Below are 57,671 nucleotides of genomic sequence, written 5' to 3' on the forward strand. Positions count from 1 at the left end.
CATCAATTATTCCCTAAACAGAAGTTAGTAGCTAAAACAGATAATGACGCAGTAGGTTTTTATACTAAACTAGGATTTAAAATTATTTCTTTAGGGGAGAAATATCCAGGAGTTATTAGATATAAGTGTATCAAAGAGTTCTGAAAGATATAAAAATAAGGTGATTAATGTATATTTTAAACATGACATGACATGTAATAGGTGGTATAATGTTACTAACGAAAGCAATTGTTGTGACTCAACACCAAACCCCCTCACTAGTGCAATAGTGAGGGGGTTTTATTAATGGTGTCGGCTAAATGTCGCCTTTTATTTTTTCTTACGATTCTCTAACCAATGAGAAAAGTAAGCTATTGCACATCCACAAATAATGGGTGCAATGATATTGATGAAAGCAATTGTCATGCACAACACCTCCTCTCTATGTAGTATTACGCCACAGAGCTAGGCGACTATATAATTATAGCATCATATCGAAGAATTAAAAACTTTTATTATAAAATTGTATTTAATTCAATTTTGCACATAATTTTTTTGTAAACTGTATTTTGCTTTTGAATTTTTACTTAAATAGCACTTTTGACAATACCGATTTTCATTATATGTAATAAGAAAATAAAGTGTCTAACATTTTGGTGAATTGACTTAGACAAAAAAATATAAAAGTAGAAGTTTCAAAATGCTTTATCGAAATATTACTAACAAATTTTGTGTTCGCGTTAATATTAATCATTTTCTATATCTGTTTTCCTTAATAAAGATATAGATGCAAACGAAGATATTTGAAATCATATGTATTGAATTGGAAAAATTATGTTAATTTTACAGATGACATGACATGTAATAGGTGGTATAATGTTATTAACAAAAGTAGTTGTTGTAACTCAACACCAAACCCCCTCACTATGCCAGTAGTGAGGGGGTTTTATTAGTGGTGTCGGCTAAATGTCGCCTTTTATTTTTTCTTACGATTCTCTAACCAATGAGAATAGTAAGCTATTGCACATCCACATATAATGGGTGCAATGATATTGACAAAAGCAGTTGTCATTCTCAATACCTCCTCTCTATGTAGAATTACGCCATAGAGATAGGCGACGATATAATTATACCATTATTTTGGACAACTAAAAACTTTTAATATAAAATTGTGTTTAATTTAATATTTGTGCCAAAATTTTTTGTAAACTGCATTTTGTTTTTGAATTTTTACTTAAATACCACTTTTGACAATACCGATTTTCATTATTTGTAGTTAAGGATATAATGTATCTAACACTAGAAAAGGGTGAACTTATGATTATCTGGTTAAATGGTGCATATGGTTCTGGAAAAACGACTGTGGCTTTTGAATTGAATAAGAGATTATCTAAATCTTTTGTTTATGATCCTGAAAATTTAGGTTTCTTTATACGTCATAATATACCTAAGAATTTACATAAAGATAATTTTCAAGACCATGATCAATGGAGATACTTTAACTATGATTTATTAAAGTATATAGCGGAATCATATGACGGTATAATCATTGTACCTATGACGATCATTAATATTGAGTACTACCAAGAAATTATTGAACGCTTAAAACAAGATGGGGTTCGATTAGATCATTATATATTGTATGCAAATAAGAAAACTTTAAATAGACGTTTGAATAAAAGATTGGAATTGGGAGAAACTTTTGCTCGTGTTCAAATGGACGACTGTATTGAGTTTTTTGATAATGTTGTTACAGAATATAAAATATACACAGATCAGTTAAATGTTGATCAAGTTGTAAATGAAATCGCTCAAAAAAGTCAATTAAAGTTATTACAAAATAGAAGTTGGCTAAAGAGAAAACTTGATAGAATTTTAACGACATTTAAGCATATTAGATGAAAAAATGTTATATTTTTAGACAAAACCCCCTCACTATGTGGAGTAGTGAGGGGGTTTTTGATTTATCCGATAAAGCTTTGTATAGCATCTATTAAACTGTAAACACCTAAAAATGATACGACGAGTACGACAAATAGTCCGATGATGTTAAGGACGATGCCGTTTGGAAATTTACCCATCATATTCTTCTTATTTAATATTACAAAGATTAATATTGCGATGAGTGGTAAAATGATGCCATTTAATGCTTGTGCAATGAGTAAGACTTCTAATGGTTCGAATCCGAGTGAAGAGGTGATGATACCTATGAAAATAACGATTGCGAACACGAGTCTATATTTTTTACTTTTCACGCCACCTTTCCAACGGAGACAGCTACTGATTGTTGCTGCAGCACCCATTGGAGAGGCAATTGCTGAAGATAAACCAGCTGAGAATAAGCCAACACTCATGAAAATAGGCGCAAAGTCACCTAAAATTGGCTTAAGTGGTTCAGATAATTCGACTAAACTTGAGACTTCTTTCCCATGGATGAGTGTGCCTGCAGTAATCAGTATGGCAGCAGAAATCAGTCCACCTAATCCTATCGCAACAATTGTATCGATTCTTACAATTCTTAAATCTTTTATACCATTAAATCGTTCATGTATAGAACTGGCATGGATAAAGAAATTATAAGGTACTACTGTTGTACCAATTAGTGCGATGATGGTTAATAATGAGCCGTTAGGTATGCTTGGTATGAAGGCACCTTTTAAGACAGCACCGAAATCTGGTTGAATAACGATTACTGTTGTTATAAAAATGACACCCATAATGAGCACGAGTACGGTCATAACTTTTTCTATTAAATCATAACTACAGCTTAACCCGATTAACAAAATAACGATACCAATGACAGGTGCAATATAATTTTCAGGAATGCCTAGTAAATAGGCAGCACCTAACGATGTCCCTAATAAATCCCCCGATATGTATGCCGCACAACCAACTGCGACAGCAATCATACTGAACCAAACTGTGATGAGTTTAAGTAATTGGTGATTAAAAATATCCCGTATAGCTTCTCCTAAACCTTCATTTGTAACAAACGCCAATCGAGCAACCATTTCTTGAAGTGCAATCGTTGCGATGATTGAGAAGACTACTGCCCAAAGTAAGCTGTATCCAAATCCTGCACCACCTTGAGTCATGGTTGTAACGGTACCAGGCCTAACAAATGATGCAGTAATAATCATTCCGGGACCAAAAATACTAAACTTACTTCTTTCTCTCTTTTCAGTCATATCTTGTCATCCCTTCGTTAGTAAGGCATTAAACTTTGTTTAAGTACTTAATATGGCCAGCTAATACATAAAGTACAGCAGTTGATACAAAGTGAGCAGAGTTCTGATTCGCATCTTGCATTGGATAAACTTCAACAAAGTCCATACCAATAAGACCTAACTTTCCAAATTCGTAAATCATTGTTAATAGTTCATAACTTGTTAAACCATTACCATCAACAGGTCCACCTGGATTAAAAGCGAAATCAAGTACATCACTACAAATCGTTAAGTAAACGACATCAACATCTTTACTTGCTTGTGCATAAATATCACGCGCAAACTAACGTAAATCAGATGTTTCTTTAATTTCATTAATTGTGATAGTAACCGCACCATTTTCTTTAGCAAATTGTCCCGTTTCAGGCTGGTTACGAGGTCCATGAATACCAGTATGAATTAAGCTTTCGTTTCTAATGCCTTCTGTTTCGTACAACCTCATGAAAGGTGTATTACGCGCAAATTGTTCATTTTCATAGTGAGGCATATTATCATAATGCGCATCTAAATGAATAATGCCTACTTTTTTCCCGGTGTTCGTTAATCCTTTTAAAATTGGATAGGTGATACCGTGGTCGCCACCTAAGCCAACTAAAAATTTATTAGATTTCCATAAATCTTCAGCAAATACTTCAATGTTCTGAACCGTTTGATCAACATCATGCGGTACAGTTGAAACATCACCTACATCGCCGATTGATAAATGTTTATGTACATCTATGTGATCTAATTCAGGTAAATATCCGCTATATCTAGCAGAAGATAATCTAATTTGTTTCGGCCCTAATTCACACCCTGTATAATCTCCCCAAGTGCAAGGTCCTTCGAAAGGGACGCCATATACGAGAACGTCTGTGGAATAATCTTTTTCTTTTGTTAAGTTTTTACCACCTAAAAAGCAAGGTGTATTGCCATAAATTCGTTCTGTCATTGTAAAAGTTCTCCTTTCGATCATTTATTCACATTATATAAAAGTAATCATTCGTTTTCAAACTTTTCTGAATATTATTTTTGAAAAAGGGAATATTAATTTTAATATATTAATTATATTTTACTTAAAATGATTGGAGGGATTTATAATCATGATATATAAATGTGTATGGATGATTACTGCTATATTGCTCTTAACAGGATGTAGTCTCACAATAGGAAATCCTCAAAATCACAATCAAAAAACCTACGAAATCCAATAATAAACAGCAGAAAAGTAAAAAAGAAATGCCAAAAATTAATGTTTTATCACAGGATTTTTCTGATCGTTATATGGAAGAAAGGTGATGTGTTTGGATTTTCATATTCAAGTAAAGATGGCAAACTACTAGGATCATACTATGTTAGTGAAGGAGGTTATGTTGAAACATTTAATGAAAATGGCAAAAAAATTAGAGATGGTTATATTAATTTAAATCAGTAAAATTACATTCGTAGCGTTGACAATTTTAATGGAACCGCTTACAATCATATCATGTTAATATATTTTTTGAATCTTTTTGGTACCGGTACCAAAAAGGGCGGTATAAATAAGGAGTGAAATGAATGAATTATAAAAAGGAAGCTCAGAATATTACTGAAGCAATAGGTGGGAAAGATAATATTGAAGCTATTGCGCATTGTGCCACACGTTTAAGACTTGTATTAAAAGACGAGTCTCAAGTAAATGAAGATCAATTAAATGATATGGATGTTGTTAAGGGGACTTTTTCAACGGGCGGTCAATACCAAATTATTATAGGTTCTGGAACGGTAAATAAAGTCTTTGCGGAAATGGAATCTTTAACAGGGTTAGAGGCATCTACGACATCAGAAGTAAAAGAAAAATCGACTAAGAAATTAAATCCGATTCAGCAATTTGTAAAAATGTTATCAGATATATTTGTTCCTATTATTCCTGCAATTGTAGCAGGTGGTTTATTAATGGGGATTAATAATATTTTGACAGCTAAAGATTTATTTTATGATAAAGCGTCATTTATTGATGTACATAGTCAATTTGCAAGTCTAGCTAATATGATTAATGTTTTCGCTAATGCACCATTCGTATTTCTACCAGTTCTAATAGGGTTTAGTGCAGCGAAGCGGTTTGGAAGAAATGCATTTCTCGGTGCAGCACTTGGTATGATACTTGTACATCCTAGTTTAATGAATGGTTATGATTATCCTAAAGCTTTAGTAAAAGGCGACGAAATCCCAACATGGGAAATATTTGGACTTTCAATCAAAATGGTTGGTTATCAAGGGCAAGTGTTACCTATATTAGTCGCATCTTACATACTTGCTAAGTTAGAAATTGGATTTAGAAAAGTGATTCCTTCTACTTTAGATAATTTATTAACACCATTACTGTCATTATTCTTTACAGCATTTGTTACATTTTTAGTCGTTGGACCAGTTACACGAACTGCAGGGACATTCTTATCTGACGGTTTAACTTGGTTATATGAAACGGGTGGCGCAATCGGTGGATTATTATTTGGATTATTATATGCACCGATTGTTATTACTGGTATGCATCATAGCTTTATCGCTATAGAAACAACATTGATTGCAGATAAAGCAAATACAGGCGGATCATTTATATTCCCAATTGCAGCAATGTCAAACGTAGCACAAGGGGCAGCAACACTCGCAGCATTCTTTATTGTGAAGAATCATAAAATGAAAGGTACTGCTTCAGCAGCAGGTATTTCTGCATTGTTAGGTATTACAGAGCCTGCTATGTTTGGTATAAACTTAAAGTTACGTTATCCATTTATCGGTGCGATTATAGGGTCAGGTGTAGGTTCTTGTTATGTAGCTGCAACAAAAGTAAAAGCTATTGCACTCGGTACAGCCGGATTACCAGGATTTATTTCTATAGCTCCAGGTAGTTGGTTTAACTATATTATCGGTATGGTGATAGCAATTGTTGTCGCATTCGTTGTTACAATTGTATTATCTAGAAGAAAAGCATATAGAGATGTGCAATCATAATATTTGTTACGACCTCTCATTATTTCGTACAATAGAAGTAGTTATTAAATGGAGGTATTGAACATGAAATTAAATGAAATTGAATTATATCCTACAGAAAAAGTTGGTCCAAGTGTATTAGGAACAATTATTTATAAAGTAGGCGAACAAAGCCAATTTAAAGGGGCATATATTACAACAAACGAACGTGTTATTATGAGCGTTGATATGAACGGTGAACCTTATAAAAGAGTATTTAGTTATCAAGATATCAAAGCCGTTACAATAGAAGATAAAGGTGTATTATTTATTGAATTCCCTCAAGGAAAAGTTGCAATGATTGATATTGAAGAAGGCGACAAAGAAGCATTCAAAGATTACGTTAACAATCTTGTTCAACAATAAATAACATCGTTAAAAACCTTTCAATGAAGACCATAACTGGTCTAAATTGAAAGGTTTTTTATATGCAAATGATGAAATTAATTAACCGTTATTCATGCTAATTATATTGATTTCGTTAAATATTTTATCAAGCTTTTTAAAGTCTATATCACCATCTGCTAATTCAGACCAATGTATAATTGCCGCTAAATTAGATCCATAAATAAATGGAAGTAAAGATTGTGGTATGTGGGTTGGAGTCGTAACTTTATCAATATTATTTTTGAAATCTTTACTAAATACTTCAATGAAGTGTTTAAGAATTTCATCCATAAATGCAGTATCACTATTATCTTTTTGCTTTTCAAATACGTCGCCTAGCTCACTGATAAATGCCTTTTCCATCGATTGAAACGGATGATGTAGACGGTCGTATAAATCTAATTCAAAGAAATCTTTCGTATATTCGCTTAATGCATATTGTAAGAGATCAAACTTATCCATAAAATGCTTGTAAAATGTTGTTCTATGTATAAGAGAAGCATGACAAATTTCATTTACAGTAATTTCTGAGAAATTTTTCTCTTTAAGAATCGAGATTAATGTTTCAGTGAGTGCTTTTTTAGTTTTAATCACACGTAAATCCGTTTGTTTAGTCAAAATAAATTCCACTCCTTTAATATACAGTGTATGCATAAAACTTATGAAATGCAAATAGGGAGGTTGTGAATTACAGTTGATATGAGTTTTGTATGGGAGCGTGTCGTTATTAGCAGTTTTGGAGAGAAGTGCAAATACTGAGGTCGTTATTAGCAGTTTTGTTGAGAAGTGCAAGTACTGGGGTAGTTATTAGCAGTTTTGATGAGAAGTGCAAATATTGAGTGCGTTATTAGCAGTTTTGGAGAGAAGTGCAAATACTGAGGTTGTTATTAGCAGTTTTGATGAGAAGTGCAAATATTGAGTGCGTTATTAGCAGTTTTGGAGAGAAGTGCAAATACTGAGGTAGTTATTAGCAGATTTGTTGAGAAGTGCAAATACTGGGGTAGTTATTAGCAGTTTTGTTGAGAAGTGCAAATACTGAGGTCGTTATTAGCAGTTTTGATGAGAAGTGCAAATACCGAGTGTGTTAGTAACAGTTCAGCGGAGTTTTGTAACTAACAACTCCGTTATGAACAAGTTTGGTCGAAAGTGTTCACAAGGCCCTCGTTATGAACAAGTTTAGCCAGAAGTGTTCGCAACAGCCCCATATATATACAAGAGACTGGGACATAATGTAATGTCTCAGTCTCTTGTAGTATCTTGGCAGTAGATGACTGAATTGAAATGCGCTTGTACCAAGCTTTTTCAACTCTAGTCATCCTTGCCGGGGCGGGACTACGAAATCTTTTTTATAAATTAGATTTCTGTCCCGCTCCCTGCTTTATTATTTAGTTAACATATCTTTGAAGTATTTAGATTGTTTTTCGATTGAAATTGGATCTGAATACATAAATTCATTTCTTGGATAGTAGTACACGTGATTTTCTTTAACTGCTGGTGTGTTTTTCCAAATGCTACCTTTAGTTAATGAAGAATTTGGTGCTTTTCCATTTTCAGTTGGGATTAATAAATAATCACCAGTGTATTTATTAAAGTTTTCGAATGAAGTTGTTAACCAACCTTCTTTAGGGATGTCTTTTTGTGCTGCTTCTGGATGTTTGAATCCAAATCCTTGATAAATGACTTCTGAACCTCTACCAAAGTTCTTACCGATTAATGTAAGTTCTTTAGGTCCAACTTCCATGATAGAAACTGTGCTGTCTTTGCCAATTTTATCTTGAACTTCTTTCGCGTCTTTAGCCATGATATCTTCTAATTCTTTAACTTGTTCTTTAGCTTTATCTTCTTTACCTAATAATTTCCCGATTTCAATGTGTACCTCTTTAAAAGTACGTTTACTGTGGTCGAATGGTACAGTAGGTGCTATTTTTTCATATTTTTTAATTTGTGGGTTAGCATTATAAGTAATGATTAAATCTGGTTTAAGCTTTGTAACAGCTTCAATATCTTCAGAACCAACACGTTTCCCGTCTTTATCGTCAACATATTTTGATTTAGGGAAATCAGCATCTGTTCCGACTGGATCAACTCCAAGTTTTTGGAAGTTACCTTGGTTAGTTGTTAATACGACTACACGTTTTGGATTGTTAGGAATCTCAATTGTTTTACCTTCATCTGTTTTATATTTGTGAGTTTTGCTTTTAGATGAGTCATCATCTTTGTTGCCACAAGCTGCTAATATAAGTAACAATGTAGCGAGGAATACAAGTAATTTTTTTGTCATTTTTCTCTCTCCTAATTGATAATTACTTTCAATTATATCATGTTAATTTGTTAAATAGTATCCATTTTTTTTAATTTTAAATTTGTGTATTAATTGTAAATAACGGATAATAAACTGTAACGATGGAGGTGATGTCTCATGCATGAAATTAGAATAGAATGTCCTAAAATATTCGACTATGAAAAATGCTTAGATTATTTAAAAAGAGATGAGAATGAAGTGTTATTTGAAGTTGAAGATCATAAAATTTATCGTGCGATTAATTTAGAAGGCGAGCGCCTGTTGATGTGTATTTATTATCATCGTCATTATTTAATTGTTGAGATTTTAAATGATGTTTCTTTAAATCCCGCACTTACTGAAAAAATAATTGCATTTATAGAAGAATGGTTCGATTTCTCAGCAGATTTATCATCGTTTTACCAATATGGTAGAAAAAATGAAATACTAAAGCCGTTAATCCAGGAATTATATGGTTTAAGGTTGATTAGAATTCCAAATTTATTTGAAGCTATTTCCTGGGGCATAATTGGACAGCAAATTAATTTAACATTTGCATACCAACTTAAAAAGAGACTTGTTCAAACTTATGGGGAGAAAATAACTTACAACCATAAAGCTTATTACATCCATCCTACAACTGAAGTGATTGCGAATGTTTCAGTTCAAGAGTTAATGGATTTGAAATTCTCAAGAAGAAAAGCAGAATATTTAATAGATATTGCGAAAAGAATGCATTCTCAAATGTTATCTAAAGACATGTTAATGGATATTGAAGATACAAATGAAATTGAGCGCACACTTATTAAAATTAGAGGGATTGGTCCTTGGACAGCACATTATGTTATGATGCGTGCGTTAGGTGTTCAGGATGCTTTTCCAATCGGGGATGTTGGTTTACAAAACGCATTGAAAGACATCTTGAATTTAGATAAGAAACCATCTAAAGAACAAATGTTAAGTTTGAATGAAGGTTGGCATGAGTGGAGTTCTTATGCAACGTTTTATATATGGCGAGCACCACATATTCAAAATTAAAGAGTTGGATTGAAATCTCTATGATAAATAGGGTATTTCATCCAACTCTTATTGTTTAGTCTAAAGTTTGATCTTCACCATTAAAGATAAGTTTCGGTTCAATAGTTGCTTTTAAAGAATGTGCAACCGTACAATATTTTTCGACACTCAGTTTTATAGATCGCTTTAATTTTTTTAAATCCACTTCACCTTCGACATCAAAAATTAATGTGACATGTTTCACTGCTCGAGATGTTGTATCTTCTCTTTCATCATCTACAGTAATTTCTAATTTTGTAACTTGTGCTAAACGTTCTTTCATTAAATTGGTAACATCAATTCCAGTACATCCAGCTAAACCGCTTAGCATAAGTTCAACAGGAGATGGACCGTTGTCATCTCCACCTGATTCTGTTGGTGCATCAGAAATGATATCATGACCAAATTTGGATTGTGATTTAAAAGTTTTCTTACCTTGCCACGTAGACTTCATCATTAAGCTCTCCTCCTCTTTTTTTAAATTGTATCAACTTCAAATAATATAGACTAGTAAATCGTCTTTCCCATAATCATTCACTAAAATAAAAAAATTTGTTTTATGTCTTTTTGTTCATATTCAGTTCATATTGCCTCGTTATGATATGTATATACATTAAAGAGAGAGGAACGGATAGACATGAAACTAGCACTTAAAGAGCTTACTTATTACAAATTTAAATATCTACTCGTAACATTAATTTTATTCTTATTAGCATTTTTAGTGTTATTTATATCAGCTTTAGCACAAGGATTAGCTAAAGAGAACGTATCGGGAATTGAACAATGGAATAAAAGTACTTACGTAATTGCCAGTGATGCCGACAATAACTTGAGTCAGTCTAATATTACGACGAAAACTGATGACGCTGTTAATACAATCGCTAAAGGCGACACAATCAAAACAGCAATGCAAAAAATTGATACTAAAAGCGGGAAAACGGATTTAATGTTTACACAAATGACAAATAACATTAAACCGAAACCATCAGAAGGACATTTACCACAAAATAAAAACGAAGTGTTATTGAATGAAAAATTAAAAGCAGACGGCTTTAAAGTAGGGGACGAAATTAAATTATCAGAAGGCGGTCAATCATATAAAATCTCAGGATTCGCTGATAATATCATGTTCTCACATACATCTATGGCATATGTAAATGAAAATGGTATGGATGCGTTGAAAGGTCATCATATTTCAGTCATTGCATATGACAACTTGAATGATCATCAAAAAAATGAAATCAACGATGTAGACAATGTTAAAGTCATTTCACAAGATGACATGTTAAATGCCATTCCAAGTTATAACGCAGAACAACAACCATTGAACTTGATGATTGTATTCTTATTCGTTATTTCAGCTATTGTTATTACGGCATTCTTCTATGTTATGACAATTCAAAAAACAAGCCAATTTGGTATTTTAAAAGCAATCGGTACAAAAAACATATCACTTATCGCATCATTAATGTTCCAAATTCTGATGATCACATTAATAGGCGTGGTCTTATCTATTGCCGTTATATTCATCATCAACAGTGTGATGCCAGTTTCAATGCCATTCTATATTGACGCAAACTTAATGATGTTAATGGTAGCCGTATTCATCGTTGTTTCATTAATCGGCGCCGTATTATCACTGATAAAAGTGACAAAAATCGAACCACTTGAAGCTATAGGAGGAGAATAATAATGGGGTTAGTTGTTGAACATGTTACAAAATCATTCGGAGAAAATGAAGCAAAAACACAAGTATTAAATGACATTACATTTACAGCAGAAAAAGGACAGCTTGTTATTTTGAATGGCGCTTCTGGTTCAGGGAAATCTACATTACTTTCTATTATTGGTGGATTACTTGGCAAAAGCTCAGGAGAAATAACCTTAGACGATTTAGCTTATGTAGACTTATCAGATAAAAAATTAACAGATATGAGATTGAATCAAATAGGGTTTATCTTTCAATCATCACACTTAATACCATATTTAAATGTTACAGATCAACTTGTTTATGTTGGTGAAATGGCTGGTATGCGTAAAAAAGATGCTAAAGAAAGAGCTGAAAAATTATTAAAACAAATTGGTTTATCTCATCGACTCAAATCATATCCAAATGAATTGTCAGGTGGGGAAAAACAACGTGTTGCAATTATGAGAGCTTGGATGAATCATCCAAAAATGATTTTGGCAGATGAACCTACTGCAAGTTTAGATTCAAAACGTGCAATAGAAGTAGCAAAAATGATTAAAAATAGTGTGAAAGAAAATAATTCAATTGGTATTATTATTACACATGATGAAAGAATATTTGAATTTGCAGATAAAGTGATTAAATTAAGTGACGGAAGAATTGAGGAACAAGTATCATAATTAGAAAAAGAGGCTGGAGATTGTTAAGCATCTCACAGCCGTTTTTTGTATGTTTATTTTTTAATAAATCCTTTTAAATTTAATTTTTCTAGAATATCTGGTCTTGTTTTTTTGCTCATCATATTCTTAATTTGTTCTGACCAAGATTCTGAGCGCTTGCCTTGGGTACGTTTTTCATAATATTCTTGAATGTCTTTGTCATATTGTTTAATTTGACTAAGTTGTTGTTCTTTGTCGGCACTATATTGATTTTCGTGGAATACATGTTCAAATGGTAAGCGTTGCTTAGGTGACCCTTGATCGTCATCGCTCGGTACACCGACAGCCATACCGAATAGAGGGAAGACATGCTCAGGTAAGTTTAATATCTCACTCACTCGACCAACATCGTTACGTAATGAGCCTAAATAAACAATACCTAAGCCCATATCTTCAGCAGTTAAAGCTACATTCTGTGCAGCAAGTGCAACATCTATCGTACCAACGAGCAAGCCTTCAGCTGACTCAAAACTAGGTTGCATGTTTCCTTGTGTTTCTTCGTTAATTAAACTATGACGGTAATAATCTATAACATACACAAATAAATAACCGTTATCGACAACATGTTGTTGCCCTGATACTTCTTTTAATGCTTGTTTAATTTCTGGGTCTGTAATACCAATAATAGAATAAGCTTGAACGTAACTTGAAGTTGAAGCCATTTGTCCTGCTTTTACTAATTTTTCTACAGTCTCTTTAGAAAGAGGTTCATCTTTAAAATGTCTAACAGATCGATGCTGTTGTGTTAAGTCAAATACGCTTTGATTCATTGTGTTCAGTGCTCCTTTATAATACTCATGATATATAAATGTTATCAAAAATATTAAAAATATTCATATAAGGTGCTTTAAATAAAAAAAGCGTTTAAGATGTTAAATGATCTCCTAAACACTTATTAAGTGAAACTTATTTAATTTTATTTAACGCTTGTTCTAAATCTTTAATAATGTCTTCGCTAGATTCTGTACCAACGGACAAGCGGACTAAGTCTTTTGTAACGCCTGATGCAAGTTGTTCTTCGTCTGTTAATTGTTGGTGTGTTGTACTTGCTGGATGTATGATAAGTGATTTAGAGTCACCAACGTTTGCTAGTAAAGAGAATAAATTCAGTGCTTCAACAAATTCGGGAATTGCTTCTGAATCCCCTTTAACACCAAATGTTAAGATGGCACCTTGGCCATTAGGTAAGTATTTAGTTGCGAGTTCGTGATATTGATTAGATTTAAGCCCAGGATAATTAACCCAGCTTACTTTTTTGTGATTTTCTAGAAACTCTGCAACTTTTTGAGCATTTTCAGAATGACGTTCTGTTCTTAAATGTAAAGTTTCAAGTCCGATTAGGAATTGTTGTGCATTAAATGGAGAAAGTGCTGGTCCAATGTCTCGCAATAATTGTACACGTGCTTTCGTAATGTATGCAGCTGCACCAACGTCATTAACATAAGATACACCATGATAACTTGGATCAGGTTCAACTAAACCAGGGAATTTGCCATTATCCCAGTTAAATTGACCACTATCTACAATCACACCACCAATTGATGTACCGTGACCACCAATAAATTTAGTCGCAGAATGGACAACGATGTCAGCACCATATTTAATTGGTTGTAGTAGGTGAGGTGTAGCAAATGTATTATCAACGATTAATGGAATACCATTATCGTGAGCAACTTTAGCAACAGCTTCAATATCTAATACATCTATACGTGGGTTACCAATTGTTTCAGCGAAAATAAGTTTCGTATTTTCATTGATTGCTGCTTCAAAATTTGCTGGATCATCTGGGTCTACAAAATGTACTTTAATGCCAAATTTCTTTAAAGTTACATCAAATAAATTATATGTACCACCATATAGGTTAGTAGATGCGACTACTTCAGAGCCACTTTCTGCAATATTTAATATACTCAACGTAATGGCTGCTTGACCGCTACCAACACTTAATGCTGCTAGTCCACCTTCTAATAAAGCGATACGTTTCTCGAATACATCATTTGTTGGGTTCATAATTCGAGAATATATGTTTCCTTCTTCAGCTAAAGCGAATAAGTTCTTCGCATGTTCAGTAGATTTAAACGTATATGAAGTTGTTTGATGAATAGGTACAGCTGTAGAACCTGTTACAGGATCAGGTACTTGACCACCGTGAATTGCTAATGTCTCTTTATTCCAATTTTCTTGTGTCATTAAAAAATACCTCCTTAAGTTATATATGCCATTATAGTCAGATAATTTAAAAAATTCAATTAAATCCGAGTTAAAAGATAAGGAAATTTTATAAAGCCTGTTAAAATGCATTTTTAGATTAAAACCGACTTTACTTATAAGAATAGTTGTGATAAATTCAACATATTATTACGTTCGGGAGTGGATGACTTGCTTAAAGTTGAAGGGTTGTATCATAAATTTGGTACACAAGAAATTTTGAAAAATATAAATTTTGAACAAGAAAAAGGTACCGTCACAACAATTATTGGGCCAAGTGGATCGGGGAAGACGACGCTACTAAGAAGTTTAAATATGCTTGAAACACCATATAAAGGATTGATTGAACTCGGGAATTGTAAGTTCGATGTGGAAAATTATCAAAAGTAGGATGTTACGCGCTTAAGAAGTCAATCTGCAATGGTCTTTCAGCACTATAATTTGTTTAAAAACCGTACAATTATAGAAAACATTACAGAAGGTTTGATATACGGACAAGGAATGAAGAAGAAAGATGCTAAAGAGAAAGCTATGAAATATCTTAAAAAAGTATCTTTAGATGATAAAGCAGATGTTTATCCTGTTCAATTGTCAGGTGGGAAACAGCAACGAGTAGGTATCGTGAGAGCGCTCAGTATTGAGCCTGAAGTATTGTTATTAGATGAACCAACTTCAGCACTTGATCCGGAATCTGTACAAGGTGTGTTAAATATTATTCAAGAAATCGCAAGCGAAGGTAGAACGATGGTTATTGTAACGCATGAAATTCAATTTGCGAAAGAAGTATCTGATCAAGTTGTGTTTATGGATAAAGGTGAAATTATTGAAAGCGGAACACCAGAAGCCGTTATAGATAATCCAGCGTCTGAACGTACGAGAACATTCTTAAGTCGTTTAACACCAGTCGGATTGTAGGAGGTAAAGAATGAAGTATATTAAATTATTGATTTTGATGATGCTCATCATTTCTTTATCTGGTTGCGGAACAATCACGAAAGAAAATAACGGCAAAAAAGTTATCAAAGTGGCTTTATCTGCAGAAGTCAATCCGCCGTATTTATATACAGATAGTGAAAATAAACCAGTCAGATACGATATGGGTTACATGAAAGCACTTGAAAAGAAATTACCACAGTATGATTTCCAATATGAATTTGGAGAAGAAGAATCTAACGTTGTTGGTATTGGTGTTGGTAAATTTGATATGGGTATTAATTGGTTCTTCAAAACGCCTGAAAGAGAGCAGAAATTCTTATATCAAAAAGAACCTTATGTATATTCTTTAACAACACTTATTGTACATAACGATACAAATGATATTGAAACTTTAGATGACTTACAACATGAAAGACTGACGCCTATGTCACCAAGTGGCGGCTTATATTCAATCTTAACAGGTTACAACAAGACACATAATAATCAAATCGATATTGATGAAATTCATAAAGTTTCAAATGGTGAGAATTTCAAAATGATTGAATCTAAAAGAAGAGATGCCATGTTCTTAAACTTAACAACTTACCAAGCAATTCAAAAAGAACTCAATGCTGATGTAAAAGTTGGTGGCATTGTGTCAAAAGAATCTGTTCATATTTTATATAACAAGAAAAATACGCAATTACAAAAAGATATAGACAAAGCGACTAAAGAATTAAAAGAAGATGGTACGCTAGTGGACTTATCTAAAAAATGGTTTGGATTTAATATGTTTGATGATAAAGAGTCATTAAATGATATTAAAGACCGCTTATAAGGAGGAGACATATGGGAACAACTACTTGGCCAGATTTGTTTGTGCAAATACTGGATAAACTACCAATTACATTGTTAATAACCGTTCTTTCTCTTTTATTTGCGATGATATTGGGACTAATATTAGCAGTTATTAGAATCAAAAAAGTACCTGCACTATCTCAAATCGTAAAATTATATGTATCCTTTGTCAGAAGTACGCCACTTATATTACAACTATTTTTAGTATATTTTGCGTTACCAATCATATTGCAGTGGGTTTACATTGATATTAATCATTTTAGTAGACTTTTCTTTGTTATTTTGACATTCACGCTGCATACTGGTTCATATTTATCAGAAGTGATGAGAGCTGGATATAACTCTGTTGATAAAGGACAAATTGAAGCTGGGAAAACAGTCGGTCTTAATGATCGTACGATTTTATTAAGAATTATTATTCCACAAGGATTTAGAAATAGTTTACCAAACATCGGTAATCAAGTTATAGAACTGATTAAAGACACATCATTAGCGTTTACAATCGGTTTAATCGATATGATGGGACGAGTAAATTTAATTATCGGTAATAACTACGGACTAGGTATGTTTCCCGTATATGTCGCGATTTGTATCATTTACTGGGTAATCTGTATCATAGTCGAGTTTATCGTGATGCTTTTAGAAAAGAAATACAATATTCCATATCAAACTGAACAAATGAGGTGAGCAATTTGACGATAGATTTTCCTTTTATGTACGAACATGTTGGAGATATTTTAAAAGGTGTGCCAACAACGTTATTAATAGCAGTTGTCAGTATGGTAATTGGTTTAGTGATCGGTACTGCTTTTGCATTAATAAGACAAGCTAAGTATCCAGTTATTAATCAACTTATTGTCATATTTGTTTCATTCTTCAGATCAACACCACTTATTGTTCAGTTGTTTGCTTTTTATTATGGAACACCTGTAGTCATAGAGTGGTTAAACAAAATGTGGCATTTGAATATCAATCCAGGTGGCATAAATCCTTTAGCAATCGTATTATTTGTATTTACATTACATTCAGCTGCGTATTTGACAGAAGTGATGCGTGGTGGTTTAAGAAGTGTTGATGATAAACAAATAGAAGCGGCACTCACAGTTGGACTTAGAAAGCGTCATATACTCATGAGAATTGTGATACCTCAAGCTTTAGGTTATGCAATTCCAAACTTAGGTAATCAATTTATTGCTTTAATTAAAGGGACAGCTATCGCGTTTGTCGTACAAGTAACAGAAATACTTGCAATCAGCCAAATTATTGCTAACGATGGTTATCGTTTTGTTGAAGTATATATTATAGCAAGTGCAATATATTGGATTATGGCTATCTTTTTCGAATGGATTTTTGGCAAGATGGAAAACAGAGTTGGAAAGTATTTATATCAAACATAAAGCGCAAGGTCATAGATTATCATTTCCTAGGAAATTTACTCTATGACCTTGTTTTTTTATAACTTTAAATCGTATAAGTGTATACTAATAGATAAATAAATATCGGGGGTGCACCATGATTGAAATCCGACCAGTAGAAATGACAGACGCAAGTGAATTATTAGATATAGATGTACGAAATAGAGCACTATTTGAAACATATTCAGCAGCAGACAGAAAAGATTCAGACTATCAACTCTATAATTACAGAAAAATTATCGATAAACATTTACAAGATATGACTGAAGATAAAGGCTATCACTATGTCATTGTACATAAAGAAGATAATAAAGTAATCGGAACGATAGATTTATTTGCAGTCGTCAGACACAATATTCAAAGCTGTATGATGGGTTATGCATTAGACGCAGCATATAACGGAAAAGTTATTACAACAATGGCAGCAAAAGAAGTCATTCGTATGGCATTTAATGAATTAGGATTCCATAGAGTTGAAGCGGGCGTACAACCAACAAATATAGGTTCAGTTAGAGTATCAGAAAAAGCAGGCATGACACGCGAAGGACTAAACAGATCTAACGTAAGAATCAATGGCGAATGGAAAGACCATTACCTATATGCCATCGTAAATGAAAACTATTAAAGACAGGTGAGCAGCATGGTGTTAGTAGGGTTGGGTGTTTATATATGTTTGTTATTATTGGCTAATTACTTAATTAAAAATGAAAAATTCTATATTATTCATACGATGTTTACAATAATCTTTATCTGTTTTAGCCAAATTCCTTTAATTTATTATGCAAAACTTGAAGGGAACTTAAATGCCATTGTATTGGTATTAGGATTGATATTTACAATACTGATGAGTGTATCGATGTTTCTACAAGTGATTTGTGATTTATTAGCTTATACGAATTTGTTTAGATCAGAAACCATAGATAAAATGTTCAAAATTGTATCTGACCCATTAGAGGTAACTGGTAATATACTGAAATCAGTTTGGTTATTACTATTAGGCATACATTTAATTCAAAACAATGACTATGGGATAGGATTATTAGTTCTAATATGGGGCATAACGATTGTCTATTATATTGGCATCCTTATAAATTATGTAACAAGATACAAGAAAGGCATTAGTCCTAATGTGATTTTCATAAATATTGAAACACTATTGATATTTTTAATTCTATATATAGGAATTTTTGTTATATGAGGTGACTTTCTGGACCGATAAATAAAATTATCGACCCGAAAATGGGATTTGCAGGCCGATAAATAAAAATATCGACCCGAAAATGAGATTACCAGGCCGATAAAATAAATTATCGGCCTGGTAATTTCCTATTATCACATAAAATGAAACAAGCGGAACCATCATTGATTATGGTTCCGCTTGTTCTGCTCCATTGTCCTGTTCCGCTTGTCCTATTTACCTTGAATCTGGTTGGTCTATTTTTCTGTGGTGATCTATATATAATCCGAGTGGTGTTAGTACGAATGAAAGTATAATAAATGCCCAATTCGATGTATATATTTTAGGTCCTAATTGTAAATAGACACCTGGTAAATAAAAGGCTAATATCGTCACTACTAATGTTCCGAATATCAATATATTAGTAATCATGGTTGTCCAATTGGATTCGCTATATATTCGTATTTGAACGACTTTAAATATCATCCATATAAATATGAAAATCATCGTAAATCCTGTTACAAAGGTGATGAGGAATGTGTAAAGATAAGTGAATTCAACTTGTGTGAAGAATCCTGTAAATCCTCTTATGAATGAGAATACACCTAACAAAATAATGATATGTAAGCCGATAAATTTAAATATATTCTGGAATGTTCTATTTGGCATATTTCTAATCATCGTATCGGCATGTTTTTTTGGATCGTGTTCAAAAAATTCCATGGCATGCATGCCGTCTTTTTCGGCACTTAATAAATGATTAAGTATGTTAAGTAACATTTTCTCTGAGTCATATTCATTGATGCTCAAATTTGCACGTACGTATGTTATATAATTTTCATAAACTTCTCTATCGTGACTATTGAGTCTTAATCGTTTTACATTGTTTTCTATTATAAGGTCGCGTGTTGATTTTTTCATCAGCGTTTTCCTTTCTGTTATCAATAATTTTATTCTAACAAGTATTTTCTAATAAAACATTACAAATTTGAGGTTTATACTTTTTACAGATGATTCATTTTTCGATATTATTAAATGTAACAGGTGGTGTAGTCTTGGAAATCATGACATTATTTATTATCTTTTTAGTAGGGGTTTTTGCAGGAACGATTAATATCGTATCTGCTGGTGGCTCATTAATTGTTTTGCCATTACTTATATTTTTTGGACTACCAACTACTGTTGCGAACGCATCGAACAGGGTTGCGATTTTCGTTCAAAATTTATTAGCGTTATATGTGTTTTATATAAAAGGCATGAAAAATGTTAAGTTGAGCTTAATGTTAAGTGTGCCTGCTATTATTGGCTCTTTCATTGGCGTTCATTTCGCTATAAATCTTCCGGATGCTGTCTTTAACCGCATGTTAGGTATTATTATGCTTCTCGTTTTAATCGTTATGATTATTCCTACCAGATGGAAAGATACGCAAAATCAATCTGAAAAATTATCTGTCTTTAGAATTGTACTTCTCATTATTGTTTTTCTAGCACTTGGTATTTATGGTGGCATTGTTCAAGCCGCTGTAGGATTTCTATTTATTATAGCTTTAAATTTAATTATGCCAAGACTGACTTATGCTGAAGTTCAGTGTATGAAGACGTTAGTTATAACGATTTACTTATCATTATCTACATTTGTTTTTATTTTTCAAGGTTATGTTAATTGGCCATTTGCCATAAGTTTAGCACTTGGTTCAGGACTAGGTGGCTTTATAGGTGGTCGTTTAACAGTTTCTTTACCTGAAAAGAAATTAAAAATCATGATGTTTATTATTATATTTATTTTAGCAATTAAATTATTAATCGAAAATAATTAGGTAGGGTAAAAATGGTTGTCATAAAAAATATAGAAGATGACGCAACGATATATAGCATTAGTGAAATGGCTGCTTCATCATTTAAAGACGAAAATCAAAGCTTGAAACTTGCTACATTATTGGAATATGAAGCGATAAAGCGGTCTCTAGAATATGAGAAGAGTGTTTTGAAAGGTGCTTTAATTCAAGATAAATGTATCGGTTTTATATGGGCGAAAGATATGGGTGCGTATACCATTGTTTCAACAGTCCATGCTCACAATAAAACAATGATTCAAATAAATGAATCAATGGACTACGAAGTTGAAAAAGTTATTATGCGTAAAAAGTTATTTTAATCAGAAGAGAGGAATTTTATGGCCATATTTGAAGGTTTCTTATGGTTCATCATGGGTATCATCCTAAGCTCAATCATACATCATTATATTTCTAAGATACCTTTAAGTTTTGTTCAAATCATAATTGGTTTTGTTATATTCTTATCTCCAATTCCAGTTGAATTAAACTTTGAGTCAGAAGTATTTATGGTAGGGATTATCGCACCGTTGCTATTTTTAGAAGGTATTTCGGTATCACGTTTCCATTTAGCGAGATATTTGAAACCCGTTATGTCTATGGCATTAGTACTTGTATTCTCAACAGTTATTGGTCTCGGCTTCTTATTACATATTATCTGGCCAGAATTACCATTAGCTGCATGTTTTGCAATTGGTGCAATCGTGTCACCTACAGATGCGGTAGCCGTTCAAGCTATTGCGAAAGGTAAAATATTGCCTAAAGGGTCTATGACTATATTAGAAGGTGAATCTTTACTAAATGATGCTGCAGGTATCTTATCATTTAAGATTGCTTTAGCCGCATTAGTAGGCGGTTCATTCTCATTAACTGGTGCAGTTGGACAGTTCTTTATAACTGCAATCGGTGGCGCAATTGTTGGTCTAATTATTGGTTATGGTGTTGTACAGTTACGTGTTTATTTAACTCGAAATGGAATTAATAACGGTAATATGTTGACGTTCATCCAGGTTATTACACCGTTTCTAGTTTATATTATTGCTGAAACATTCCATTCATCAGGTATTATTGCTGCAGTTGTTGCAGGTTTAATTCACGGTGTTGAAAAAGATAGAATTGCACAAGCAACGACGAAAGAGCAAGTAACATATAATCATACATGGGATTTACTGAGCTATTTATTAAACGGTTTTGTATTTATTTTATTAGGTTTCTTAATACCTGAAGTCATGATTAATATATTAGAAGAACCACAACATGAAATTATGCATGTTATTGGTATTACACTATTTGTAGCTGCATTAGTGTATCTATTTAGATATATTTGGGTACTTATTTCATATCCATATTTCTATTTACCAGAAAGTCGATTTTCTAAAATGTTAAATACGGGTAAAGATATTGCGCCAGAATCAAAAATAGATAAACCAAATCGCTTTAAATATGCCTTTATTATGACGATTTGTGGTGTTCACGGTACCATTTCATTAGCAATCGCATTGATGTTGCCATTTAAATTGTCAGAACACACTGATTTTATTTATCGCGACAATCTATTGTTTATCGCAACTGGTGTTATTTTAATCAGTCTGGTACTCGCACAATTAATATTACCGCTCGTTACACCAAAAGCTAAACCGAAAGATCAAAGTTTGCTAACATTTAACGAAGCTAAAATTTTATTAATTGAAAGTGCATTAAAAAATCTACAAGAATTTTACAGCAAAGAAACAAGTTATATTTACGGTAAAATCACACGTAGTTATCATATGCAATTATCATTTTTAAGAGAAAATGAAGAAAAAGACGAAGATATTAAAGAGTTAGAACGTATGCAACGCATTGCGATTGATACTGAATTCAATACGTTGGATAAACTCATTAAAGAAAATAAAATATCTCAAAGTACATTTGATAACTACAGACAAATTACTGAACGTTCTTCAACATTTAAAAATGCTTCTTTATATACAAAAGTGAAGTTAATGTTGAAATTATTTGTTAGACGTAGAAAAATTAAAACTTTCATCAATGCTACAAGTTCTCTTTCAATTGAAAGTAACATTAAAGAGATGAGATTTATCAGTAAAGAAGTGCATTTCAATGTTGTTAAAAGATTAACCGAAGAAATGAATGACAACAATGAATTTGAAATTAGTATTGTATGTGATTCATACTTAAACAAAGTTGAAAGATTAACGCCTGATTACTTTAAAGGCAATCACACTGCTGTTTATACAGAAATGGAAATTTACGCATTAAGAATTCAAAGAGAAATGATTAATCAATTAACAGAAGAAGGTAAAGTAAGTCGTTCGATGGCCTTCAAACTAAGAGAATCTGTTAATTATGATGAAATGATTGTTCTTGGTAACAGCATATAGTTTGTTTTCAATAGATAGCTTACATGTTGTGTGGTAAAATGTTTAAGACTATATATAGGAGGCGACACCTATGAAGAAGGCACTTTTACTTATGGTGAGCTCATCAATTATTCTAGCAGCGTGTGGCAATGATGATGAACAGAAAAATCTAGAACTAGAAATTAAATCTTTAGAGAAATCGACTAAAGATTATCAAAAAGATAAAAAGTCTTTAGAAAAAGAAAATGAAAAGTTAAAAGAAAGTATTAAAGATAAAGAAGAACAATTAAAAAAACTTGAAGATGAAGTGAAAAGTAATCAAACAGATACAGAAGAATCTAAAGATAGCAAAGAAGATTCTTCAGACAAAAAAGAAACATCAAGTGCTGAAAGTAAAGAGGACTCAGCAAAAAAGCCATTTCCTAATACAATTCGAACGTCAACAAATGGAGATGTTGAACTCATTCATGATCTTAAAGATAAACATTTTCAATTTGAAGACAGTGGCATGAAAGTCAATATTGATCATTTGCAAATTTTTCAAGTGCGTAACATGCCTGAAGGACAGGTCTTACTGTTTAACGGTGCAAAAAATGGTTATGTCGTGATGTATGAAGTATTAACTGAAAATACTTCAAATCATAAGTTATACTATGATAATACGGCATCTATTCAAGATGGCAGTCATAAACAACGATCTGATTATGCATCATTTATACCAGACTCTCACAATGAAAAGTACATGAAAAAGTCTAAAGAAAATACAGATGAATATCAGCCTGGTGAAAAGACAAAAAGTTTAAAATCTATTCCAATTTCTCAAAAAGCCTATGAAGCGCTTAAAAATAACCGTGCTACTTTCAATATACACGGTGGCGTGAGTAAAACAGCTACATTTGATGATGCAACTGATAAAGTAAAATCATTTAAATTAGATTTATAGGTCGCGTTTAGATTGAATTGTATTAGGGAATAAACAACAAAGGATTATTTGAAAAGAGGGATGTCATCGTGCACGAAAAAGAATTTGTTCTGATTGAAGGCGGAAAAATGACATTATTAGAATTAGGTCATGAAATCGAAACAATCACAGGTCGAACATTACAATCAACAACAGGTGAGGTTAGAAGTTGGCCATCAGAAGCAGTAATTTTTAATCGCAAATCTAATATTAATCAAGTGACATATCGTTTTAACGACGTTAATGATTTGATTGATGCAACGATTGAAGTTCCTAGAGGCTTTAAAAATTATGATACTGATCCTGTAACAATTAAACTGCTAACATATATTAGAAAAGCATAGTACACATAACGGAGCGGGATGATGAAATCTTTTAAGTTTAAAAGATTTTTCACTCGCTCCATATTTTATACATAAGGAGAAATATAATGAAGTCTAAACTGTCGATATTGAGTTTAATAACACTGATTGTCTTTGTTATTGCAGGTTGTTCAAATGACGCAACTGAGAAAGAAGGCAAAGATGGAAAAATTGTATTATCACCTAAAAGTGATGACATTAAAGGGAAAGTCTTGTTTGATAGTGCGCATGGTCAAACAGCAGGAAGTGCAGATTGGGTCATCAATGGTGGCTTTTCTGATTTTGCTGATGCATTAACTAAAGAAAACTATGAAGTAACAGATTTAGGGTATAACCAATTATTAGATTATGACAAGATGAAAAAATATGAAGTCGTTGTTATTCCAGAGGCTAATAATCCACTTAAAGCGAGTGAACAAGATGCTATAGAGCAATATGTGAAGTCTGGTGGAAGTATATTAATGATTAGTGACCATTATAATGCCGATAGAAACTTTAATCGATATGATTCTTCAGAAGTGATGAACGGTTATAGAAGAGGTGCTTTTGATAATCCTACAAAAGGCATGAATGCTGAGGAAAGCTCCTCAGATAAGATGAAAGATGTTCAAAGTAGAGATTTCTTGAACGAAGTGTTTGGCTTAAGATTTAGATACAATGCATTAGGTAACATTAAAGTAGATGATTTAGCAGATGAAAAAGATAGCTTTGGAATTACTAAAGGTGTTAAAGCAGTATCGATGCATGCCGGTTCAACAATCGCCATTACAAATCCTAATAAAGCAAAAGGTGTCGCTTTTGTTCCTAAATTATCAAAAGATGATGCATGGAATCATGCTGTAGACCAAGGTATATACAATGGTGGCGGCCGCAATGAAGGTCCATATATTGCTGTGAGTAAAGTATCTAAAGGTAAAGGCGCATTCATAGGTGATTCTTCAATGGTAGAAGATAAGTCACCAAAGTATAAACGTGAAGACAATGGAGAAACTAAAAAGACTTATGATGGATTTAAAGAAGAAGATAACCAAAAAATGATTATGCAAATTGTAGAATGGTTAAATAAAAAAGATGACCAACAAGATTTATCATCTATGAATGTTCAACTTGATGAAAAAACGCAGTTGTTAAATTTTGAACAACCAGAGAACAGTAGAGAAAATGAAAAAGAACCTTGGGGAACACCTAAACAAGGATATAAATGGTATGATTCATCAACTTATGCATCTGGAAGTTATGGTGCAAACTCAGAAAGTAAGAATAATAAAGATGATCAATCAACAACATCTCGTTCAAAAGAACAAAATAATGATCAAACATCTAAGAGTGACCAAGGTGCATTTGAAATGCCATCATCCGTTCAGAAACAAGAGAAATTTCAAATAACAGTCCATGTCGATGAATCGAAATTAGTAAATCATAAATTCCAGTTGTCGATCAAAAATAAAGACGGACAAGAAGTTGGTATGTTCGACGGACAAGCACCAGGTGTTTCAAGTTCAGTATCACCAAAAATTAAAAACGGTGTAACCGATTGGTACTTTAAATCCAAAATAGCAAACGAAGCGGATAACGAAGTAGAAGTTGAAGTCTTATCAGGCGGAAACGTGATAGCCAAAACCACATTAAATGTACAATAACGGATGTCGTTAGGGACAGAATTCTGAGAAATGTCTTTAAGTGAGCGCCTACCTAATTACCAGAATTCAGAATAATGGAAGTTACAGCATTCTAACTACCAGAATTCGGAATTATGACAGTTAGCACACTCTCCCAATAAATTTCATATAACGATAATGAAGCGTCTGGGCATAAGTTTATGCTCCAGACGCTTTTTACATATAGATATTTGTAACTTTTTATTTAAATTTTTATTAATAATGTAAAATCCATTTTAGTTGATGTAAGCGTTTTCCTAGATTAAAATTAAAGTGTAATTAATTTAAGGGAGGCGTTTTAATATGGCTTTTGAATATCCAACGGCAGCAAATACAAAATACAAAGTTAAAGACAAGTATCAGAACTTTATCGGTGGTAAATGGGTGGATCCTAAAAATGGTGAATACTTTGATAATGGATCACCAGTAACTGGTGAAGTTTATGCAAAAATTCCTCGTTCTACAAAAGAAGACATAGATGAAGCAGTTAAAGCAGCACATAAAGCACAAGTTGAGTGGGCGAAAAAATCGCCAGCTGAACATTCGCAATTACTCTTAGATATAGCTGATCGTATTGAAGAAAATTTAGAAGAATTAGCAGTTATTGAAACATTTGATAATGGTAAACCTATTAGAGAATGTCTAGCAGCTGATTTACCATTAGTTGTGGATCATTTTAGATACTTTGCTGGTGTTGTCAGAGCAGAAGAAGGGGCAATCTCTCAAATTGACGACAATACAGTAGCGTATCACTTTAAGGAACCTATTGGGGTTGTAGGTCAAATTATTCCATGGAACTTCCCATTATTAATGGCTACTTGGAAGTTAGCGCCAGCAATCGTTACAGGTAATGCTGTTGTACTTAAACCAGCAGAACAAACACCTGTATCTATTTTACATCTTATTGAAATGATTCAAGACTTATTACCAGAAGGCTTGATTAATGTTGTAAATGGTTTTGGTGCAGAAGCAGGACAAGCTTTAGCGACACATGAAAATATTAATAAAGTTGCATTTACTGGTGAAACAACTACTGGTCGTATCATCATGCAAAATGCGAGTCAAAACTTAATTCCAGTAACACTTGAATTAGGTGGTAAATCACCAAATATCTTCTTCAAAGATATTATGGATGAAGATGATGATTTCTTAGATAAAGCTGTTGAAGGATTAGTAATGTTCGCACTTAACCAAGGTGAAGTATGTACATGTCCATCAAGAGCGTTGGTACATGAAGATATTTATGATAAATTTATCGAAAAATGTATCGAACGTGTAAAACAAATTAAGACAGGTAATCCTCTAGATCCAGAAACAATGCTTGGTGCACAAACTTCACAAGAACAAGCTGAAAAAATTAAAAGCTATCTAGACATTGGTAAACAAGAAGGTGCAGAAGTATTAGTTGGTGGTAATGTAAGAGAAGAAGCTGGAGAATTAGAAAATGGTTTCTATATCGAACCAACAATATTTAAAGGCACACAAAATATGAGAATATTCCAAGAAGAAATCTTTGGACCAGTATTATCATTAGCAACATTTAAAGATGATGAAGAAGCATTAGAAATGGCGAATGATACTTTATATGGTTTAGGTGCAGGTATTTGGACTAGAAACCAAAATAAAGCTTATCGCTTTGGTAGAGGTATCCAAGCAGGTCGTGTATGGGTGAATAACTACCATACTTATCCAGCTCACGCTGCTTTCGGTGGTTACAAAATGAGTGGTATTGGCCGTGAGAACCATAAGATGATGCTAGAACATTATCAACAAACTAAAAACTTACTCGTGAGTTATGACGAGAAGCCTGCAGGACTGTTCTAAATGACTGAACAAGTCACTGCTACTGAAAAAGCCAAATCACTCATTAGAGAATTAAAGAAAACTCATGGTGAAAACCTTATTTTTCATCAATCAGGTGGATGTTGTGATGGTAGCTCTCCAATGTTATTTGTTGAAGGAACATTAATTATTGGAGATATAGATGTGAAATTAGGTGAAATTGAAGGTGTCCCATTCTATATGAATAATAAGCAATATGAATATTGGAAACATACGAATTTAAAAGTCGATGTTGTTGATGGAAGAGGCGGTATGTTTAGTATAGAAGGCCCAACTGGGAAGAGATTTCACATTAGGAGTTCAGTAAGATCATAATTTTTTGAAGGATGTGCTAAAATATTAGTACATCCTTTTTTGAATATGATAAAGGTTGGGTGAATGAAATGAAACATTACATTGAAACAAAACGTTTAATACTTAGAAATTGGAAAGACGAGGATGTTGCATTATTTCAAAGTATGAATGCAAGTCCTGAAGTGAGAAGATACTTTCCAGATATATTGAGCTATCGTGCGACTGAAAATATGATTGACCAAATGAAATCAGTCATCGATCAACATGAAATTGGTTTATTTGCTGTGGAATTAAAAGAAACTAAAAGCTTTATCGGTATGGTAGGTTTGAATTATATTCCAGAAGGTAGCGAATTAAGTTTCCCAGAATTACCTTTTTATGAAATAGGTTGGCGAATGGATAAGGATGTATGGGGTAATGGGTTAGCGACAGAAGCGGCGGAAGCGGTATTAACATATGCTAAATCAAAAGGTATTGATGAAGTGTATAGTTTTACGTCAGAAATTAATAAACCTTCCAGAAGAGTTATGGAAAAATTAGGAATGAACCATATTAGGAATTTCTTGCATCCAAAAGTTATACATGATGATGATTTAGCAGCACATGTTTTATATCATAAAGTATTGTAAGGAGTAGATGATATGATCGTTATTAGTGCATGTTTAGTTGGAGAAAAAGTAAGGTATGATGGCAACCATAAGTTGGATTTATTCTATAAGAATTTAATAGATGAGAAGAAAGCGATTAGTATTTGTCCTGAAATATTAGGTGGATTACAAGTTCCAAGAGAACCAGCAGAAATCATCGGAGGAGATGGTTATGATGTTTGGAATGATCAAGCAAAGGTCATGACTGTTACAGGTCGTGATGTCACAATACAATTTAAAGAAGGCGCTAAACGTGCACTCTCTATTATTAAAGATTTAAATGCCAAGACGGTTATTTTGAAAAGTGATAGTCCGTCATGCGGTAGTACAGTTATATACGATGGTACATTTACGGGAAATAAAAAAGAAGGTGTCGGTGTTACGACAGCCCTCTTTACATTGAATGATATTAAAGTCTATGATGAAAAAACATTTTTTACTATTTTTGATAATCACGAAGCTTAACGGGTTGTGACATTTTCATAGCACTAAATAAATCATCGATATTTTCTTTAATAATCGCTAAATTTTTATAATCTGAACTGATAAATTCAGTCGATATTAAATGATGAATCATTAAACTTAATGGGTTGAAAAATTGTTTAGTATTTAATGCACCAATTGGTTTGTGATGTAGTCCTATTTGAGACCATGTGTAAATTTCAAAGAATTCCTCTAAAGATCCAGCACCACCAGGCAACATAATGAATGCATCAGCCATATCAGACATCATTTGTTTTCTTTCATGCATCGTTTCAACAACGTGATATTCTGTTAAATTTTCATGAGCGATTTCACGTTCCCCTAAGAATCTTGGCATTACGCCAATAGCAATACCATCATGGTCAATGACACCATTGGCTACTGCTCCCATCATGCCAGTTGATCCGGCACCATATACTAATTCATATTTATTTTCGGCTAAATATTTACCTAACGCATAAGCTTGTTCTGTATAAATTGGGTCATTTCCCTTACTTGCACCACAAAAAACAGCAATTTTCTTCATATATATTACTCCTCTCACATATGTAGTATAATAACTTAAAAGATACTTCTATTTATTTAAGAAGGGGGTATAACTGTGAATATATTTTTAATGGTCGTGCTTATTGTGCTTATTTCATCAGTAGCTGGGCTTATAAGAAACCACCAAAGTAAAACGGTTAGAATAGAAAAAATTAAATCCCAACGTGTTAAAGATGAATTAGAACTTGAAAAATTAAAGCATGAGAACTACTTATTAGAAACAGATAAGATGCGTTTAGAATTAGAACAAATGAAAGAAATAGATAAAGTTAATTTAGAAAAAGCTAAAAAACAAATGATAGAATAATAACATTCTGGACGATTATCATTGTCCAGAATGTTTTTTTATTAATTTTGATAGAAATTCTGAAAAAACTTTATGGTCTTCTTGAATATGTTTTTTAGGACCTTTCGTTCTACCACCTTGTTGACGTACTTGAGCAGAAATATGTCTTTGCGTTAACAGTTGTTCAATATTTTGAGAAGTATACTCGTAACCTTTATGGTGGATAACATGAAGGGCTTTATTTAATAAAAGACTCGCTAGTCCATAATCTTGCGTCACAACGATATCATCTGGTTGCGTCAATTTGATAATTCTAAAGTCTGTACTATCAGCACCATGATCAACATATATTGTTGAAACATAATCGGGATATTCCGCTAATGAGAAATGGTTAACACTTCTAATAATAAGAACAGAGATGCCTGTATGTTGAGTTAAACGAATGATATCATCCGTAACTGGACAAGCATCTCCATCTATAATAATTCTGTTAATCATTTACTGAGGCGAAATCTTTTTTTAGATTTTTTATGTTCAAATGTATGTTCATCATATGGAAATTGACTGATATGTTGAGACATAGACGATTTATGTTGATTAAATAGAAGATGACTAGATTTTTCTTTTTTCTCATTTCTAACTCTTTCATTAACTAATTCTTGAATGTTTGGTTTTGCTTGTTTAGAGCTTACGTCGCTGATTGATTTTGCATGACTGCTTTGTGTAGTTGCTGTGTTCATTTGATGTCCCTCATATTTCTTTAATTCTTTAATGCGTTCTTCTTTATTTTGTTGCTCTAATTTTTGTTCTTCTTGTTCACGTGCTTCAATATTACTTTGTAACTTTTTATCTAACTTAGATACATCTTTTTCGTTTTCTTTTTGAAGTTTTTTACCTTTTTTAGCTTGTTGTTCTTCAAGCTTTTGGTAATGTGTCAGTTCTTTAATACGCGCTTTTTTATTTTCTTTTTGTGCTTTTTCTTCTTCTTTAATACGCGCATCGATATTTTTTTGAAGTTTTTTATCTAAATGATCAATTTCTTTTTGTTGTTGCTTTGCTTCTTTTTGCTCTTCTTTAAAAGGTTGTTTCATTTGTTTGTTGTACTCATATAATCGTTTCTTTTGAACGACATATGATTTTACAGGTTGTGTTTTTTCTGCAACTTTATCTTTCGTTTCGATTGTTTTATCTTTTACTTTATGTGAAAAATCAACAGTCGTCTCAGTTACATGTTTAACATCTGGATGTTCTTTTATTTTTTTGCGTTCTCTAATTAATGGTACTAATACAAGTGGTAATGTGTTAACAATTAATTTAACTTTATCATTCATGAGTCATTCCTCCGTAGTTATTTCTTATAATATATCTTACTCCAATACCCTATATCATAATCTTCAAACGATTGATACGATACGTTAGCCGATATTCTGACCAATTCCAAAACCGAAATATGCAATGGCAATAATTATAACTAAAATAATACGATAAATCGCAAAAGGTATTAATTTTACTCTATTAATCAGTTTTAGGAATAATTTGATTGAAATCAGTCCAAATATAAATGATGCGATAAATCCTACAATATAGAAAGGTATTTGATTTAACGTTATAAATTGTAGATTTCCGAGTAATGCTTTTGCACTTGCTGCAAACATAATAGGTACTGCCATAATAAATGTGAAGTCAGAAGCAGCTTTATGATCTAACTTTAAGAAGACACCTGTTGAAATGGTTGAACCTGAACGACTAAACCCTGGCCATAATGCAATTGCTTGAGATAGACCAATTACAAATGCTTTTGGATAGTTCATATCATCTACTTTGTGTGGATTTGTGACGCGTTTAGAATACATATCGGCACCAATCATATATATAGCTCCAAGTAATAAACCGATTAATACTGTTGGGACACTAAATAAATGTTCTTCAATGAAGTCATCAAATAATAGTCCGAGAATACCAGCTGGTACAAGCCCAACAATAATATGTGACAATTTTAATTTTCTTTTTTGCTGTTCGTTTTGTTTAATATGTAACATGTCAAAATATCGATTTCTAAATATCCATGCGGCTGCAAGGATTGAACCTAATTGGATCACAACTTTAAATGTGAATGCTGATTCGCTTCCAAGAAAAGCTGTAGATTTTAACCACATATCATCTACTAAAATTTGATGACCTGTAGATGAAACAGGTGCGAATTCTGTTAAACCTTCAACAATACCTAATATAATGGCTTTTATTAATTCTAATATAAACATAGCTTTGCTCCTCAGTTTTTATGAAAGTCTGTGGTTATCTAGAGACAATCACCGTATCATCATTGTACCAAATATTACATTGTAATATGCTAATATTTAATAATACATTTTAGTTTATTTTTTTCGTAAAGGCGTTATAATGGAACAAGGTGGTGACATTGTGAAAGATTTAACAAAGTATAGTATGCATTATAAAACGTTGCAAATATTTATGTTTCTAGCTTCGTTTTTATTAAGTTTAACAGTCGTATTTCAAAATATATATTTAGGAAAAATTATTAACCAAATGCTCGGCGTAAAATCAAATGGTCAGCAACTTTATTTATGGCTAGCAATCTTGCTCATTGTATTGCTTTTAAGAGCATGCTTTAACTACCTTAATCAATTATCAGGACAAAAACTTTCTTATAAAGTTAAAAGAGATGTTAGACATCAATTGATAAATAATGAAATAGATAGAACTAAAATAACAATGATTACTGAAGTGGTTGAGGGTATACATCCTTTTTATGAATCTTATTTGCCTCAAGTCTTCAAATCAACCATTATCCCAGTATCGATTATTGTTACATTACTCTTTATTCATTGGCCAGCTGCGTTAATTATGATGATTACAGCGCCGTTTATTCCACTGTTCTATATTGTATTTGGACTGAGAACTCGTGATAAAGCGAAAGACCAAATGCAATCGTTAGATCAATTTGCGGCAGAATTTATAGATTTAACAAAAGGTCTCGTATCGTTAAAACTTTTCAATCGAACACATGAAACGACTGAAAAAATTTATAAATCAAGTACGTCATTTAGAGATTTAACAATGGAAATTTTGAAAAGTGCCTTCTTATCAGGCTTAATGTTGGAATTTATCTCGATGCTTGGAATAGGTATTGTTGCACTAGAAGTGGGCTTAAGATTAATCGTATTTCACGATGTATCTTTTGTAGTTGCCATCATTACTTTATTATTGGCACCAGAATTCTATAATGCGATTAAAGACCTAGGACAAGCTTTCCATACAGGTAAACAAAGTGAAGGTTATATTGAATTGATTGAAGAAATGAATAATGAAGAATCTATACAATCTTCAAACATCCATATTGATTCAAATATGAAAAATGAAGATATCATTCAATTTGATCATGTGTCATTTACTTACCCAGAACGTAAAGATTTTGCATTTGATCAAATCAATTTAAGTATAAAAGAAAATCATCATACAGCAATTATTGGACCGAGCGGTGCTGGTAAATCGACATTAATTAAACTGATGTTAAATGAATTGAATCCCAATGAAGGTAAGATTATTTATAAAAAACCACTAAAAATGGGGTATCTATCCCAAAGACCTTATATTTTCAGCGCATCTTTGTATGAAAATGTCACGATGTTCCAAAATTATGATGAAAATCGTGTTAATGAAGTGTTAACTGAAGTGGGCTTATTTGAAAAAGTAAAACAATTATCTAAAGGTATTCATACGATGATAGGTGATGGTTATGAAATGCTGTCTGGTGGAGAAATGAGAAGAATAGAACTAGCCAGATTACTATTACTTGATCCAGATGTGGTTATTTTTGATGAACCAACAACTGGATTAGACATTGAAACAGAACAACTTATCGTGCAAACTGTTAACCAATTTGCACATCAAAAGACTATTCTCACAATCGCACATCGAAAAGAAGTGTTGAGATATGCCACTGATTATATAGAAATCCATAATGGAACAGTTCGATCATATGACGCATCTCAAAAAGGTGGTGGGATGTCATGAAAAAATTAAAAATTAAATTTGATAAAGACTTCTATCTTTCTATTGTAATAGGCGTATTTGGCATGTTAACTGCACTTGGAATGTTTGCTTTAAGTGGATATATGATATCAAAAAGTGCGCTCGGAACACCTTTATATGCATTAATGATTTTAATTGTATCTATTAAGTTATTCGGTTTTGTTCGTGCAATTACTAGATATTTCGAAAGATTATATTCACATCGTTCTACATTTACAATGTTGAGAGATATACGTGTTAACTTGTTTAATCAACTCATTCCAATCGTTCCAAACGTATTTAGAAGATACCGTTCGAGTGACTTATTAACACAAATGGTAAACCACGTTGAACGATTACAAAATATTTTACTAAGAGTTTATTATCCACCAATTGTTATTATCATAACGACATTGATAACAATACTCGTGATGATTAATTTCAATATATATGCCGGTGTGATTATAGGACTTTCAATGTTGATGTCAGTCATCATCATCCCTTATTTATCAGCTAAAAGAGCTGAAAGTTTGGCTGAAGCTGTTCAACAAAGTGAAGAAGCATATGTTGCTGAATGCTTTGATTTTGAAAAAGGACGTTCAGAATTAAAAAGATTCCAACAATATCGTGCATTTAAAGAGAAAGTGTTTAATAAACAATACCAATATGAAGATAAAAAATATAAAGAACAGAAATTTTTAAGTTCTTATGACTTTATGCTGAATTTATCATCGATGGTAAGTATTTGGTGTATGACGATTTTATGTATTTGGCAAATACAAGATGGTGTATTAAACGCTGTATTCTTTGCGAGTATATTAATGATAACAATTACGTTATTTGAACAAGCTATCCCGATGACTAATGTTGCTTTTTACAAAGCGGATACAGAGCGAAGTCTTAAAAATATTGAAGAAGTCATCAATCAATCATTTGATGTGCCTCGAGAACATTCAGTTCAAAATCATGCATTGTATAAAGCAGAGAATGTAATGTTTAAATATGATTTTCAAGAAAGAGAAACATTATCTCAAATTAACTTTGAAATAAATGAAGGTGATCATGTAGCTATTATCGGCCCTTCAGGTTCAGGTAAGACAACGATGCTTAATATATTAATGGGATTATATAGTGTGAATGATGGCAGCTTATCCTATAAAAGTGAGCAGTTGTCTCACGTGATTCAAGAAGATTATGTGAATGAAATTAATACAATGTTGCAACATAATCATTATTTTGAAGGAACAGTAAGAGAGAACTTATTAATAGAAGTAGAAGATGAACTGATGACAAACGTTCTTGCTGCCGTTAATTTAAATCATTTAAACTTAGATCAAAAATTAACTAAAAACGCTGAAAATATTTCAGGAGGGGAACGTCAACGTTTATCATTAGCAAGATTATTGTTAAGAAAAGCTCAAATATGGTTGCTTGATGAACCAACAGCTTCATTAGATGAAGAAAATGAAGAAAATGTTATGAATCTCTTATTAAATAAAGACGATACAATTGTGATTGTGACGCATAACTTGAAATATTTACAAAACTTCGATCATATTATCGTTATGAATGAAGGACATATTATAGAGCAAGGTAATTATACACAACTCATTAAAGAACAAGGTTATTTATATAAAGTCATTCAATATAATGAACAATTAGAATAAATACTAGATAAAAAATAAGCATATCACTTTAAACTGAGCATTCAGTTACGTGATATGCTTATTTATTTTGAGTAAGACGATAGATGCTTGCTGTATTATTTTTCTTGATTGATTTTATCTACATTATTGATCAATTTTTGTAATAAGTTGTTTAATTGATTAGTTTCTTCATCATTTAACTCTGATACATCTTGAATTAAATGTGAAGCTTGGTGTAAATGTGGTTTCATTTGTTCACTTTTTTCTGTTAGATGAACAAACACTTCTCTTTGATCTAATTCAGAACGTACACGTTTAATTAAATCTAAATTTTCCATTCTTTTTAATAAAGGGGATACAGTACCTGTATCTAGGGCTAAGTCTGTTACAAGCTTTTTGACATTGACCGGCGCGATTTCCCATAAAATCGTTAATACTAAATATTGCGGATATGTAATATTGTACGTCTTGAAAATTTTGTTTGAATAATAGCGGTTAACTTGTCGTTGCGCATTATACAAATTAAAACACAATTGGTTTTGGATATCTAATTTATCCGGCATAATCTTTCCCCCAAACTACAAATGCAATGGTTCATTATTTTTTTTGAAATCTCCTAATTCATTATATAATGAATATTTTTATTTTGTAAATATTTTAGTGATGTGTAATTTATAATATTTAAAGTATAAGTTATAGGATGAACTTTAAGTCTTTGTAGTTTCTGAACTTATATCATATAATTACAGAAAGGTGGTTTGAATATGGGTCATAGTATGAAGAATAAAAATAAAATGGCAGTAACAATTTTGACAGGTTTTTTAGGTAGTGGTAAAACAACATTACTTCAAAGACTCATTATGAAAGCAAAAGACTCTGGTCAAAAGGTCGCAATCATTATGAATGAATTTGGTTCTTTTGATGTTGATAGTAATTTGTTAGGTGATGATGTCTCTACTCAAAGTTTATTAAATGGTTGTATATGCTGCTCATTGAAAGATGATATTGAAGTTGTATTACATAATTTATATCATAAAGACCAGCCTGATCTTGTATTAATTGAAGCGACTGGTATTGCGCATCCTGTAGAAGTAGTGGATGCATGTCAAAACCCTTCATTAATAGATAAAGTTGAAATGCCAACAATAATTGGTGTTATGGACGGGAAAAGATATTTAGAAAGAGCGAGATATACCGTTCAGACGAAACAATTAATGGAAGAACAAATGTTATATTCTCATTTGATTATTATTAATAAGTCTGATGAATTATCTGATGAAGAAAAAGCATCATTAGAATCGTCATTACAAACGATCAAGCATCAACCAGTGCTACACTTTACGCAGTTTTCAAATATTGATGGTGTTGAAATACCTGTAAATGAGGCTTTGTCACTTCAAGCTAAACATAGTCATCATCACGGTATTCAATCCATAAATTATACATTTAGTGGTCCGATAGAAATGGAATTATTAATGAATTTCTTAAGACAATTACCTGATTCGATTCTTAGAATTAAAGGATTTGTTAAATTTAGAGAAGAACCAGAACAAACTTATTTATTTCAATATGCATTTGGGGTACCTCAATATGAACCAGAAATAATGAATATGCCATTAACAATTGTCATAATAGGTGAATCTATAGATAAAGCAAGTATTCGTAACAAGTTAGATATGTTGAACTTTTCTTAGGAGATGATGGGATGGAAAGAATTCGTATAAATAAACATGTTAGTTATTCTAGAATTGTACATGGTTTTTGGAGATTGAATGAGTGGGGTTATAACAATCAACAATTAAATAATTTCATGCATGAAATAGTTGATAGAGGCATTACAACAATGGATCATGCGGATATTTATGGTAATTATACATGTGAATCATTATTTGGTGATGCATTAGCATTAACACCTAATTTAAGAGAGAAAATTGAAATCGTCACAAAATGCGGTATTATTTTACCGAATGATCAAATTGCTAAAAATACTGGTCATCGATATGATCAAAGTTATGATCATATTATTGAATCAGTTGATAAATCGCTATTAAATCTTAAAACAGATTATATCGATACGCTATTGATTCATCGCCCATCTCCTTTAATGGATCCGGATGAAGTAACGCGTGCAGTGATGCATTTAGTTGAACAAGGAAAAATAAAAGCATTCGGTGTTTCGAACTTTAAATGTAATCAATATGAATTGTTAAATGAAAGTTTGAAGAAAGAAATGTCTCATATCTCAGTTAATCAAGTTGAAGTGTCACCATATCAACTTGAAAATATTGAAGATTGTACATTAAATAGAATGTTGCAACATGATGTTAAAGTAATGGCATGGAGTCCATTAGCTGGCGGTAAATTATTTGATCAAAATGATGAAAAAGCAAGACGCATTATGGCAGTTACACAACCATTAGCAGAAAAATATAACGTATCAGTGAGAACAGTGATTTACAGTTGGTTACTCAGATTGCCATCAAAAGTAATGCCAATTGTAGGTTCAAGTAAGATAGAAAGAGTTGACGAAGCTGTAAATGCTACGAAATTACAATTAACAGATTAAGAGTGGTTCGATATTTATGTCGCATCACGTGGTGAAGATATATTATAGTATGATAATGATATAAAAATGAGGCTAGAACCAATATACAGGTTCCAGCCTCATTTTTTAGATTAATATTTATTTTTCTAATCTATTTAATGTAATTTCTCCTAAAGATTTTGCTGCAACTTGCAAGCAATCTTCATTCACATCAAATTTAGGGTGATGATTCATATATGGTTCTGTTACGCCTTCTGGTTTACTGCCTACAATGTAGAATGGACCAGGAATTTTTTGTAGGTAGTATGCAAAATCTTCTGAACCTGTAACTTGAGGTATTTCAACTAATTGTTGGAAATAGTCGCCTTTACTATTTGATAATATTTCTGCTACTTTATCAGTTTGTTCTGGGTGGTTGTAAAGTACAGGATAACCAAATTGATAATCTAAGTCATATTCAATATCAAAGCCAACTGCAACACTATCTGCAATTTTTTTGATTTCTTGATACATTGTTTCTTCTAATTCGGGATTTAAATATCTAGCAGTACCTTTAATCGTAACTTTATCTTGAATCACGTTGTATCCGCCTGGTGCTTCGAATGCACCAATCGTAACGACACCCATATCTAATGGATCAATACGTCTTGATACAATCGTTTGAATAGCGTTTACAAAGTTTGTCCCAGCAACTAATGCGTCATGTGTTTTGTGTGGACTTGCTGCATGTCCACCTAAACCATTAATCGTCAACTTGAATGTTGAACTTCCTGAGAATGAAGGTCCTTTATTATAACCAATAAATTCAGGTCCAGCTACTGGAACGATATGGATACCATAAACTTCATCTAAGTCATCAAGCGCACCAGATTCTACAAGTGCTTTAGCACCACCAGGAGGTTTCTCCTCAGCATGTTGATGAATGATTTTAACTGTGCCAGGTAATTCTTCTTTAATTTCAATAAGTGCATCTGCAAGCCCCATTAAATAAGCAGTATGAGCATCATGGCCACAAGCATGCATAACACCTTCATTTTGTGATTTGAAAGGAACATCTGTTTCTTCAGTTATAGGTAAAGCATCAAAGTCAGCTCTTAAACCAATCGTTCTACCTTCTTGACCATCTTTAATTTCTACAATAATAGCATGTTCTTTTTCTAAAGGTTGTGTTACTTTAACATCTTTGCCTTCGTAAAATGATTTAATATATTCAGCAGTTTGCGCTTCTTCAAATGATAGTTCTGGGTGTTGATGCAAATGTCTTCTAATATCAATCATGTCACTTTCTTTCTTTTCAATTAGGTTAAAAAGCTTTTCTTTTAAATTATTCATGATTTACCTCCTAAAATTATACTAGAAAAGTATAACAGTAATCTTTTACTGTATAAAATGATTGCACTTATAAAACATCTAAAAATTTTTGGTTGATTTTGGTTGATTGTGAACGAAAGTGATTGACAATAAAATGAAAACGTTTTATTATGTAGAGGAATAGGGGAGATTGTATGTTAACGACTGAAAGACACCAATTAATATTAGAAGAGATTAATCTACGGGAAACAATATCTCTACAAGAACTTATTAATTTGACGAATTCAAGTACATCAACAATTAGAAGAGATTTATCTCAACTCGAAGAAAGAGGTATGCTCAAAAGAGTTCATGGTGGAGCAACTCAAATAACAAAGCGCCATGAAGAGCGTAATATGACAGATAAAGAATCGCGACATCAAGATGAAAAACGAGAGATTGCACGATTAGCTGTCAGTCAAATTTCAGATGGGGATACGATTTATTTAGATGCTGGGACAACTACTTTAGAAATGATTCCGTTCATTACACAACAAGATATTATCGTTGTGACAAATGGTTTAACACATGTAAGACCGTTATTAGAAAAAGGCATTTCGGTTTATATGACAGGTGGAGAAGTAAAGGCAACGACATTTGCGAATATAGGCGTAAATGCAGTTAAATCCCTTGAAAGATATCGTTTTGACAAAGCTTTTATTGGTATGAATGGGATTGATTTGAACTATGGGTTAACGACACCAGACCCTTACGAATCAGAAATGAAAGAAAAGGCTATTCATTTAGCATCTCAAGTATATGTCTTGTTAGATCATTCTAAATTTAATGAAGTATCGTTTGCGGAAGTAACATATGATAAATCAATAGAGATACTAACTTCTCACAAAGCGATTCAAACATTAAATAATCTAAATCAATTTAAAGAAAAATATAACATTAACGGAGGACAAAAATGATATATACAGTTACGTTTAATCCATCAATTGATTATGTAATGTTTACCAATCAATTTGAAGTAGGTGAATTAAACAGAGCACATGAAACAAACAAGTTTGCTGGTGGAAAAGGTATCAATGTTTCTCGAGTACTTCAAACATTAGATATCGAAAGTACAGCAACAGGTTTTATAGGTGGATTTCCTGGAGATTTTATTAAAGATACACTTAATCAAGCAAACATCTTAACAGACTTTGTAGAGGTTAAAGATGATACAAGAATCAATGTGAAATTAAAATCTGGTTTAGAAACTGAAATCAATGGACCTGGACCTAATATTGAATCTCATAACTATGAAGAATTTTTAACGAAAATGAAAAATACGCAATCAGTAGATACGGTTATAATTGCGGGCAGTGTGCCAAGTTCACTACAAAATCCAGTTTATCAAGAAGTAGCAGAAATACTTAAACAGACTGGTGCAAATTTAATCGTGGATGCTGAGAAAGATTTGATGAAATCAGTATTAGCGTATAATCCGAAATTTGTTAAACCAAATAAACATGAATTAGAAGAGATATTTGATAAACAAATTGAAGCGGATCAAGAAGTCATTGAATGTGCTGAGCAACTATTGAATGAAGGTGCTCAAGCAGTCATCGTTTCACTCGGTGGAGAAGGTGCCATTTATGTGGATCAACAAACACGATTAAAAGCCATCGTACCAAGTGGTCAAGTTGTGAATACAGTTGGTTCAGGTGACAGTACTGTTGCTGGTATGGTAGCAGGATTAGAAGCAGGCAAAGACATAGAATCAGCATTTAAATTAGCAGTAAGCTGTGGTACAGCAACAGCATTTAACGCGGATTTAGCTAATAAAGAAGACATAGAAAAAATAATTTCTAAAGTAATCATTAAACATGTTTAAAATAGGGAGGTTATTAAAATGAGCATTACAGAACTATTAACGAAGGAAACCATTGCAATGGATCTTTCTGCAACAAGTAAAGATCAAGTTATTGATGAGTTAGTTGCGCAATTAAACAGCGCTGGGAAATTAAGCGATGAAGCAACTTTTAAAGAAGCGATTCATGCAAGAGAGTCACAAAGTACAACAGGAATTGGTGAAGGAATTGCGATTCCTCATGCTAAAACAGATGCTGTACAATCTGCAATTGCTTTTGGTAAATCTGTTGAAGGTGTAGATTATCAATCATTAGATATGCAACCAGCTCATTTATTCTTTATGATTGCTGCGCCAGCTGGTGGTGCACAAACGCATTTAGATGCCCTTGCTAAACTTTCAGGCATTTTGATGGATGAAGATGTAAGAGCAGAGTTATTACAAGCGAAAAGTAAAGAAGAAGTATTAAATATCATTAATAAGCATGATGATGAAGCTTCAGATGAAACTTCAGAAGCAGCAGCTGTAACGAATGCAGAAGCGGATACAGAAAAAGGACTTGTATTAGCTGTAACAGCATGTCCTACAGGTATTGCTCATACTTATATGGCTGCAGATGCGTTGAAAAATCAAGCTAAAAAATGGGTGTACCTATTAAAGTTGAAACAAATGGTTCAGGTGGTATTAAAAATCACTTAACTGATGAAGAAATAGAAAAAGCATCAGGTATCATTGTAGCAGCAGATGTACACGTTGAAACAGATCGTTTCGATGGTAAAAATGTAATTCAAGTTCCGGTTGCTGATGGTATTAAACGCCCAGAAGAATTAATCAATATGGCGCAAGACACATCACGTAAACCATTCGTAGCTAAAGGCGCGAAACAAAGTAGTACTGCTAGCAACGAAAAACAAAGTGTATCTAAGACGATATATAAACACTTAATGAATGGTGTTTCTAATATGTTACCACTTGTTATATCTGGTGGTATCTTGATGGCAATCGTATTCTTATTTGGTGAAAACTCATTTGATCCAAAGAGTGGACAATATAACGAATTTGCAGCTAATTTATGGTCGATTGGTAGTGAAAGTGCATTTAAATTAATCGTGCCTATTTTAGCAGGTTTCATTGCTAGAAGTATTGCAGATAAACCTGGTTTCGCATCTGGTCTAGTCGGTGGTATGTTAGCAATAGCAGGTGGTTCAGGATTCTTAGGTGGTATTATCGCTGGTTTCCTTGCAGGTTATTTAACAGAAGGTATCAAATATGTATTTAAGAACTTACCTCAAATGTTTGAAGGTTTAAAACCTACATTAATTTATCCAATTTTATCAGTATCACTTACTGGATTACTTATGGTGTACGTAGTGAATCCACCAACAGCATGGTTAAACAATTTATTATTAGATGGATTAAATAACTTATGTGGTTCTAATATTATGTTATTAGGTTTAGTAGTTCGTGCAATGATGGCAATAGATATGGGTGGTCCATTTAATAAAGCGGCATACGTATTTGCAACAGCAGCGTTAACTGAAGGAAACGCAGCAGCAATTACGGCAGCTATGGTTGGTGGTATGATTCCGCCAATAGCAATTGCAACAGCGATGTTAATCTTTAGAAAGAAATTTACTAAAGCGCAAAAAGGTTCTATTATTCCAAACTATGTGATGGGATTATCATTCATTACAGAAGGTGCTATTCCATTTGCAGCAGCAGATCCATTACGTGTCATTCCATCAATGATGGTTGGTTCAGGTATTGGTGGAGCGTTAGCTTTAGGATTAGGTTCAAGAATTCAAGCACCACATGGCGGTATCTTTGTTATATTCGCAACTGACTTCGGTCATGTATTACAAACATTACTAGCAGTCGTTATCGGTGCATTAGTTGCAGTAATTATTTATGGTGTTATTAAACCTAAATTAACGAAAGAGCAACTTGAAATCGCAGAAGAAGTAGAATAATCAATATATCGTACTAAATTAAAAGCTGTCTACAGAGTTGTGGAGTTGTGACTTTGTAGACAGCTTTTTTTAATCATTACCTTAAATCCTCGGCCAAAAGTATGATGCTGATTTAACATGTTTAAAATTGAAAAGTTGAGGAAATTTTTATATGATTAAATTAAATTATTATAATATGTAGAAAATGGTAAACATAGGGAAAGATGTGAACAATGTTATATTACAAGACAATTATCAAATCAAATGACGCAGAATGGGTTACGTTGATACACGGAGCTGGTGGTAGTTCTTCGATATGGTTTAAACAAATGAGATATTATAGGAAACATTTTAATATATTACTCGTAGATTTAAGAGGACATGGGAAGTCTGCGAATAAAGAATGGAAGAAAAATGATTCATTTGAACATTTAGCAAAAGAAGTGGTAGATGTATTGGATCATTTAAATATAGACAAGACACATATTATTGGTATGAGCCTTGGCACAATTGTTGGCCAAACAATGGCGCAATCATATCCGGAGAGAATAACGACATTGGTTTTAGGTGGGGCTATCATTAATGTGAATTTAAGGACTAAATTCTTGTTAGCAATTGGCCGTACGATTATGAACTTTGTACCGTATATGTTGCTTTATAAATTATTTGCTTACATCATTATGCCTAGGAAAGCTCATGAAGAATCAAGATTACGATTTGTGAATGAAGCTAAGAAAGTGTCTCAAAAGCAATTTATTAAATGGGTTAAATTAACGAAGCTTGTGAATCCTTATTTAGCACATTTACAAGTTGCAACAAGAGATATTCCAACGCTCTTTATTATGGGGGAAGAAGATTATTTATTTATGCCACCAGTAGAAAGACTCGTTAAAGAGAATGAAAACTTTTCAATAGAAATAATCGAGCAAGCTGGTCACGTATGTAATATTGATCAACCAGAAGCTTTTAATAAAATTAGTTCTAAATTTATCATGCAACATGTTGGAACAACAGCTATATAAAGAATGTATGTGTAGACTTCTACATTTACATTCTTTCTTATATGATTTAAATGGAGATAAAAATATGATACACTAAAAATAATATGCTAATATCGGGGGAGGTGACGCTAAATGGGAAGGATTTAGTTTTGAAAACGTATATCATAAATAAACTTATTGAACAAAATCATACAAAGGTGGCCATAGCGTCACCGCAAAATATTTGGAGGTGAATCCCTAGAAATAGGGAACTAATTGGAAATTTCGACCATAATAAACTTTATTGTATTCTTTATATTAATTGCATTTACAATGGTATTTGTAGGATCTGAATTCGCACTTGTAAAGGTGCGTATAACTAGAATTGAACAATTAATTTCTGAAGGAAGTAAATCAGCTAAAATTGTACATAAAATGATCAAAGAACTAGATTATTATTTATCTGCATGTCAGCTTGGTATTACTGTAACATCACTAGGATTAGGTTGGATTGGTGAACCAACATTTGAAGTATTAATACATCCTGTATTAGACTTCTTTAACTTACCAGACGCATTAACAACAACTTTCTCCATAGCGATCAGTTTCTTAATTGTAACGTTTATCCATGTAGTAGTTGGTGAATTAGCACCAAAAACGGTAGCAATTCAACAGGCAGAAAGACTTACACTTGTCTTCGGCCGACCATTATATTATTTCGGTATCGTTATGAAACCGTTAATTTGGTCAATGAATGGTGCAGCACGTATTCTAGTTAGAACAATAGGTATTCAACCTACTAACGAAGAACAAGCAATGTCAGAAGAAGAATTAAAGCTTATCATGACTCAAAGTTATCAAAGTGGTGAAATCAATCACACTGAATTAGCTTATATGCAAAATATTTTCTCATTCGATGAAAGATTAGCAAAAGATATCATGGTACCTAGAACACAAATGGTTACATTAACAGAACCATTTAATATTGAAGAATTATTAGAAATTATAAATGAACATCATTATACACGTTACCCAATTACTGAAGATGGTGATAAAGACCATATTAAAGGCTTTATCAATGTTAAAGAATTTTTAACAGAATACGCTTCAGGTGAACAAATTAAAATTAATAACTACGTTCATGACTTACCACTTATTCACGAAGTTACAAGAATTAGTGATGCATTAGTAAAAATGCAAAAAGATCATGTTCATATGGCGTTAGTTATTGATGAATACGGCGGTACAGCTGGTGTCATCACGATGGAAGATATATTAGAAGAAATCGTTGGTGAAATTCGTGATGAATTTGATGATGATGAAGTAAATGATATCATTCAAACTGGTGAAGACACTTACCAAATTAATGGACGTGTAACTTTATCAGAATTAGAAGAAAAATTCGGAATTGAATTTGTGGATTCAGACGATATTGATACAATTGGTGGTTGGTTACAAGCACATAACCCAGAAATTGAAAAAGACGACTATGTCGATACAGAATATGATAAATGGGTTGTTATTGATGTTGAAAATCACCAAATTAAGACAGTTGCTTTACACAAAGATTTTATAAAAGAAAGAAAAAGTATATTTGACGAAGACGAAGAAGACGAGGATTAAAACGTGAGCAAAACTACATTAACATCATTATTTAGGTTTACAGGATATTTAGAAGGTGGATCATTACTGTTATTAGTATTTATAGCAATGCCTATCAAGTATATGTTGAGTAATCCAAATGTAGTTTCGGTATTAGGCATGATACATGGTGGATTATTTTCAATGTATGTCATTATGATATTGGTAATGGCACTGATTGTTAGAATTCATATAAAGTGGCCAGTCATTGCTTTTATAACAGCTTTTATTCCTTTTGGCACATTTATATTTGATCATTTCTTTATAAATGGCAAATCTTATGAAAAGATAACGCAATCATAAATTGATAATATGAGCATGGGACAAATATTTGGATCCTGTGCTCTTTTTTTATTGTATTAATTACAAAAGTCGTCAGAAGTGTAACTAAGGGCGTCCATAGTAACAAAAGTCTGGAGAAGTGTAACTAAGGCAGCACATACAGTTTTGTTTTAATGAAGATCATCATGTAAAATAGGGAATATAGTAGAAAGATTGAGAGAGGAACCATATTTATGAGAATTAATAAATTTCTAAGTGAAGCTGGTGTATGTTCGAGGAGAGGTGCTGATAAATGGATAAGTGCTAATCGCGTTCAAATTAATGACGAATATGCGACACTAGGATCTCAAGTTGAAAGTACGGATGTTGTGAAGGTTGATGGTGAAGTCATTACAATTGATAAAGGCTATGTATATATAGCACTCAATAAACCACGTGGTATCACATCTACTACTGAGACACATGTTAAAGGTAATGTTGTAGACTACGTCAATCATCATGAAAGAATTTTTCACATTGGCAGATTAGATAAAGATTCAGAAGGATTATTACTTCTTACTAGTGATGGAGATATCGTTAATGAAATATTACGTGCTGAAAATCATCATGAAAAAGAATATGTCGTTTCAGTAGATAAGCCTTTAACGAAAGACTTCTTAAAGCAAATGTCTGAAGGTGTTGAAATCTTAAATCAAAAGACACTTCCAGCGAAAGTATCGCAAATTAATGATAGAACTTTTAAAATTGTTTTAACGCAAGGTTTGAATCGTCAAATTAGACGTATGTGTGAAACGTTAGGATATAATGTGAAAAAATTAAAAAGAATTCGTATTATGAATATTAAGCTTGATGGTATTAAATATGGTGAATGGCGTGATTTAACGAAAGAAGAATTTGAAGAACTGACACGTTCGCTCGCTTATACACCTAAAAGAGACCGTATGACATCTAAATAAAGGGGATAATAAAATGGTTAAATTAAATAATAATGTAGAGATACCAGAATTAGGTTTAGGCGTGTACAAAATTGAAGATGCTGATGTTGAGAGAGTAATCCATACAGCAATTGATGCAGGATATCGCGCGATAGATACAGCTTGGTTTTATAAAAATGAAAAAGCATTAGGCGAAGCTTTAAAAACAGTCAATATTAAGCGAGAAGATTTATTTATTACAACTAAATTATGGAATGACTTCCAAGGGTATGATGCAACTATTAAAGCGTTTAATGACTCATTAGAATCATTGCAACTTACGTATATCGATATGTATTTAATTCATTGGCCGTGTCCTGCAGACGGATTGTTTATTGATACGTATAAAGCATTAGAAACGTTATATAAAGAAGGCAAAATTAAAGCGATTGGTGTATGTAATTTTAAAGAACATCATTTAGATCAATTATTAGCTGAAACTGAAGTTGTCCCTGCAGTTAACCAAGTTGAATTTCATCCGTTATTTAATCAAAAAGCATTACAAGCATATTGTGAAAGTAAAGGAATTAAATTAATGGCTTGGAGTCCACTAATGAGAGGTGGCGAATGGTTAAATAATTCAGATTTACAAAGTATAGCAGATCAGTATAACAAGACTGTTGCACAAGTTATTATTAAATGGCATTTACAACAAGGTAGACTCGTTATTCCAAAATCTCAAAACGATAATAGAATAAGAGAGAATTTTGATGTATTTGATTTTGAATTGAGTGATGAAGATTTAGCCAAAATCGACCAATTAAATACAGATGAACGTCAATTTAGAGATCCAGATGAAGTAAAAATTGGAGATATGAAGTAAAATACAGAACCTTCACAGATTTGTTTGAATTAAGATGTATTTCATATGCATCTTTTAGTAAAATTAAACTGTGGAGGTGTTTTATTTGTTTAAATTTAAAAAACCAAATCAACATGGTGTATGGTCAATGATTGTACTACCAATCGCATTCGGAATTGCAGCAACTGGTTTTACATACTTTCATTTATTATTGTATTTAGGTGTACTGGCATCTTATTTTATGAGTGACCAAATTTTCTTCTACTTAAAGAAAAGGAAGAAAATAATAGGTTATATTTATACGGCAGGCATATTTGCTTTGATTGTCGTCATATCCTTTATACCAATCGTATTATATAAACCCGTTACGATAGGGATTTTTCTACTGATGGTACCTTTATCATTATTAAATGCCTATTTTGCTAAAAAGAAAAATGAAAGAGCATTTACTAATGATTTAATAGCTGTTTTGATATTCTGTTTATTTGGTGTGATCAGTGCGTTATTAAATGTATCTATCACAGATGTACAATCTTGGTTACCAGTCTTTATATTAAGTTTCTTATATTTCTTCGGTACAATTTTATACGTTAAGACGATGATTAGAGAGAAAAAATCTGTGAAATATAAATGGTCATCTTGGATTTATCATTTATGTATAGTTGTTGTAGGTTTCTTTATACATCCATTAGTTATGTTGATGTATATACCGAGTTTAATACGATCAATCGTTTTATATGGTAAGAAAATAAAAATTATGCATGTAGGCTTAATTGAAATAGCTAATTCAGTATTTGTATTAGTAGTTGGGTCTATATTTTTACATTAAAAAAGCAACCATCAGCGAATGGTTGCTTTAACTTTATCTATTAATTAAAGATTAATTATTTTTTGATTAATTTCAAAATAAATGATAATACAAGAATTAAAATAATTGAACCGATTAGTGCTGGTATGATTGCGACGCCACCCCATACTGGACCCAGGTCTCCAAGTAAAGAACCACCAATCGCTGAACCAATTAAACCGGCAATAATATTACCGACTATGCCGCCAGGTATATCTTTACCTAATATAACACCTGCTAGCCAACCTATTAGGCCACCTACGATTAACATTAATATAAAGCCCATTTGAGTGTACTTCCTTATTTATATTTCTTATTTCTATATTAAAGTACCCTGTTATTCACTATGTGAAACATAATAAGAAGTTTTGAATAACTTTTGCCATAAAATAAACATAATATAAAAAAGGAAGACTGGTATTAATAGAAACCAATGAGGCGTAAGGACAATCATACAGATTAACGCCACAATCGATAATATCTCACCAACTAAACGTGGATGAATAAAGTATCGATATATACCATTTTGGTAAATTTTTGCGAGCCTTTTACCGTCTGATTCAATAGGTTCTGTGAATAACGATAAATAAGCAATGATTTGTCCAAATATAAATAAACTGACACCTAAATAAGGGACAGATTGATAAATTGAAAGTGTACTATCTAAGTAAACAATGTTTAAAGACATACTAAATACAATCGTAATGATATAAAGTACGAAATATTGATTTTCAATGTAGTTTGGAACGTATTTAATTTGAATCCATGTATGTAAAAATGCCCATATAAGTAACATTGTCGTTACTGCAATCGTGATGAAGTTGATTTCTTTGATGATTATAAAGGATATTAAACCATTCAAAGCAATTGTGATTGAAATAGCGTATTGATTGATACGCGATTTCTTATTCATTACTACAAAGTTATATGACATCAAGACGATACACAGAATGATATTAATTGAAACGAGGAATGCCATATCTTTCTCCTGCCTTAAAATAGTCTCATCTAAGAATTATAACAATTTCTAAACATATAATCACTAAATATATGTTTTGTGAAAAAAATTAAAGACCCTTTGACAAATGAATGAAACTTTAATAGTATAAAAGTAAGCTATCTTGTAATACAAAATAGCTGTAAAAATTGGAAGAGGTTATTAAGATGTCGACAATTAAGACACAGATGAGAAAAGGGTTATTAGATGCTTGTATTTTATCTATAATACAATCTCAACCAGTATACGGTTATGAATTATCTCGCAAATTAAATGAACATCAATTTACCGATGTAAGTGAAGGGACAATATATCCTATTTTACTTAGATTATTGAAAAAGGAGTTTATTTATAGTGAGTTTAAGCATAGTGAACAAGGACCGAAAAGAAAATATTATTATATTACAGATAAAGGTCGTGAAGAATTAGAAATCGTACGAAAAGAATGGCTTGAAATTAAGGATCCTATTACTAAATTGTTAAAAGGGAGCAATGAAGATGTGTAGAACTACCAAACAACTCATCAAAGAAAACAACGAGAAGAGAAAGCAGCTAAATGAAACGGATTTAGAAGTTTATGAAGATTTCTTGTTATATGTTAGAACAGACTTGCGCGTAAATGAACATGAATCAGAAGTCATATTAATGGATGTTCTTGATCATTTATTAGAAGCTGTTTCGAATGGTACTACTGCAATTGAATTTTTCGGTCATGATGTTAAAGGTCATGCCGATGATATATTAAACGAACTACCGAATGAATCTAATAAAGCAATTTTAAAAATGGTAGGAATGGGTGTAGCGTACTTCTATAGTATATATTTTGTTATTACAGGTATCGTAGGTATATTTGTTGATTATAAGACGCCACTTATATCTACACTTTTACTTTTACTTATCGTACCAATAGGTGGATTCTTTATTGTTAAAGCATTATTCAATATTATCCAAAGATATATCTTTGATAAATCTAAATATAAGAAGATAAAAGAATCAGCATATGCTGGACTATTAGTTGGTGTTATACCAGCAATTCTAATATTAGTACCTAATCTTGTGTTTAAAGATTTGATGAAAGTTTATATTCCTTGGTGGATCTTCCTTATATTAGGCATAGCAATTTACGCTATATATAAAGTCATGAGTAGAAAGCCAAAAGCTGTATAAATAAGTAAGATAGACCAAAATAAATCAGCACATCACATAACGAGCATTTTCAAGTTAGTGATGTGCTGATTTTATATTGTGTATGCTATTTCCTAGGAAATATTAAACACCTTTTTTATTGCTCCATAACAGTGTATGTAGCTGTGGTAGAACAAAAATATCATTTAAAGTATCATTCATTACTTTATCAATCAGTTGTTCATATTTTTCAAGTAATTTCTCAGTATGGTTTGAAACGCTATCGTCTAGATACGGATTACCTACTTGTAAATAGAACGGGATAGAAGGATATCGATTGTGTATATCTTTAGCAAATTGATAGTCTGCTTCGTCAAAAATCACAACTTTAAGGGAAAGACTTTCTTCCACACATTGTGCGATAACTTCATCTAGTATTGTTAAATTAGGTTTCATACCAGAACTTGGTGGCTTAGGACTAATCGTTAAGTCATCGATTAGTGTCATCCATTCTTGGAATTTAGAGCCTTGAGTTTCAAGTGCGGTCTTTATATTTCTTGCTTTAAGTGCTTCTACGAAAGGTCCTATATTTTTAATCAGAGCAGGGTTACCACCTGATATCGTAACGTGTTGATATTTATTTGGTGCGAGTTGATCTAATTCGGAAATAATATTTTCTGGTTCAAGTAATCGGATATCATCTTTAGCAGAGCCATCCCATGTAAAACTTGAATCACACCAACTACATCTATAATCACAGCCACTTGTTCTAACAAACATCGTTTTTTGACCAATGACTGCACCTTCACCTTGAATCGTTGGACCGAAGATTTCTAACACTGGTATTTTAGGCATTGTGGTCACATTTCTTAGTTGGACGATAAACGACATAACTTGTTGGCGTCTCTCTTACAAATACTTGGACACATTTAGGTTGATTATCGGGTTTATCTAGAGAGGCTTGAACAATATTATAAATAGTTTGAGCAACTTGTTCAGTTGAAGGACTATGATCTTTAAATTCTTCAAAGTCATTTAAAAGTTGATGATCATAACGTTTATGGATTAATAATTTTAATTCACTAAAGTTCACTAAAAATCCCATTTTATCTAATTCGTCGCCAGCAATTGTTAAATTAACAAAATATGTGTGCCCATGTACGTTCATACATTTACCAGCTTCTTCGTGTGGAATATAATATGCACTTGAAAAATTAAAGTCTTTATTCAGTTCGAAAGCATAAGGGTGTTGAACGCTCGGATAGATTTGTTGTAACATTATAAACTTCCTTTCGTTTCTAGGTATTGGTCTAATCCTTGTTTTCTTAATTTACAAGCAGGACATTCACCGCAACCATCACTCATCACACCGTTATAACATGTTAATGTTTTTTCTCTAACATAGTCTAATGCACCTAATTGATCACTTAGTGCCCAAGTTTCTTTTTTATTCAACCACATAAGCGGTGTATGAATGACGAAATCTTTATCCATTGATAAGTTAAGTGACAAGTTCATAGATTTAATAAAGCTATCTCTACAATCTGGATACCCGCTAAAGTCTGTTTCGCAAACACCTGTAATAATATGTTTAGCACCAATTTGGTATGCTAATGCACCGGCAAATGATAAGAATAGCAAATTACGTGCTGGCACAAATGTATTAGGTATGCCGTTTTCATCATTTTCAATTTGCATTGAATGGTCTGTTAGCGCGTTAGGGGATAGTTGTGAAAGTAATGACATATCTAGAATATGATGCTTTAATCCTTGTTCTTTAGCGATATCTTCAGCAACTTTAATTTCTAAATCATGGCGTTGGCCATATTGAAACGTCACTAATTCTACTTCTTTAAAATGTTCTTTCGCATAGAATAAGCATGTTGTACTATCTTGTCCGCCACTGAACACAACAACTGCTTTTTCATTTTTTAATGTTTCTGACATAGTGTTTCTCCTTTATAAAGGCATAAAAAAAGCCTGCCTTCTATAAAAAGGTAGACGTAGGTGTCTAGTTTTTTATAGAGGGTGTAAGCTAGTAACCTCTTAGTTTATTGAATATACAAATGATAATATAATCAAATTGTAAAAGCAAGTTTAGTATATGGTATGATTGACATGAAATTAACGAAAGAAGAGCGAATAAACATATGATTATAATGATAGATAACCACGATTCTTTTACATATAACATTGTCGAGTATATTAATATACTGACGAAAAATGAACAAATAAAAATATTGAAATCTGAAGAGGTTACGTGTGATGTTGTACGTGCAATCAATCCAGATGCGATGATCATTTCACCTGGCCCTGGTCACCCTGATGATTATGTACAGCTAAAGGCATTTCTTCAATCAACTTATACAGAAATACCCATATTAGGTGTATGTCTCGGTTTCCAATTATTGATATCTACTTTTGGTGGCAAAGTCGTAAAAGGTCCACGTCCTGTTCATGGGCACACAGCAACAATTAAACATGATGGGAAAGGTATTTTTGAAGGATTGCCTGAATCATTTGAAGTGGCAAGATATCATTCTTTAATAGCTGACAAACACTATATACCTGAAGGGTTTAAGGTTTCAGCATGGTTAGAAGAAGGTATTCCTATGGCTATAAGACATCAACATTTACCAATTGAAGCGATTCAGTATCATCCGGAAGCTATATTAAGCGAATATGGATTAGAACAAATTGCGAATTTCTTAGTAAAGGCAGGTGTAGAGATTGAAGACACATATACAATTTAAGTATATTTCAGACACTCAAGTAGAAGAGAAATTAAATTATAAATTTGAGAATCCTAGTGTGATTAAATATGCGAGAACGATTGAAGAAGTACCAGAGCTTGTGCATGAAGCAGAGCGCTATCAAAATCAAGGATACTATGTTGTCATGACTTTACCATATGAAAGCGCAGCTGCTTTTGATTCGACGTTAAATGTGTATAAAGCGTCAAATCATTATGGAAGTATTCAAGTATTCGACCAACCCGTCTCAGACTTTAATGATAAAACGCAATATACATATATAAATGAACATATTGAATGGCGAAGAACAAATTCAGATGAACGTTTAGCAAACAATATACATGCAATTCAAGATGAAATTAGACTAGGAAATACGTATCAAGTTAATTATACGACACAACTTGAATCAGAACCGATTCGTCATGGTTATGACTATTATCAATCACTCACAGAGGATGCTAATGGAGATTATCAAGCATATATTGAGCTTGAAGATGAAACGATTATATCCATTTCGCCAGAACTTTTCTTTCAATATGGTCCTTATCAACAAATGCCAAATACAGTATTAACGAAACCTATGAAAGGTACAATTTCGAGAGGAAATCATAAAGCAGAAGATCAAGCCAATTATGAACAACTTAAGCATTCTCAAAAAGACAGAGCAGAAAACGTTATGATTGTAGATTTACTTAGAAATGATTTAAGTAAAATTTCTGAAGTTGGTACGGTTAATGCCATTGATTTATTTAAAATCGAACCTTATCAAACGGTATATCAAATGACCAGTACGATTCGAAGTCAATTGAAAGCACAACAATCATTATTTAATCTACTTCAAGCGCTGTTCCCATGTGGCTCGATAACAGGTGCCCCAAAAGAATCAACGATGGCCATTATCAAACGACTAGAGAATAGACCAAGAGGCATATATTGTGGAACGATAGGTTTGTTGTTACCTGATAACAGAATGATTTTTAATGTTCCAATCAGAACGATACATTCAAATTCAGAAAGAGCAGTTTATGGCGTTGGAGCTGGTATCACAATAGATTCAAATGCTAAAGCTGAAATTGAGGAATTCAAAATGAAATCTAAAATATTAGAAAGCAGACATGTAAATCTTATTGAAACGATGAGATTAGAAAATGGAATAGTTCGAAGACGTCACGAACATACGCACAGAATTTCTACAAGTGCTAAAGCGTTAAATATTCGATTTAATAAAGACGAATGGGATACTATACTTAATGACATGGTTAATACTTATGTAGATGGCACATATAAATTAAGAGTTGAATTAAATTCGGACGGTACATTTAATGTTGATGCTTCACCAATAGTTGATTCATCTCAGCCTTTAACCGCTCAGTTGTTACCGAGTACACCAGTTTCTTCTATTTATACGGTACACAAAACAACTGAACGTCAGCATTTTCAACATAATCATGATACAGATGTCATATTGTATTATAATGAAGAAAATGAAATAACAGAATTTGATATTGGTAATGTCGTTGTTAAAATAGGTGATGCATATATCACGCCTCCATATCATGGGCAATTTTTAAACGGTTGTATGAGGCAAGCATTATTAAAAGATAACCTCATTGTAGAAAAAAATATAACTGTGGAAAAGTTAATCAATGATATCGAAAGTTCAAATAGTGAAATCTACATGATTAATAGTTTGCGAGAATGGACTAAAATAGATTTAAAATTATGATGGTAATATAAAGATACAAATAGTAAAATAGTAAACATCATATAAGGACGGGTGAAAATAGATGTTCTTAACATTATTATATTTAGTAATAGTGATTGTTATTGTATTTTACTTAAAGCGCATCGTTTTAAGTGAATTGAGAAAAGAGAAAAATAAGCAAAGTTTTGCGTATTTATATATTGGATTTGCCGTTGCAATTATTTTTGTAGGCTTATTTGTCAATCAATTAACACATGTATTTATTGATTTAACAGATGTATTTTATCGTAAATAATGATGCTTTATATATAGCAGAATAGAATGAGGTGTCTTAAATGCGCATATATCCTAAGGGCGATTCTGCATTAACTGTAATGAGCGATCGTGAACCTTCGAGACAGCTAACGCATGAAATTAATGAATTTAGATTAGAAATATTGAGTCAAGATATGCCTTTTATAGATGAGGTTATACCTAGTGAAAATAGTTTAATGGTTGTGTATCATCCATATAGCATGATGATGAACTATAATATCAATGAGCCATTTAAATATATGACTGAATTTGTAGAACGTATTATTTATCAGAAAAAACAAGACATTAATGATCGAGAAGTTACAAAGGAATCGATTATGATAGATGTCGTTGTAGGTGGCGAATACGGTCCGGATTTCGATACGTTAACGGACTTGTCTGAAGAAGAACAAAGACAAGTGTTAGAATCTAGAACGTATTTTGTTTCAATGATAGGACATACTCCAGGATGTCCTTATTTATCTGGTTTAAATCATCGATTGCATTCAGGTAATGCACAGTTCAAACAATTTATCCCTAAAGGATCATTGTGTATCGAAAGAGATAAATTATTTATTACGACAACTAATACAAGTGGTGAATGGCCAGTCATTGGTTGGACGAATGTTGAAATATACAATAGACAAAATAATATTTGTAAGCTTAATTTTGGTGATGATATCATCTTAAATATTGTAGATCAACTACAAATCAAGGATGGAGGGTATAAGCCATGTCATTAATTATTCGAGAAGCTGGACTATACTCTTCGATTCAAGATTTAGGAAGGCAAAAACAACAACATATTGGCATTGTTAAAAATGGTTCAATCGACCAATTAAACCATAGACTCGCTAATATGCTTGTAGGTAATGAAGAAGGCGAAGCTTTAATTGAAATGACGATTAAGTTACCGTCTATCCAATTTACAGAACCGACTTTAATCGCATTTACGGGAGCTAACTTCCCAGCATATGTAGATGGTAAGAAAATAGCACCATATAAAATTCATTTAATGGACAAAGGTGAAGTATTAAAATTCGGTGAAGCTGCAAAAGGTACGAGAGGTTATTTAGCAATTGCAGGTGGTATTGTTGCTGAAGAATGGTTAGGTTCAAAATCTACGAGTATCCGTTTAGAAATGGGTGGCTTCCACGGTCGTACTTTACAAGCAGGCGACGAAATTGAAATGTGCCGTAATTACACACCTTTACAAAAAAAGCTATTTGAAAACCTAGAAGATAGCAAAACAGCTTCATGGGGTGTTGACCAATATACATTAGCGTTAAATTATTTAACAGATATATTCCATGTTATATCGGGAGAAGGTATGACGCACTTTAATGAAGCGGAAATCAAACATCTTGAGAGTCAAGTTTATAAAGTATCTAATCGCTTTAATCGAACAGGATTAACATTAGAAGGGAACTCCGTTATTAATCGTAGAATTGTCGATCAGTCATTTTTAAGTGTTAAAAAAGGAACAGTTCTATTAAATGAAGGGAATCAACCGGTCGTAATGTTGAATGATCATCAATCATTATCGAGCTATCCTCAAATTGGAACAATTGCATCTTATCATATCGATAAATTAGCACAAAAAAAGCAAGGTTCAAAACTCATCTTTAAGAAATTAACAATACAAGAAGCGGAACGCAATATGAGAAAACATGCTCAATTCGTTAAGCAAATAAAAACCGGCATTAGATTTAAATTAAATGAAGAATTAAATAAATAATGTCCATGTGTGAATTGTGTCTATTGTGTGCACTTT

63 protein-coding genes and 3 pseudogenes (1 of these 66 cut by a window edge) are annotated in these 57,671 nt (G+C 32.4%); 45 read left to right on the forward strand and 21 right to left on the reverse strand.

What is annotated here, in order from left to right:
• Nucleotides 1-144: the end of a GNAT family N-acetyltransferase gene (locus tag MUA60_RS03065; protein WP_262649652.1), read on the forward strand. 264 nt of this gene lie to the left of the window's left edge; 144 of the gene's 408 nt are visible here — the last part of the coding sequence; its start codon lies beyond the left edge, outside the window; its stop codon occupies nt 142-144.
• Between the two features lie 165 nt (nt 145-309).
• Here the strand turns inward: MUA60_RS03065 and MUA60_RS03070 are convergent, their stop codons facing one another.
• Both MUA60_RS03070 and MUA60_RS03075 read right to left on the reverse strand, forming a co-directional pair.
• Entirely contained in the window at nt 310-405 is a 96-nt protein-coding gene (locus MUA60_RS03070) for a type I toxin-antitoxin system Fst family toxin (RefSeq protein WP_262649654.1), read from the reverse strand.
• Nucleotides 406-955: 550 nt separating this feature from the next.
• Complete coding sequence (locus tag MUA60_RS03075; RefSeq protein WP_262649656.1) at nt 956-1,051, reverse strand: type I toxin-antitoxin system Fst family toxin; 96 nt, start codon at nt 1,049-1,051, stop codon at nt 956-958.
• Nucleotides 1,052-1,296: 245 nt separating this feature from the next.
• Here MUA60_RS03075 and MUA60_RS03080 point away from each other — a divergent pair, with 245 nt between their 5' ends.
• Nucleotides 1,297-1,881, forward strand: coding sequence for an AAA family ATPase (locus tag MUA60_RS03080; RefSeq protein WP_262649657.1), 585 nt, complete (start codon nt 1,297-1,299; stop codon nt 1,879-1,881).
• 62 nt (nt 1,882-1,943) lie between these two features.
• Here the strand turns inward: MUA60_RS03080 and MUA60_RS03085 are convergent, their stop codons facing one another.
• Both MUA60_RS03085 and MUA60_RS03090 read right to left on the reverse strand, forming a co-directional pair.
• Nucleotides 1,944-3,167, reverse strand: a complete 1,224-nt coding sequence (locus tag MUA60_RS03085) for an Nramp family divalent metal transporter (RefSeq protein ID WP_262649659.1) — start codon at nt 3,165-3,167, stop codon at nt 1,944-1,946.
• Nucleotides 3,168-3,195: 28 nt separating this feature from the next.
• Nucleotides 3,196-4,137, reverse strand: a pseudogene (locus tag MUA60_RS03090) (agmatinase family protein).
• A 348-nt stretch (nt 4,138-4,485) separates the two neighbouring features.
• Here MUA60_RS03090 and MUA60_RS03095 point away from each other — a divergent pair.
• From MUA60_RS03095 to MUA60_RS03105, 3 genes are all read left to right on the forward strand, one after another.
• Complete coding sequence (locus MUA60_RS03095; protein ID WP_262649661.1) at nt 4,486-4,620, forward strand: hypothetical protein; 135 nt, start codon at nt 4,486-4,488, stop codon at nt 4,618-4,620.
• A gap of 122 nt (nt 4,621-4,742) precedes the next feature.
• Complete coding sequence (locus MUA60_RS03100; RefSeq protein ID WP_262649662.1) at nt 4,743-6,176, forward strand: sucrose-specific PTS transporter subunit IIBC; 1,434 nt, start codon at nt 4,743-4,745, stop codon at nt 6,174-6,176.
• 63 nt (nt 6,177-6,239) lie between these two features.
• Entirely contained in the window at nt 6,240-6,560 is a 321-nt protein-coding gene (locus MUA60_RS03105; RefSeq protein WP_262649664.1) for a hypothetical protein, read from the forward strand.
• Between the two features lie 81 nt (nt 6,561-6,641).
• Here the strand turns inward: MUA60_RS03105 and MUA60_RS03110 are convergent, their stop codons facing one another.
• Nucleotides 6,642-7,199 carry a TetR/AcrR family transcriptional regulator gene (locus tag MUA60_RS03110; protein ID WP_262649665.1) on the reverse strand — a complete coding sequence of 186 codons (558 nt, stop codon included), beginning with the start codon at nt 7,197-7,199 and terminating at the stop codon, nt 6,642-6,644.
• A 763-nt stretch (nt 7,200-7,962) separates the two neighbouring features.
• Nucleotides 7,963-8,862 carry an ABC transporter substrate-binding protein gene (locus tag MUA60_RS03115; RefSeq protein ID WP_262649667.1) on the reverse strand — a complete coding sequence of 300 codons (900 nt, stop codon included), beginning with the start codon at nt 8,860-8,862 and terminating at the stop codon, nt 7,963-7,965.
• A 138-nt stretch (nt 8,863-9,000) separates the two neighbouring features.
• Between MUA60_RS03115 and MUA60_RS03120 the strand changes: the two genes are divergently transcribed.
• Nucleotides 9,001-9,900, forward strand: a complete 900-nt coding sequence (locus MUA60_RS03120; RefSeq protein WP_262649669.1) for a DNA-3-methyladenine glycosylase family protein — start codon at nt 9,001-9,003, stop codon at nt 9,898-9,900.
• A 55-nt stretch (nt 9,901-9,955) separates the two neighbouring features.
• Here the strand turns inward: MUA60_RS03120 and MUA60_RS03125 are convergent, their stop codons facing one another.
• Nucleotides 9,956-10,375: an OsmC family protein gene (locus tag MUA60_RS03125; protein ID WP_262649671.1), complete on the reverse strand. Its 420-nt coding sequence runs from the start codon at nt 10,373-10,375 to the stop codon at nt 9,956-9,958.
• Nucleotides 10,376-10,555: 180 nt separating this feature from the next.
• Between MUA60_RS03125 and MUA60_RS03130 the strand changes: the two genes are divergently transcribed.
• Nucleotides 10,556-11,608, forward strand: coding sequence for an ABC transporter permease (locus tag MUA60_RS03130; RefSeq protein ID WP_262649673.1), 1,053 nt, complete (start codon nt 10,556-10,558; stop codon nt 11,606-11,608).
• 2 nt (nt 11,609-11,610) lie between these two features.
• Nucleotides 11,611-12,288, forward strand: a complete 678-nt coding sequence (locus tag MUA60_RS03135; protein WP_262649674.1) for an ABC transporter ATP-binding protein — start codon at nt 11,611-11,613, stop codon at nt 12,286-12,288.
• Nucleotides 12,289-12,341: 53 nt separating this feature from the next.
• Here the strand turns inward: MUA60_RS03135 and nfsA are convergent, their stop codons facing one another.
• Both nfsA and MUA60_RS03145 read right to left on the reverse strand, forming a co-directional pair.
• Entirely contained in the window at nt 12,342-13,097 is a 756-nt protein-coding gene (gene nfsA, locus MUA60_RS03140; RefSeq protein WP_262649676.1) for an oxygen-insensitive NADPH nitroreductase, read from the reverse strand.
• A gap of 136 nt (nt 13,098-13,233) precedes the next feature.
• Entirely contained in the window at nt 13,234-14,517 is a 1,284-nt protein-coding gene (locus tag MUA60_RS03145) for a homocysteine synthase (protein ID WP_262649678.1), read from the reverse strand.
• 189 nt (nt 14,518-14,706) lie between these two features.
• Here MUA60_RS03145 and MUA60_RS03150 point away from each other — a divergent pair.
• The 6 genes and pseudogenes from MUA60_RS03150 to MUA60_RS03175 all read left to right on the forward strand — a co-directional run bounded on the left by MUA60_RS03150 (nt 14,707) and on the right by MUA60_RS03175 (nt 18,921).
• Nucleotides 14,707-15,450: pseudogene (locus MUA60_RS03150) on the forward strand (amino acid ABC transporter ATP-binding protein).
• A gap of 10 nt (nt 15,451-15,460) precedes the next feature.
• Nucleotides 15,461-16,288 carry a transporter substrate-binding domain-containing protein gene (locus MUA60_RS03155; RefSeq protein WP_262649680.1) on the forward strand — a complete coding sequence of 276 codons (828 nt, stop codon included), beginning with the start codon at nt 15,461-15,463 and terminating at the stop codon, nt 16,286-16,288.
• A gap of 11 nt (nt 16,289-16,299) precedes the next feature.
• A complete protein-coding gene (locus MUA60_RS03160) occupies nt 16,300-16,995 on the forward strand; it encodes an amino acid ABC transporter permease (protein ID WP_262649682.1) in 696 nt (231 codons plus the stop codon).
• A gap of 5 nt (nt 16,996-17,000) precedes the next feature.
• Complete coding sequence (locus tag MUA60_RS03165) at nt 17,001-17,705, forward strand: amino acid ABC transporter permease (protein ID WP_262649684.1); 705 nt, start codon at nt 17,001-17,003, stop codon at nt 17,703-17,705.
• 115 nt (nt 17,706-17,820) lie between these two features.
• On the forward strand, nt 17,821-18,348 hold the full coding sequence (locus MUA60_RS03170; RefSeq protein WP_262649685.1) for a GNAT family N-acetyltransferase: 528 nt from the start codon (nt 17,821-17,823) through the stop codon (nt 18,346-18,348).
• 18 nt (nt 18,349-18,366) lie between these two features.
• The gene (locus MUA60_RS03175) at nt 18,367-18,921 is read left to right on the forward strand and encodes a hypothetical protein (protein ID WP_262649687.1); all 555 of its coding nucleotides are present in this window, start codon (nt 18,367-18,369) and stop codon (nt 18,919-18,921) included.
• Between the two features lie 216 nt (nt 18,922-19,137).
• On the opposite strand, the gene MUA60_RS03180 is transcribed toward MUA60_RS03175, so the two are convergent.
• A complete protein-coding gene (locus MUA60_RS03180; protein ID WP_262649689.1) occupies nt 19,138-19,821 on the reverse strand; it encodes a DUF1129 family protein in 684 nt (227 codons plus the stop codon).
• 143 nt (nt 19,822-19,964) lie between these two features.
• Between MUA60_RS03180 and MUA60_RS03185 the strand changes: the two genes are divergently transcribed.
• The 10 genes from MUA60_RS03185 (at nt 19,965) to MUA60_RS03230 (ending at nt 29,324) form a co-directional block, all read left to right on the forward strand.
• Nucleotides 19,965-20,717 carry a sulfite exporter TauE/SafE family protein gene (locus MUA60_RS03185; protein ID WP_262650573.1) on the forward strand — a complete coding sequence of 251 codons (753 nt, stop codon included), beginning with the start codon at nt 19,965-19,967 and terminating at the stop codon, nt 20,715-20,717.
• An 11-nt stretch (nt 20,718-20,728) separates the two neighbouring features.
• Nucleotides 20,729-21,055 carry a GNAT family N-acetyltransferase gene (locus MUA60_RS03190; RefSeq protein WP_262649691.1) on the forward strand — a complete coding sequence of 109 codons (327 nt, stop codon included), beginning with the start codon at nt 20,729-20,731 and terminating at the stop codon, nt 21,053-21,055.
• An 18-nt stretch (nt 21,056-21,073) separates the two neighbouring features.
• A complete protein-coding gene (locus MUA60_RS03195) occupies nt 21,074-23,116 on the forward strand; it encodes a cation:proton antiporter (protein WP_262649692.1) in 2,043 nt (680 codons plus the stop codon).
• 70 nt (nt 23,117-23,186) lie between these two features.
• Nucleotides 23,187-24,038 (forward strand): SA0632 family lipoprotein, encoded by an 852-nt coding sequence (locus MUA60_RS03200; protein ID WP_262649694.1) that lies wholly within the window; start codon nt 23,187-23,189, stop codon nt 24,036-24,038.
• Nucleotides 24,039-24,106: 68 nt separating this feature from the next.
• Nucleotides 24,107-24,400, forward strand: a complete 294-nt coding sequence (locus MUA60_RS03205) for a hypothetical protein (RefSeq protein WP_025904725.1) — start codon at nt 24,107-24,109, stop codon at nt 24,398-24,400.
• An 86-nt stretch (nt 24,401-24,486) separates the two neighbouring features.
• Nucleotides 24,487-26,058 carry a GldG family protein gene (locus MUA60_RS03210; RefSeq protein ID WP_262649696.1) on the forward strand — a complete coding sequence of 524 codons (1,572 nt, stop codon included), beginning with the start codon at nt 24,487-24,489 and terminating at the stop codon, nt 26,056-26,058.
• Nucleotides 26,059-26,379: 321 nt separating this feature from the next.
• Nucleotides 26,380-27,900: an acetaldehyde dehydrogenase ExaC gene (exaC, locus tag MUA60_RS03215; protein WP_262649697.1), complete on the forward strand. Its 1,521-nt coding sequence runs from the start codon at nt 26,380-26,382 to the stop codon at nt 27,898-27,900.
• Nucleotides 27,901-28,233, forward strand: a complete 333-nt coding sequence (locus MUA60_RS03220; RefSeq protein ID WP_262649699.1) for a DUF779 domain-containing protein — start codon at nt 27,901-27,903, stop codon at nt 28,231-28,233.
• A gap of 68 nt (nt 28,234-28,301) precedes the next feature.
• Nucleotides 28,302-28,841, forward strand: a complete 540-nt coding sequence (locus tag MUA60_RS03225) for a GNAT family N-acetyltransferase (protein WP_204181429.1) — start codon at nt 28,302-28,304, stop codon at nt 28,839-28,841.
• Nucleotides 28,842-28,853: 12 nt separating this feature from the next.
• Nucleotides 28,854-29,324, forward strand: a complete 471-nt coding sequence (locus tag MUA60_RS03230) for a 2-thiouracil desulfurase family protein (protein ID WP_262649701.1) — start codon at nt 28,854-28,856, stop codon at nt 29,322-29,324.
• Here MUA60_RS03230 and MUA60_RS03235 read toward each other — a convergent pair.
• Nucleotides 29,299-29,868 carry an LOG family protein gene (locus tag MUA60_RS03235; RefSeq protein WP_262649702.1) on the reverse strand — a complete coding sequence of 190 codons (570 nt, stop codon included), beginning with the start codon at nt 29,866-29,868 and terminating at the stop codon, nt 29,299-29,301. The two genes, MUA60_RS03230 and MUA60_RS03235, sit on opposite strands and share 26 nt — an antisense overlap.
• Before the next feature lie 75 nt (nt 29,869-29,943).
• Between MUA60_RS03235 and MUA60_RS03240 the strand changes: the two genes are divergently transcribed.
• The gene (locus MUA60_RS03240) at nt 29,944-30,195 is read left to right on the forward strand and encodes a hypothetical protein (RefSeq protein ID WP_262649703.1); all 252 of its coding nucleotides are present in this window, start codon (nt 29,944-29,946) and stop codon (nt 30,193-30,195) included.
• An 18-nt stretch (nt 30,196-30,213) separates the two neighbouring features.
• Here MUA60_RS03240 and MUA60_RS03245 read toward each other — a convergent pair whose 3' ends face one another.
• The 3 genes from MUA60_RS03245 to MUA60_RS03255 all read right to left on the reverse strand — a co-directional run bounded on the left by MUA60_RS03245 (nt 30,214) and on the right by MUA60_RS03255 (nt 32,435).
• On the reverse strand, nt 30,214-30,669 hold the full coding sequence (locus MUA60_RS03245; protein WP_262650574.1) for a YaiI/YqxD family protein: 456 nt from the start codon (nt 30,667-30,669) through the stop codon (nt 30,214-30,216).
• Nucleotides 30,669-31,505 carry a hypothetical protein gene (locus tag MUA60_RS03250; RefSeq protein WP_262649704.1) on the reverse strand — a complete coding sequence of 279 codons (837 nt, stop codon included), beginning with the start codon at nt 31,503-31,505 and terminating at the stop codon, nt 30,669-30,671. Before MUA60_RS03250 ends, MUA60_RS03245 begins: the two co-directional genes overlap by 1 nt.
• A gap of 84 nt (nt 31,506-31,589) precedes the next feature.
• Nucleotides 31,590-32,435: an undecaprenyl-diphosphate phosphatase gene (locus tag MUA60_RS03255; RefSeq protein WP_262649706.1), complete on the reverse strand. Its 846-nt coding sequence runs from the start codon at nt 32,433-32,435 to the stop codon at nt 31,590-31,592.
• 160 nt (nt 32,436-32,595) lie between these two features.
• Between MUA60_RS03255 and MUA60_RS03260 the strand changes: the two genes are divergently transcribed.
• A complete protein-coding gene (locus MUA60_RS03260; RefSeq protein WP_262649707.1) occupies nt 32,596-34,209 on the forward strand; it encodes an ABC transporter ATP-binding protein/permease in 1,614 nt (537 codons plus the stop codon).
• Complete coding sequence (cydC, locus tag MUA60_RS03265; protein WP_262649708.1) at nt 34,206-35,873, forward strand: thiol reductant ABC exporter subunit CydC; 1,668 nt, start codon at nt 34,206-34,208, stop codon at nt 35,871-35,873. Before MUA60_RS03260 ends, cydC begins: the two co-directional genes overlap by 4 nt.
• A 95-nt stretch (nt 35,874-35,968) precedes the next feature.
• Here the strand turns inward: cydC and MUA60_RS03270 are convergent, their stop codons facing one another.
• A complete protein-coding gene (locus MUA60_RS03270) occupies nt 35,969-36,415 on the reverse strand; it encodes a MarR family winged helix-turn-helix transcriptional regulator (protein ID WP_262649709.1) in 447 nt (148 codons plus the stop codon).
• 201 nt (nt 36,416-36,616) lie between these two features.
• Here MUA60_RS03270 and MUA60_RS03275 point away from each other — a divergent pair, with 201 nt between their 5' ends.
• The gene (locus MUA60_RS03275) at nt 36,617-37,546 is read left to right on the forward strand and encodes a CobW family GTP-binding protein (RefSeq protein ID WP_262649710.1); all 930 of its coding nucleotides are present in this window, start codon (nt 36,617-36,619) and stop codon (nt 37,544-37,546) included.
• Between the two features lie 11 nt (nt 37,547-37,557).
• Nucleotides 37,558-38,418, forward strand: a complete 861-nt coding sequence (locus MUA60_RS03280; RefSeq protein ID WP_262649711.1) for an aldo/keto reductase — start codon at nt 37,558-37,560, stop codon at nt 38,416-38,418.
• A gap of 117 nt (nt 38,419-38,535) precedes the next feature.
• Here MUA60_RS03280 and MUA60_RS03285 read toward each other — a convergent pair whose 3' ends face one another.
• On the reverse strand, nt 38,536-39,729 hold the full coding sequence (locus MUA60_RS03285; protein WP_262649712.1) for a M20 metallopeptidase family protein: 1,194 nt from the start codon (nt 39,727-39,729) through the stop codon (nt 38,536-38,538).
• Nucleotides 39,730-39,902: 173 nt separating this feature from the next.
• On the opposite strand from MUA60_RS03285, the gene MUA60_RS03290 reads away from it, so the two are divergent.
• From MUA60_RS03290 to MUA60_RS03330, 9 genes and pseudogenes are all read left to right on the forward strand, one after another.
• Nucleotides 39,903-40,664: a DeoR/GlpR family DNA-binding transcription regulator gene (locus MUA60_RS03290; protein WP_262649713.1), complete on the forward strand. Its 762-nt coding sequence runs from the start codon at nt 39,903-39,905 to the stop codon at nt 40,662-40,664.
• Nucleotides 40,661-41,572: a 1-phosphofructokinase gene (gene pfkB, locus MUA60_RS03295; RefSeq protein WP_262649714.1), complete on the forward strand. Its 912-nt coding sequence runs from the start codon at nt 40,661-40,663 to the stop codon at nt 41,570-41,572. The genes MUA60_RS03290 and pfkB overlap by 4 nt, the downstream gene beginning before the upstream one ends.
• Nucleotides 41,573-41,590: 18 nt before the next feature.
• A pseudogene (locus MUA60_RS03300) lies at nt 41,591-43,518 on the forward strand (PTS fructose transporter subunit IIABC).
• A gap of 212 nt (nt 43,519-43,730) precedes the next feature.
• Nucleotides 43,731-44,519 carry an alpha/beta fold hydrolase gene (locus tag MUA60_RS03305; protein WP_025904745.1) on the forward strand — a complete coding sequence of 263 codons (789 nt, stop codon included), beginning with the start codon at nt 43,731-43,733 and terminating at the stop codon, nt 44,517-44,519.
• Between the two features lie 234 nt (nt 44,520-44,753).
• Nucleotides 44,754-46,100: a hemolysin family protein gene (locus MUA60_RS03310; RefSeq protein ID WP_049319700.1), complete on the forward strand. Its 1,347-nt coding sequence runs from the start codon at nt 44,754-44,756 to the stop codon at nt 46,098-46,100.
• 3 nt (nt 46,101-46,103) lie between these two features.
• The gene (locus MUA60_RS03315; RefSeq protein ID WP_025904747.1) at nt 46,104-46,421 is read left to right on the forward strand and encodes a DUF3817 domain-containing protein; all 318 of its coding nucleotides are present in this window, start codon (nt 46,104-46,106) and stop codon (nt 46,419-46,421) included.
• Between the two features lie 212 nt (nt 46,422-46,633).
• The gene (locus tag MUA60_RS03320) at nt 46,634-47,356 is read left to right on the forward strand and encodes a pseudouridine synthase (RefSeq protein WP_262649716.1); all 723 of its coding nucleotides are present in this window, start codon (nt 46,634-46,636) and stop codon (nt 47,354-47,356) included.
• Nucleotides 47,357-47,369: 13 nt separating this feature from the next.
• Entirely contained in the window at nt 47,370-48,197 is an 828-nt protein-coding gene (locus MUA60_RS03325; RefSeq protein WP_262649718.1) for an aldo/keto reductase, read from the forward strand.
• A gap of 76 nt (nt 48,198-48,273) precedes the next feature.
• On the forward strand, nt 48,274-49,005 hold the full coding sequence (locus MUA60_RS03330; protein ID WP_262650576.1) for a YwiC-like family protein: 732 nt from the start codon (nt 48,274-48,276) through the stop codon (nt 49,003-49,005).
• Nucleotides 49,006-49,060: 55 nt separating this feature from the next.
• Here MUA60_RS03330 and MUA60_RS03335 read toward each other — a convergent pair whose 3' ends face one another.
• Both MUA60_RS03335 and MUA60_RS03340 read right to left on the reverse strand, forming a co-directional pair.
• On the reverse strand, nt 49,061-49,309 hold the full coding sequence (locus tag MUA60_RS03335; RefSeq protein WP_025904751.1) for a GlsB/YeaQ/YmgE family stress response membrane protein: 249 nt from the start codon (nt 49,307-49,309) through the stop codon (nt 49,061-49,063).
• Between the two features lie 51 nt (nt 49,310-49,360).
• Nucleotides 49,361-50,002: a hypothetical protein gene (locus MUA60_RS03340; protein ID WP_262649720.1), complete on the reverse strand. Its 642-nt coding sequence runs from the start codon at nt 50,000-50,002 to the stop codon at nt 49,361-49,363.
• Nucleotides 50,003-50,187: 185 nt separating this feature from the next.
• Between MUA60_RS03340 and MUA60_RS03345 the strand changes: the two genes are divergently transcribed.
• Both MUA60_RS03345 and MUA60_RS03350 read left to right on the forward strand, forming a co-directional pair.
• Nucleotides 50,188-50,526 carry a PadR family transcriptional regulator gene (locus MUA60_RS03345; protein WP_262649721.1) on the forward strand — a complete coding sequence of 113 codons (339 nt, stop codon included), beginning with the start codon at nt 50,188-50,190 and terminating at the stop codon, nt 50,524-50,526.
• Nucleotides 50,519-51,187, forward strand: a complete 669-nt coding sequence (locus MUA60_RS03350) for a DUF1129 domain-containing protein (RefSeq protein ID WP_262649723.1) — start codon at nt 50,519-50,521, stop codon at nt 51,185-51,187. The genes MUA60_RS03345 and MUA60_RS03350 overlap by 8 nt, the downstream gene beginning before the upstream one ends.
• 102 nt (nt 51,188-51,289) lie before the next feature.
• On the opposite strand, the gene queE is transcribed toward MUA60_RS03350, so the two are convergent.
• Genes queE through queC form a run of 3 tightly spaced genes read right to left on the reverse strand, consistent with a single transcriptional unit; the run spans nt 51,290 to nt 53,092 of the window.
• Nucleotides 51,290-52,000, reverse strand: a complete 711-nt coding sequence (queE, locus tag MUA60_RS03355) for a 7-carboxy-7-deazaguanine synthase QueE (protein WP_262649724.1) — start codon at nt 51,998-52,000, stop codon at nt 51,290-51,292.
• Nucleotides 51,993-52,424, reverse strand: a complete 432-nt coding sequence (gene queD / locus MUA60_RS03360) for a 6-carboxytetrahydropterin synthase QueD (RefSeq protein WP_262649725.1) — start codon at nt 52,422-52,424, stop codon at nt 51,993-51,995. The genes queE and queD overlap by 8 nt, the downstream gene beginning before the upstream one ends.
• The gene (queC, locus tag MUA60_RS03365) at nt 52,424-53,092 is read right to left on the reverse strand and encodes a 7-cyano-7-deazaguanine synthase QueC (RefSeq protein WP_126476678.1); all 669 of its coding nucleotides are present in this window, start codon (nt 53,090-53,092) and stop codon (nt 52,424-52,426) included. The genes queD and queC overlap by 1 nt, the downstream gene beginning before the upstream one ends.
• A 203-nt stretch (nt 53,093-53,295) precedes the next feature.
• On the opposite strand from queC, the gene MUA60_RS03370 reads away from it, so the two are divergent.
• From MUA60_RS03370 to MUA60_RS03390, 5 genes are all read left to right on the forward strand, one after another.
• Nucleotides 53,296-53,898 carry an anthranilate synthase component II gene (locus MUA60_RS03370; RefSeq protein ID WP_262649726.1) on the forward strand — a complete coding sequence of 201 codons (603 nt, stop codon included), beginning with the start codon at nt 53,296-53,298 and terminating at the stop codon, nt 53,896-53,898.
• On the forward strand, nt 53,876-55,624 hold the full coding sequence (locus tag MUA60_RS03375) for a chorismate-binding protein (protein ID WP_262649727.1): 1,749 nt from the start codon (nt 53,876-53,878) through the stop codon (nt 55,622-55,624). Before MUA60_RS03370 ends, MUA60_RS03375 begins: the two co-directional genes overlap by 23 nt.
• Before the next feature lie 61 nt (nt 55,625-55,685).
• Entirely contained in the window at nt 55,686-55,898 is a 213-nt protein-coding gene (locus MUA60_RS03380) for a hypothetical protein (RefSeq protein ID WP_262649728.1), read from the forward strand.
• A 40-nt stretch (nt 55,899-55,938) separates the two neighbouring features.
• Complete coding sequence (locus MUA60_RS03385) at nt 55,939-56,640, forward strand: carboxyltransferase domain-containing protein (protein WP_262649729.1); 702 nt, start codon at nt 55,939-55,941, stop codon at nt 56,638-56,640.
• Entirely contained in the window at nt 56,631-57,635 is a 1,005-nt protein-coding gene (locus tag MUA60_RS03390) for a 5-oxoprolinase subunit C family protein (protein WP_262649730.1), read from the forward strand. The genes MUA60_RS03385 and MUA60_RS03390 overlap by 10 nt, the downstream gene beginning before the upstream one ends.
• The last annotated feature ends 36 nt before the right edge of the window (nt 57,636-57,671 follow it).

Origin of the sequence: Mammaliicoccus sciuri (genome assembly GCF_025561425.1) — a bacterium.
In the GTDB taxonomy this organism is placed as follows: domain Bacteria; phylum Bacillota; class Bacilli; order Staphylococcales; family Staphylococcaceae; genus Mammaliicoccus; species Mammaliicoccus sciuri_A.

Bases quoted from the DNA above. Each gene is read 5' to 3' on its own strand.
- MUA60_RS03070 (WP_262649654.1), bottom strand. From the start codon at position 405: ATGACAATTGCTTTCATCAATATCATTGCACCCATTATTTGTGGATGT.
- MUA60_RS03075 (WP_262649656.1), bottom strand. From the start codon at position 1,051: ATGACAACTGCTTTTGTCAATATCATTGCACCCATTATATGTGGATGT.
- MUA60_RS03080 (WP_262649657.1), top strand. From the start codon at position 1,297: ATGATTATCTGGTTAAATGGTGCATATGGTTCTGGAAAAACGACTGTG.
- MUA60_RS03085 (WP_262649659.1), bottom strand. From the start codon at position 3,167: ATGACTGAAAAGAGAGAAAGAAGTAAGTTTAGTATTTTTGGTCCCGGA.
- MUA60_RS03100 (WP_262649662.1), top strand. From the start codon at position 4,743: ATGAATTATAAAAAGGAAGCTCAGAATATTACTGAAGCAATAGGTGGG.
- MUA60_RS03105 (WP_262649664.1), top strand. From the start codon at position 6,240: ATGAAATTAAATGAAATTGAATTATATCCTACAGAAAAAGTTGGTCCA.
- MUA60_RS03115 (WP_262649667.1), bottom strand. From the start codon at position 8,862: ATGACAAAAAAATTACTTGTATTCCTCGCTACATTGTTACTTATATTA.
- MUA60_RS03120 (WP_262649669.1), top strand. From the start codon at position 9,001: ATGCATGAAATTAGAATAGAATGTCCTAAAATATTCGACTATGAAAAA.
- MUA60_RS03125 (WP_262649671.1), bottom strand. From the start codon at position 10,375: ATGATGAAGTCTACGTGGCAAGGTAAGAAAACTTTTAAATCACAATCC.
- MUA60_RS03130 (WP_262649673.1), top strand. From the start codon at position 10,556: ATGAAACTAGCACTTAAAGAGCTTACTTATTACAAATTTAAATATCTA.
- MUA60_RS03135 (WP_262649674.1), top strand. From the start codon at position 11,611: ATGGGGTTAGTTGTTGAACATGTTACAAAATCATTCGGAGAAAATGAA.
- nfsA (WP_262649676.1), bottom strand. From the start codon at position 13,097: ATGAATCAAAGCGTATTTGACTTAACACAACAGCATCGATCTGTTAGA.
- MUA60_RS03145 (WP_262649678.1), bottom strand. From the start codon at position 14,517: ATGACACAAGAAAATTGGAATAAAGAGACATTAGCAATTCACGGTGGT.
- MUA60_RS03155 (WP_262649680.1), top strand. From the start codon at position 15,461: ATGAAGTATATTAAATTATTGATTTTGATGATGCTCATCATTTCTTTA.
- MUA60_RS03160 (WP_262649682.1), top strand. From the start codon at position 16,300: ATGGGAACAACTACTTGGCCAGATTTGTTTGTGCAAATACTGGATAAA.
- MUA60_RS03170 (WP_262649685.1), top strand. From the start codon at position 17,821: ATGATTGAAATCCGACCAGTAGAAATGACAGACGCAAGTGAATTATTA.
- MUA60_RS03180 (WP_262649689.1), bottom strand. From the start codon at position 19,821: ATGAAAAAATCAACACGCGACCTTATAATAGAAAACAATGTAAAACGA.
- MUA60_RS03185 (WP_262650573.1), top strand. From the start codon at position 19,965: ATGACATTATTTATTATCTTTTTAGTAGGGGTTTTTGCAGGAACGATT.
- MUA60_RS03190 (WP_262649691.1), top strand. From the start codon at position 20,729: ATGGTTGTCATAAAAAATATAGAAGATGACGCAACGATATATAGCATT.
- MUA60_RS03195 (WP_262649692.1), top strand. From the start codon at position 21,074: ATGGCCATATTTGAAGGTTTCTTATGGTTCATCATGGGTATCATCCTA.
- MUA60_RS03200 (WP_262649694.1), top strand. From the start codon at position 23,187: ATGAAGAAGGCACTTTTACTTATGGTGAGCTCATCAATTATTCTAGCA.
- MUA60_RS03210 (WP_262649696.1), top strand. From the start codon at position 24,487: ATGAAGTCTAAACTGTCGATATTGAGTTTAATAACACTGATTGTCTTT.
- exaC (WP_262649697.1), top strand. From the start codon at position 26,380: ATGGCTTTTGAATATCCAACGGCAGCAAATACAAAATACAAAGTTAAA.
- MUA60_RS03220 (WP_262649699.1), top strand. From the start codon at position 27,901: ATGACTGAACAAGTCACTGCTACTGAAAAAGCCAAATCACTCATTAGA.
- MUA60_RS03225 (WP_204181429.1), top strand. From the start codon at position 28,302: ATGAAACATTACATTGAAACAAAACGTTTAATACTTAGAAATTGGAAA.
- MUA60_RS03230 (WP_262649701.1), top strand. From the start codon at position 28,854: ATGATCGTTATTAGTGCATGTTTAGTTGGAGAAAAAGTAAGGTATGAT.
- MUA60_RS03235 (WP_262649702.1), bottom strand. From the start codon at position 29,868: ATGAAGAAAATTGCTGTTTTTTGTGGTGCAAGTAAGGGAAATGACCCA.
- MUA60_RS03250 (WP_262649704.1), bottom strand. From the start codon at position 31,505: ATGAATGATAAAGTTAAATTAATTGTTAACACATTACCACTTGTATTA.
- MUA60_RS03255 (WP_262649706.1), bottom strand. From the start codon at position 32,435: ATGTTTATATTAGAATTAATAAAAGCCATTATATTAGGTATTGTTGAA.
- cydC (WP_262649708.1), top strand. From the start codon at position 34,206: ATGAAAAAATTAAAAATTAAATTTGATAAAGACTTCTATCTTTCTATT.
- MUA60_RS03270 (WP_262649709.1), bottom strand. From the start codon at position 36,415: ATGCCGGATAAATTAGATATCCAAAACCAATTGTGTTTTAATTTGTAT.
- MUA60_RS03275 (WP_262649710.1), top strand. From the start codon at position 36,617: ATGGGTCATAGTATGAAGAATAAAAATAAAATGGCAGTAACAATTTTG.
- MUA60_RS03280 (WP_262649711.1), top strand. From the start codon at position 37,558: ATGGAAAGAATTCGTATAAATAAACATGTTAGTTATTCTAGAATTGTA.
- MUA60_RS03285 (WP_262649712.1), bottom strand. From the start codon at position 39,729: ATGAATAATTTAAAAGAAAAGCTTTTTAACCTAATTGAAAAGAAAGAA.
- MUA60_RS03290 (WP_262649713.1), top strand. From the start codon at position 39,903: ATGTTAACGACTGAAAGACACCAATTAATATTAGAAGAGATTAATCTA.
- pfkB (WP_262649714.1), top strand. From the start codon at position 40,661: ATGATATATACAGTTACGTTTAATCCATCAATTGATTATGTAATGTTT.
- MUA60_RS03305 (WP_025904745.1), top strand. From the start codon at position 43,731: ATGTTATATTACAAGACAATTATCAAATCAAATGACGCAGAATGGGTT.
- MUA60_RS03320 (WP_262649716.1), top strand. From the start codon at position 46,634: ATGAGAATTAATAAATTTCTAAGTGAAGCTGGTGTATGTTCGAGGAGA.
- MUA60_RS03325 (WP_262649718.1), top strand. From the start codon at position 47,370: ATGGTTAAATTAAATAATAATGTAGAGATACCAGAATTAGGTTTAGGC.
- MUA60_RS03335 (WP_025904751.1), bottom strand. From the start codon at position 49,309: ATGGGCTTTATATTAATGTTAATCGTAGGTGGCCTAATAGGTTGGCTA.
- MUA60_RS03340 (WP_262649720.1), bottom strand. From the start codon at position 50,002: ATGGCATTCCTCGTTTCAATTAATATCATTCTGTGTATCGTCTTGATG.
- MUA60_RS03345 (WP_262649721.1), top strand. From the start codon at position 50,188: ATGTCGACAATTAAGACACAGATGAGAAAAGGGTTATTAGATGCTTGT.
- MUA60_RS03350 (WP_262649723.1), top strand. From the start codon at position 50,519: ATGTGTAGAACTACCAAACAACTCATCAAAGAAAACAACGAGAAGAGA.
- queE (WP_262649724.1), bottom strand. From the start codon at position 52,000: ATGCCTAAAATACCAGTGTTAGAAATCTTCGGTCCAACGATTCAAGGT.
- queD (WP_262649725.1), bottom strand. From the start codon at position 52,424: ATGTTACAACAAATCTATCCGAGCGTTCAACACCCTTATGCTTTCGAA.
- queC (WP_126476678.1), bottom strand. From the start codon at position 53,092: ATGTCAGAAACATTAAAAAATGAAAAAGCAGTTGTTGTGTTCAGTGGC.
- MUA60_RS03370 (WP_262649726.1), top strand. From the start codon at position 53,296: ATGATTATAATGATAGATAACCACGATTCTTTTACATATAACATTGTC.
- MUA60_RS03380 (WP_262649728.1), top strand. From the start codon at position 55,686: ATGTTCTTAACATTATTATATTTAGTAATAGTGATTGTTATTGTATTT.
- MUA60_RS03385 (WP_262649729.1), top strand. From the start codon at position 55,939: ATGCGCATATATCCTAAGGGCGATTCTGCATTAACTGTAATGAGCGAT.
- MUA60_RS03390 (WP_262649730.1), top strand. From the start codon at position 56,631: ATGTCATTAATTATTCGAGAAGCTGGACTATACTCTTCGATTCAAGAT.